Below are 54800 nucleotides of genomic sequence, written 5' to 3' on the forward strand. Positions count from 1 at the left end.
ACGCGGGATGCCGCCAAACGGTCAGGGTGCGTGATCCTCTTCAAAGGGCCGGATACCGTCATCGCGGACCCATCAGGGCGGTGCAGCATCAATGCTGCTGTCTATGAACGATCTGCGCATTGGCTGGCCACCGCCGGGTCAGGCGATGTGCTGGCCGGGTTCATCACCGGGCTGCTTGCCCGTGGGTTCGATCCGATGCATGCGGCAAAAGCAGGGGCATGGCTGCATACGGAATGCGCGCGCAGCTTTGGGCCGGGGCTGATTGCCGAAGACCTGCCCGAGGAACTGCCAAAGGTGTTCCGGACACTGGGCCTGTGATCGCTCACCTGATACATCCGGATCGCCACCCCTCGCGCGCAGCATCATAAACGACGTTGCGGACACCGCCCAACGGGTGGTTATTTTTCCTCTCGCATCCCGCCATGACCTTTGCTAGACAGCGCGCAAACACGGGTCAGGCGTTGCTTGGCCCTTTTGATAATGCGGGTGTGGCGAAATTGGTAGACGCACCAGATTTAGGTTCTGGCGCCGCAAGGCGTGGGGGTTCAAGTCCCTCCACCCGCACCAAAAATATGGAAGAGAGATAACATGCAGGTCACCGAGACCCTGAACGAAGGCCTCAAGCGGGAATACGCGATCACCGTCACGGCGGATGAACTTGACGCGAAAGTCGCGGAAAAGCTGAAAGAAGCGCAGCCGGGCGTCGAAATGAAGGGTTTCCGCAAGGGCAAAGTGCCTATGGCACTGCTGCGCAAGCAGTTTGGCCAGCGCCTGATGGGTGAATCAATGCAGGAAGCCATCGACGGCGCCCTCAGCAAGCATCTGGAAGACAGCGGCGACCGCCCTGCGGCTCAGCCTCAGATGAAGATGACCAATGAAGATTGGAAAGAAGGCGACGACGTCAACGTCGAAGTCTCTTACGAAAAACTCCCCGACATTGAAGACGTCGATTTCGCCTCCGTCTCGCTGGAGCGGATGGTCGTGAAAGCCGATGACGATTCTATCAAAGAAGCGCTGGATAACCTTGCCGAAAGCCCGCAAGCGATGACTTACGAGGCGAAAAAAGGCGCAGCCAAAGACGGCGATCAAGTCGTGCTCGACTTCGTTGGCAAGGTCGATGGCGAAGCTTTCGAAGGTGGCACCGCCGAGGATTACCCCCTTGTGCTGGGCTCTAACTCTTTCATCCCCGGCTTCGAAGATGGTCTTCTTAAGGTCAAAGCCGGTGACGAAAAAGACGTCGAAGTGACCTTCCCAGAGGATTATCAGGCCGAGAACCTGGCTGGCAAGAAAGCCGTTTTCACTTGCACTATTAAAGAAGTCAAAGCCGCCAAAGCGCCTGAGATCGACGATGAGCTGGCCAAGAAATTCGGTGCTGACGATCTGGAAGCACTGAAAACCCAGATCAAAGAGCGCCTTGAGGCGGAATACACCGGTGCGTCTCGCGCCGTAGCGAAACGCGCCCTGTTGGACGTGCTGGACAGCAAAGTGTCCTTCGATCTGCCCAAATCACTGGTCGAGGCAGAGGCGGGTCAGATCGCACATCAGCTGTGGCACGAAGAAAACCCCGATGTAGAAGGCCATGATCACCCCGAAATCACCCCAACGGATGAGCACAACAAACTGGCCGAGCGCCGGGTGAAGCTGGGCTTGCTGCTGGCCGATATCGGTCAGAAGGCTGACGTGAAAGTCACCGATCAGGAAATGACGCAGGCCGTGATGAACCAGGCCCGTCAGTACCCCGGTCAGGAACGCCAGTTCTTTGATTTCGTACAGCAAAACGCCCAGTTCCGTCAGCAACTGCAAGCGCCACTGTTCGAAGACAAGGTCGTTGACCACATCTTTGAACAGGCTGCCGTGACGGACAAAGAAGTCAGCAAAGAAGACCTGCAGACCGCTGTCGAAAAGCTCGAAGAAGAATAAAGCCTGCCATCAGGCAAGCACAAAGGGCGTCCCGCGGGGCGCCCTTTTTCGTTCCCGCTGGATAACGCCACCCGATCACAAGTTGCGGAAATAAAAATACCCACGGCCAACAGACTGTGGGTATTTCCTGTGCCGTGGCACTGTGGGGCGCCAAAGGATTTCGATCTCTACCTGAAGCACCAATTGCGGACTTTCGCCTGCGGCTCAACCGCAATTGGTGATGTGTGATGTCTCAGGTTAGAACCGAAACGCTTTAGATCACATGCCCTGTGCTGCGGCGAAGCCTGTAAAGCCGCCCATGCCCAGATCGCCCAGATCTGTCAGCGCACCTGAAGTCAGGTCAACCATATAAAGGCCAGCGCTGTCTGCGCCGTCGATCTGTAGGATCGCATACGCCATATCGATGCCTTCGGCAGGTGACACGATGTCAAAGCCACCGGCATCGGTCACGTCGACCGCTTCGCCATCGACGGTCAGCAGACCAACAGTCGCAAGTTCACCGGCGTTATTGGCCAGTGTGACTAAGGCGTTCGCATGGGCGTCCAGCGCATATTGCGCCGTGGATGCGGCCTTAGAACCAGCGATTGCATTGGTGTAGGCGTTCGCAAAGATAATCGGATCTGTCCCGGCGGAATTGTCACCGTCCACATAGAAGGCATCCGTAAAGCGGCGCACGGAATTGGCGCGCTCGTCATTGTCACCGAAACCGGCGGGGAAATAGACAAGGTTGGAACCGTCAGCACCCACGGCACGCACCGCGTCGATCTGGTTGTTGAAATCAAAAGCAACCGCGCCGTTAGCGATCACGGCATCATCCATGAATGTCGCGCCTAGATCGGTCAGCGCGCCGGACATCGGGTTGATTTCGTAAAGGGTACCATCGGCAAAGCCCAGAAGCTGACCGGTGACAGGACGATACGCGATGGCGCGCAGCGGCGTGTCCAGCGTGTATGTTTGCACGTCGCCCGGGGTGGCGATATCCGTCATAGTGACCAATGTGCTGCCATCGTCGGCCAGTGCGTAGCCCATTGTGCCAGCGTGACCCATGGAAAATGCGGGGGCTGCCAGTGTAAGTGCAGCAAGGCTCAAAGCGGCTGTGTGCTTGATGGTCATGTGTATCGTCCTTTTGGTTTGCCAAGACCTGCTCTTTGCGGGTCATCTGCTCAATCCACGGACAACAGCGGGACAAAGTTTCGCGCGGGTGATTATTTTTTTGAATTTGGGCGTGCGCGGGCCGGGGGCTGGAAACCTGCGACCGGTGAAGCCAAATCTAACCCCGCGTTCAGAGATCAACCGCACGCAGCGTTAACCCGGCCCATGCCGCGCGGAAGTCCGATGAAAGTCCGACGCATTTCCGATAGGTGATCGCCCGCGCATTTCCCTGCATGAACAGGTAAACGGGCATAATTGGGACGGTGGGCGTCGCGCGGTGGGCATCACCCACCGCGCGTTGCGTTACATGTCGATACGGAACAGGGCAAAGCCGCTGTCGGAACTGCCCGCGGGGGCGATCTTCATCCCTGCGACGCTATCTGCATAGGCCGCACCGGCGGGGCCGGTTTCGAACATCAGCGAAGTGCCGGGCATTGGCGCAAAGGACCAGTTGGCATCGGCCTTTGGATCAATCGTGCCCTGGTCCACGATATAACGTACAATCACATCACGGTTGGTGTCTGGCCCTTCAAAGATGATCGTGTCCCCGCCTGCACCGGGGAAACTGCCCCCGCCAGACGCGCGGTAGTTATTCGTGGCCACCACGAATTCCTGTGCCGGATCAATCGGTTCACCTTCGTATTCCAGATTGACGATCCGGTTGGCATCCGGGTTGATCACCGCGCCCTCCCTGTCGAATTTTGACGGCTGGGTCAGGTCGATTTGATAGGTGACACCATCCATGACGTCGAAATTATAGCTTGGAAATTCAGGGTTCAGCAGGGTCGCGTCGGTTGCCCCGGCATCCACCTGATTGAACATACCGGCAGAGCGTTCCAGCCAATCCTTGACTTGCGCGCCAGTGACTTTCACCGCGCGGACAGTGTTGGGATAAAGGTAAAGGTCAGCGACATTCTTGATCGCCACATCCCCGACAGGCACATCCGTGAAATATTCTGGCCCGCCCCGGCCACCGGCTTTGAACGGCGCTGCGGCCGATAGCAAAGGCAGATCGGCGTACTCAGTGCCTGTTAACTGTTCTTTGATATACCACATCTGCGCGTTCGATACGATCTGAACCGACGGATCATCGGCCACCAGCGCAAAATAACTATGCAGCGGGGCAGCGGTTTTGCCCACGGCAGTGCGTACATAGGTCAGCGTGTCGTCGTGGATATCCTGAATGGAATCGAGCACCGGTTGATAGTCGCCCACCAGTGCCGTGACGCTGCGGTCTTCTTCGCGTCGCGAAATAGGCCGCGCCTCGGATGTGTGGGACAGGATGCGCCAGCCATTGCCGTCGCGTTCCAGCATCAGATCGACAAGACCCATATGGCTGCCCCAGAAGCCCCCCATGACACCCGGTTTGCCGCCAATTGTGCCCGCATCCACATCAACCCCGGCCCAGTCAGCGTAGTTAGAGGATGGGAAAACCAAATGGCTGTGCCCGGTCATGATCGCGTCGATGCCTTCAATCGCGGCCAGCGGAATGGCAGCGTTTTCCATCCCGTCGGTGTGATCGGCAGCGCCAATGCCAGAGTGGGCCAAAGCAACAATGATATCAGCACCTTGCTCCTTCATCTGCGGAATATAGGCGCGGGCGGTATCGACGATATCGCGGGCCTGCACATTGCCTTCCAGATGCTTGCGGTCCCAGTTCATGATTTGCGGGGGGACGAACCCGATCAGACCGATCTTGATCGGGTAGGTGACGCCATTGCCATCGGTGATCTCGCGATCAAGGATCGCATAGGGGGCCACCAGTGTTGTGTCATCGGTTGGATTGGCAGCCATCTCTTTGACAACATTGGCAGAAACCACAGGGAAAGCCGCCCCGGCGACGGATTTCATCAAAAAGGACACACCATAGTTGAATTCATGATTGCCCAGAGTAGAGCCATCAAAACCCAGCGCATTCATCGCAGTGATGACAGGGTGCATATCGCCTTCGCTCATGCCGCGCTCGTAGGCGATATAATCGCCCATCGGGTTGCCCTGCAAAAAGTCACCATTGTCGAGCAAAAGCGAGTTCGTGGATTCCGCGCGAACACCTTCGATAATGCTGGCTGTGCGGCTTAGCCCGACAGTATCAACGGGGCGGTCAGCGTAATAATCATAAGGAAAAACATGCACATGCAGGTCAGTGGTTTCCATCAGCCGCAGATGGGCCTGATTACCCTGCGCACGGACGGAAAACGGATGCATTGCAATCAGGCTGGACGTGCCCGCGATGAAGTGACGACGGTTCATTTTAAACGACATGGTATCCCCCGAGGATCTATGAGTGTGGTGCCGTGATTAGACGCCCGGATTGTAACACAGACAAGTCTGTGCGGTGTCATCGGACCTGCGCGGCGCCAAAATATTTGCCTTATATATTGATTTGATTGAATTTTCAGCAGCCATCGGCTGGTGATGCCAATACCTTTCAGGCTGCTGGACAAACGAATAAGGCCGCCCCAAAGGGCGGCCTTATTTTGCGTGACTGCAGAAACTTAGTTTCTGTCGTCTGCCGCGTCTTCAGGTGTTTCGACACCAGCAGATTCTGCCAGATCGTCATCGTCAGATGCAGCCGAACCAATATCGTCGAACAGTTCCTGAATTTCGAATTCAGCGGCAGCTTCTTCTTCAGCGGCCAGTTCCTGGATCGACTTGCCAGAGGCTTGCAGTTCAGCCTCTTCCTGCGAACGGGCAACGTTCAGTGTGATCGTTGCGTCCACTTCAGGGTGCAGCTTGACCAAGAGATTGTGCAGGCCAAGATCCTTGATCGGGCCAGTCAGCACGACCTGTTTCTTGTCAACGGTAAAGCCGTTTTCATTCGCCGCATCAGCCGCGTCACGCGGGGTAACCGAACCGTAAAGCGCACCGGAGTCAGAAGCAGAGCGAATCACGATGAATTTCTGACCATCGAGTTTCGCAGCCAGCGATTCTGCCTCTTTTTTGGTTTCGAGGTTACGTGCTTCCATCTGCGCTTTTTCGGTTTCGAAACGGGCGAGATTGGCAGGGTTTGCGCGCAGCGCCTTGCCTTGCGGCAGCAGGAAGTTACGGGCGTAACCTTCCTTGACGTTCACGACTTCGCCCATCTGGCCCAGCTTGGCCACACGTTCGAGAAGGATGATTTCCATGGTGAATTCTCCTTACTTTACAGCGTAGGGCAGCAGGGCGAGGAACCGTGCGCGCTTGATGGCTTGTGCCAGTTTGCGCTGGTTCTTTGCACCGACAGCGGTGATGCGGGCGGGAACGATTTTGCCGCGCTCAGAGATGTAGCGTTGCAGCAGTTTCGTGTCTTTGTAGTCGATCTTGGGGGCGTTATCGCCTTCAAACGGATCGGACTTGCGACGGCGGAAAAATGGTTTGGTTGCCATGATTTATTGTCCTTCTCTGATCAACGACGTTCGCGACGTTCGCCGCGCTCTTCGCGCTTTTGCATCTGCACCGAAGGCCCGTCTTCATGTGCGTCGACCTTGATGGTCAGCACGCGCATCACGTCATCATGCAGGCGCATCAGACGTTCCATTTCCTGCACAGCAGGGGCAGGGGCATCGGTCCGCAGGTAGGCATAATGCCCTTTGCGGTTCTTGTTGATCTTGTAGGCCATGGTCTTGACGCCCCAATATTCGTGATCAACCAGCTTGCCGTCGTTATCGGCAAGCACGGATCCGAAATGTTCGATGAGGCCTTCAGCTTGCGTGTTGGACAGGTCCTGACGCGCAATCATGACATGCTCGTATAGCGGCATGTGAACTCCAGTTCGTTTATCAGCGCATTTCAAAGGGAGGGGCAGTGAACCTTCCGCACCCCACCCACGAGAGGCTGCGCAGTTACAGATCTTCACGGAAGGATGGGGCCTTATACATAGCCCACGGATTGATGCAAGCCTTGCTTTGCTGGTGTTTTTCCGCGTTCCGCAGAAGATTGACAGATTTCTTAACCCTGCCTTCACGGTGCCCCTTTATTGCCTGTTTTGACTGTAATCAAACCGCGGGGGGTGCAGCATGGAAAGGCCGCGATGACTGATTTCAACGCACCCGAAGGGAGCCTGCAAATGCATTTGGCAAAATCATCCTGTTTTACGGTGGACGATACCTATTGGGGTTACATCGTGCGGTCGGGGCGTGGTCCGGCCATTGGCATAATGCTGGCGCAGGCGGCGTCATTTTTTCTGGGTGCCTGTTTTTTGACTGCCGCGCTTGGCATTCTGATCCTGCCGATGATGGGCTTGGCAGATAACCTTGGCGCGATTGGCATCGGGGCCGCCGTCATGTTCATGACGGTCGCCGCCTATTTGTTGTGGTTCGCAAGCCGGGGTACGCAGTCGGAGGTGCATGTTGATACCAGCGTCGGCGAAATCCGCGAGATGATCTGCAACCGTACAGGCAAACCGACCCTCGTGGGCGCTTATGGTTTTGATACGGTCAGCGGCATCCATATTGAAGAGCAGGCAGAAGGACAGCAGGCGCAACTGGTCATGCAACACAGGAACGGCGCGCACCATCTGATCATCGCCGAAGGCAGCGCAGCGCAGTTGATATCCTTGCGCGACAGGCTGGGGCAGGATCTGATGATCGCACCCAAGGGGGCTGCTCGTCAGGTTGCCTAAGCTCGGCAGGTTTTCGCTTCTGCGGTGCGGCGAACAGAATCTGTTCGTATTTGCGGGATTGAGTTGTGAGGGAAAACGCTATGTTATGAAGCGTTCCTTTCACCTTCAACTGGAGTTTTCCATGAAGACCACTCTTATCGCCGCTCTTGTTGCAAGCACATTTGCTGCAACTGCATCTGCTGAAACCGAATCCTATGTTCTGGACCCAAGCCACAGCCAGATCGTTTTTACCTATAACCATTTGGGATATTCGACCGGAATGGGCATGTTCTCTGGTTTTGAGGGCGAGATTGAACTCGACCAAGAAGATCCTGCTGTATCCTCCGTCAATGTGTCTTTCCCCGTGCGCAGCATGCTGACCGGCTGGGAAGCCCGTTTTGAGCATTTCATGAGTGATGATTTCTTTGGCGCATCTGACGACGACATGGTGACCTTTGCCTCTACCGGGATCGAAGTCACCGGCGATGACACTGCATTGATCACTGGCGATTTGTCGATGAACGGTGTGACGAAATCCGTGGTACTGGATGCGAAGCTGAACCAGTTGAGCGATCACCCGATGCAAAACAAACCCTGGGCTGGTTTTGATGCGACAACCACGCTGCTGCGCTCTGATTTCGAAGTGGGTGCCTTTGCCCCATTCGTGAGCGACGAAGTTGAAGTCACGATCTCTGTTGAGGCGATGAAAGCCGAATAAGTCTTTCGGTTGAAAAACCGTTTGAAGGAAAGGGCGCGCCCATCGGAGGCGCCCTTTTTTTATTCGCCGCGCGTCGCTTGGAGGTTGACGTTAACGCTGACCCCGAAGCCAAGGTTGCTTTCGTCACCCATGCTTTGCCCGATCTGAAAATCCCGCCGGTCGAGCGAGAGTGATCCGGCCATTTCCGCGTTATTGCCATTCAGCGACAGCACAAAGGGCATGCTGACTGGCACGGTATTGCCCTTGATCGTCAGCGTGCCGTCCGCAAGGTAGCTTGTCCCGTCAGCGGTAATATTCGCTGCGAATGTGGCGGTTGGGAAGTCGGCGACATCAAAGAAATCAGCGCCCATCGCCTGATCCGTCACAGAGCCGAGCTTTAGCGATCCGATGGCGACGGTCGTTGTCACATCGCCCAGCGTGCCTGTGCCTTCGGGGTCGAAATTGATGGCCGATGTCCAGTCTTCGAACTGTCCGGTGACCGGGCTGCCCAACTGGGTGACGCTGATTTCGATGCGCCCCTCAGTCACTGTCCATTCCGACGACACGTCGGCGAGTGCAACTGTTGCGGCTGGGCCGTCGTGGTGGAACATGCCGCCCATTGCGCCGGCACCTGTGGCCAGCCCGAATACGATCAGCGCCGTCAGCGGGGCCGCCCATGATCCCTTGTGCGCGGTGACTTCGGGTAGGTGTTCAGTGGCACCGAACCACATGCGTTGCAGGGTCGAATCCTTGTCGACGATCAGATGCTTGAACGCGCCAGCAATATGCAGACCGATCGCTGCGATCATCACTTTGCTCCAGATCCAGTGTAGCGTGGCAAAGAGTTCTGACACGCTTTCGTTCTTGGGCACCAATGGCAGATCCTGCCCGAGGGGCAGCAGGATCGGTGCAAAGCCGCTTGTCGCGGCGTGGTGGATCCAGCCGGTCAGCGGCACGGCTACAAGCGAGATATAGAGCAGCCAATGCACCAGACTGGCCAGTGCGTTTTCCGCGCGGCGGTCGGGATGCAGTTCGCCCGGCTTGGTCTGGGTCAGTGCCCAGAGAATACGCGCAAGCGCCACGAGAAATACCGCAACGCCGAGTGTCTTATGCACCGAAAACAGCTGTGCCTTGAGCGCAAGCTGCGCATCCGTTTCATAGGGCAGCCGGTTTGCAATCGCGCCAAGCGGAATCAATACAAGGATAAGCAGGGCGGTCGCCCAGTGGAACAGCTTGGTCACCGCGCCATAGCGGGTGGCGGTATTTGCGAGCGACATTGTTTTCTCCGTTTTGTTTTCGGCGAAGCTATCACCGTTATAAAACAACGCATAGCGAAACGGTTAGCAGAAAAATGTGCATTGCCGCGGCTTGCTTGTGCGCGGCTGCGGGGCAGGGTAAGCCTTGACCCAACAAAAGGACGCAGAGGAGAGAGCCATGCGGGCATTCGTATTTCCCGGACAGGGCGCGCAAACCGTGGGCATGGGCAAGGATCTGGCAGCGGCCTATCCGGCGGCGCAGGCCGTCTTTGACGAGGTTGACGCCGCGCTGGAAGAAAAACTGTCCGACCTGATCTGGGCGGGCGATATTGCAGAGCTGACCCTGACCCGCAATGCACAGCCAGCACTGATGGCGACCTCACTTGCTGTCATGGCGGCGCTGAAGGCCGAAGGTGTGGATGTCACTGCGGCCTCTTACGTGGCCGGGCATTCGTTGGGTGAATATTCGGCATTGGCGGCCGCTGGCACGTTTTCCGTGACCGACGCCGCCCGTCTGCTGCGCGCACGTGGTGCGGCGATGCAGGATGCGGTGCCGGTGGGTGTTGGCGCGATGGCGGCACTGCTGGGGTTGGGCTTTGACGATGTGATCGCTGTCGCGCAAGAGGCGACGCAGCCCGGCGCGCTTTGCGAGGTGGCCAATGACAATGACCCGTCGCAGGTTGTGGTGTCTGGCCACAAAGCTGCGGTGGAGCGGGCGATTGAGATTGCCAAGGAAAAGGGCGCGAAACGGGGCATGCTGTTGCCGGTCAGTGCGCCCTTCCATTGTAGCCTGATGGCCCCGGCGGCCGAGGTGATGGCTGAAAAGCTGGATGCGGTCACGATGGCGGACCCGGTTGTCCCGCTGGTGGCGAATGTTATCGCGGAACAGGTGACGGGTGCTGGTCCGATCAAGGCGCTGCTGATTGAACAGATCACCGGCAGCGTCCGCTGGCGCGAGAGCGTGGCCTATATGGCGGGGCAGGGCGTGACCGAGATCTATGAAATCGGAGCGGGCAAGGCTTTGTCCGGGATGGTCAAACGGATTGACCGCGCGGTGACCGCTACGCCGGTGAGCACGCAGGCTGATATTGTCGCCATGGCAGCGGCATTGAACGAGAATTGATAAAGCAGGGGCTGAGAGATGTTTGATCTGACTGGAAAGAACGCGCTAATCACGGGCGCATCTGGTGGCATTGGTGGCGCGATTGCAGGCGCGTTGCATGCGGCAGGCGCCACTGTGGCCCTGTCCGGCACCCGTACAGAGCCACTGGAAGCTTTGGCGGCAGAATTGGGTGAGCGCGCCCATGTGCTGCCCTGCAATCTGAGCGATGCTGCCGCAGTCGAGGCCTTGCCCAAGCAAGCGGCAGAGGCGATGGGATCGGTTGATGTGCTGGTGAATAATGCCGGGATCACCCGCGACAATATCTTTATGCGCATGTCGGATGAAGAGTGGAGCAGTGTGCTGGAGGTCAATCTGACCTCGACCATGCGTCTGTGCAAAGGTGTGATCCGTGGCATGATGAAAGCGCGCTGGGGCCGGATCGTGAATGTCTCTTCCATCGTGGGGGCGACGGGCAATCCGGGGCAGGCCAACTATGCCGCATCAAAAGCTGGTATGGTTGGGATGTCGAAATCAATCGCCTATGAGGTCGCCAGCCGTGGTATCACGGTCAACTGTGTGGCTCCCGGTTTTGTCACGACACCCATGACTGACAAGCTGACGGACGAGCAAAAATCAGGGATACTTGCGCAAGTTCCGGCGGGACGTATGGGCGAGGCGTATGAAATTGCAGCGGCTGCGCTTTACCTTGCCAGCCCGGAAGCGGCCTATGTCACAGGCACCACTTTGCATGTGAATGGCGGCATGGCAATGTTGTGAGTGATGCGCCGCCGAGAGGCGCTGAAAGCGTTTGCCTTGAGAGCATTCTCTGTTATAGGCCACGCAGATTTGCTGATGGTTGCGGGGTTTCGCAGTTGTCAGTATTCGCCCTTCATGGGCATAAGCATGGGTGAAAGCCCTACCTAGAACGGGTGTAAGCCCACAAAGACATGAGGAAAAAACATGAGCGACGTTGCTGACCGCGTACGCAAGATCGTTGTAGAACATCTTGGTGTTGAAGAAGACAAAGTGACGGAATCGGCGTCCTTCATTGATGATCTGGGTGCCGACAGCCTTGACACAGTTGAGCTGGTCATGGCGTTCGAAGAAGAGTTTGGTATCGAAATTCCTGATGATGCTGCCGAAACGATCCAGACTTTCGGCGATGCTGTGAAGTTTATCAAAGGCGCACAGTAACGCGCGTTTTAAAGGTTTGATGACGGCGCCTTTGGGCGCCGTTTTTTATTTACGGTGTTTGGCGGCTGACAGTTCAAATTCGTTGTCTTGTACATGTAGTACAGCAAGAAATCTGATTGATTTTTTGAATTGTACGCCTGCGTAGTTGACGTTGCTCCACATAACGACACCTTGCCGCCAAGTACCCGCTATCATGATTTCAATTTCGGATTTTACTGACGGTGGTGGATCAGTGTAGTGGACAATTTTTGTACCATGCCCGCTGATATCTATAAGCTTTACAGGCGTTTCCCGGCTATTTAGCCTGGCACGTGTTTCAAAGTGGGCAGGGCGACGCTTTCTGCGTCGGCGCGTTCTTCTGGTCCAAATGGCTACAAACTTGTTGAGTTGGATCAAGGCAACAACGGTAACCGCAACGCCAAAAACGGTAATTCCGGTCACTTTGTAATCGATGCCGAACGGTTTTGTGACTTGGGTGTCTTTGAGCGCCACAGGCGATGAAGATCCAAAACGACCATCCTCATCTATGGAAGTTGCGGGAGCATAACCGTTCACGGAATTGTCGCTGATATCATCAGTGCAATGTAATGCGCGAAGATGGCTTTGGGCGCGCTGCAAATTTTCCCTTATGTCTGGGTCAAGGAAATGTTGCCTGACGCTGATCTGATCACTTTCCGATGCCTTTGGAATAAGTGTCGCTGTGTCGTTCAGAAGCTGCTGAAAGACGCGGTGCCGCTGTGGCACTTGTGTGGATTCCACAGCGCGCAGTACTTCTGTCACTGGTAAGGCGCGCAAATGAATCTGAAGGAAATACAGCTCTGACTCTGAGAGTGACGCGCGACCGCTGCGGGCGAGCTGCAGCTGAAAATTTGTGATTTGGGTGAGTCTGTCAATGATTGCGCAATTCGCAAGGGCGGGCATTGCACTGCAAAGCCACATGATTTGACAAGCAAAGAAAAGCAGGAGCGTTCGCATCATGCGCCTAGAAGTTATGTGGCGGATATTCGCGTAATTTTGTTAATCACCAGTGAAAACTAACGTGAATTCCTGAGCATTGCGCGAGGGCGCGCACTTGCTCCTTAGCGCCAGTGTGGGGTATCAGTGGCCGGAATAACGCCACAAGGTGAGGGCAGAATATGCGTCGAGTTGTAATTACAGGCCTGGGATTGGTCACGCCATTGGCGGATGGGGTGGACGAAAGCTGGTCACGCATCCTTGATGGTCAATCGGGCGCGGGCACCATCAGTGGATTTGATGCCAGCGGTCTGACCACACAATACGCCTGCGAGGTGCCGTTGGGGGACGGGTCCGATGGGACGTTCAATGCTGATAAGTATATGGATGCAAAGGACCAGCGTAAGGTCGATACCTTCATTTTGTTCGGGATGGCGGCGGCCCAGCAGGCGATCGAAGATTCGGGCTGGATGCCTGAAGACCGCGAAGATCAAGAGCGTACAGGCGTTCTGATCGGGTCGGGTATCGGTGGTCTGAATTCCATCGCAAATACTGCGATCATGATGAAGGAAAAGGGCCCGCGTCGGGTGTCCCCTTTCTTTGTACCGGGTGCGTTGATCAACCTGATTTCCGGTCAGGTGTCGATCAAATACGGGTTTCGGGGTCCGAACCATGCGGTTGTGACCGCCTGTTCGACCGGTGCCCATGCAATCGGTGATGCGTCACGCCTGATCCGTTATGGTGATGCGGATGTGATGGTCGCCGGCGGTGCAGAAGCTGCCATCTGCGAAATCGGGATCGCGGGTTTCAACGCCTGTAAGGCGCTGAGCACAAAGCATAATGATGACCCGCAGAACGCCAGCCGCCCGTGGGACCGTGACCGCGATGGGTTCGTCATGGGCGAGGGTGCGGGTATGGTCATTCTTGAAGAATATGAGCACGCCAAGGCCCGTGGTGCGAAAATCTATGCAGAGGTTCTGGGTTACGGGCTGAGCGGCGATGCACATCACATCACGGCCCCGCCACCTGATCACGAAGGTGCAGAGCGTGCGATGCGTGCGGCCTGCAAGAACGCGGGTATCACGCCGAACCAGATCGACTATGTGAATGCGCATGGCACATCGACAATGGCTGACACGATCGAACTCTCTGCGGTCGAACGGCTTGTGGGTGATCACGCCGCGAATTTGACCATGTCGTCGACGAAATCGGCGACGGGTCACCTGCTGGGGGCTGCCGGGGCGATTGAGGCGATCTTTTCTGTCTTAGCGATCCGCGATCAGGTCGCGCCGCCGACGATCAACCTTGATAACCCAGATGCCGAGACCAAGATTGATCTGTGTGCCAACGAAAAGCGCGCGTGCAAGATTGATATTGCCCTGTCCAACTCTTTCGGCTTTGGCGGGACCAATGCCAGTGTGATCTTTGGGAAGGTGAGCTGATGTGGCGCCACATCGCGTCTAATGCTCTGACGTTTCTGATTGTGGCGCTGTTTCTGCTGGTCGGCTTGGTAAGCTGGGGCAGTAGCCAATACCGCGCGGAGGGGCCGCTTGATCAGGCGATGTGCCTTCAGGTGCCATCAGGATCGACCATGCGTTCGGTGTCTAATCAGCTGTCTGACAAATCCGCGATCACCTCGCCCGTGATCTTTCGCATGGGCGCGGATTATGCGGAAAAATCGTCTCAGTTGAAGGCAGGTAGTTTTCGGGTGCCCGAAAACGCGTCGATGGAAGAGATTATCGACATTGTGACACGAGGCGGTCGCAACACCTGCGGGACGGAAGTGATCTATCGCGTGGGCGTCAATCAGACTGTGGTTGATGTGCGTGAGTTGGACCCCGTGTCCAACCGGTTTATCGAGGTCGCCAGTTTTAACCCAGCCGATGGTGCGCCGCCCGAAGAATATATTGCGGTGCGCGGATCGTCTGACACGACCTACCGTGCGACGATTGCTGAAGGTGTGACCAGTTGGCAGATCGTTGATGCGCTGGGATCGCTGGATATTCTGGACGCGGATGTGTCTGAGACACCCGCAGAGGGGACGCTGGCGCCCGATAGCTATGATGTGCGCCCGGGTGACAAAGTGTCCGCCATTGTGGCCCGGATGGAAACTGCCCAGGCCCGTATTCTGGATGAAGCATGGGCGTCACGCGTCGATGGGTTGCCGCTGGAAACACCGGAAGAGGCGCTGATTCTGGCAAGCATCATCGAGAAGGAAACAGCCGTTGCGGATGAACGCCGTCAGGTTGCCAGTGTTTTCATCAACCGGATGGAGCGCGGCATGCGACTGCAAACGGACCCGACAGTGATTTATGGTATCACACAGGGTGAAGGCGTGCTGGGCCGCGGTCTGCGCCAGAGCGAGCTGCGCGGTGCAACGCCTTGGAATACCTATGTGATTGATGGCTTGCCGCCGACCCCGATTGCCAATCCGGGCCGCGCCAGCATCGAAGCGGCGCTGAACCCGGATACGACTGACTATGTGTTTTTTGTAGCAGATGGCACAGGCGGCCATGCTTTTGCGACCAATCTGGATGATCATAATCGCAACGTGGCCCGTTGGCGCGAGATCGAAGCGCAGCAGGGGAATGACGGCTAGCACCTAGCCCGCGCTATCGTGAATATTGCCTTAATCGCCGGAGCGCTCACGCCCTTCGGCGATTTGCTTTTTGTAACTGATTAGAGTAGCTTACATCGGCTAGACAGCGGGAATTTTACCGCTGCTCGACTGTGACGGAAGTATCCTTACAGGTCGAAAACCATGATTGAAACTACTGAGCAGGGTCCGACGGATTCTGATTTTGCGGCGATGCGTATCGCCGAACTTTCACGATTGTTTGAAACGACGCGGCAGGCGCTTGAACATAAAATCCAGACCTTTGGCACGCAGGGCGGCGCGGTGTGCCCGAAAGCCATTGTTACACAATTTAACGAGCTACGGATCGCGCATCTGACGGTGCTTGCGGCCGAGGAGGCATTTCATAATGAAAATACCACAGACCAGACAATTGAATCCGCCGATCTTGACGCATTACGCGCTGAAATCGGGCGCAAATTTGATCGCATCCGCAGCGTGCTCGACCCAGAAAGCGTTTCTGGACGGGTTGAATCAGGCCCAACTGCGGGCCCTGCCTTATCTGTTTGAGTTCTGGGCCCTGCCGCATCAGTTGCCGCCTGTGGGCGATTGGCGCACATGGGTGATCATGGGCGGGCGCGGTGCGGGCAAGACCCGTGCGGGCGCTGAATGGGTGCGGGCGATGGTTGAAGGACCGACGCCCACTGCGCCGGGCCGGGCATACCGCATCGCTATTATCGCCGAGACCATTGATCAGGCGCGGGAGGTGATGGTGTTCGGGGATAGCGGTATCATGGCGGTGGCCCCGCCAGATCGCAGGCCAGAGTGGATACCCGGCCGCCGCATGTTGCGCTGGCAGAATGGTGCGGTTGCGCAGTTGTTTTCGGCTCATGAGCCCGAAAGCCTGCGTGGTCCGCAATTTGATGCGGCTTGGGCCGATGAACTGGCGAAATGGCGCAAAGCACAAGAGACATGGGATATGTTGCAGTTCGGGTTGCGCTTGGGGGCGCATCCCTGTGCGTGTGTTACCACGACCCCGCGCCGGTCGGCCCTGTTGCGCAGTTTACTGGACCGGGACACGACGGTGGTGACCCATGCGCCGACTGAGGCGAACCGGGCCAATCTGGCGGAAAGCTTTCTGGCGGAAATCGAGGCGCGTTATGCGGGTACGTCGCTGGGCCGTCAGGAGATTGATGGTGTGATGCTGGATGATGTGGACGGTGCGCTGTGGCAATTGTCGCAACTGGCGAATTGCCAAGTAGATGTGGTACCGTCGTTGACCCGCGTGGTGGTGGCCCTTGATCCGCCGGGAAGTTCACATGCCGGGTCGGATGCTTGCGGGATTGTTGTGGCAGGCGTGGTGATGGAAGGACCGGTGCAGGATTGGCGCGCCTATGTGATCGCCGATGCTTCGGTCACAGCGGCGCGGCCAACAGATTGGGCCAAGGCGGCTATCGCGGCGATGGAACAGTATGATGCGGATCGTCTGGTCGCCGAGGTCAATCAGGGTGGCGAAATGGTTGAAGCGGTGTTGCGCCAGGTCGATCCTCTTGTTGCCTACCGGTCTGTGCATGCATCCAAGGGCAAGATCGCGCGGGCGGAGCCGGTGGCGGCGCTTTATGAGCAGGGCCGCGTGTTGCATGCGCGCGGACTGGGCAGGCTCGAAGATCAGATGTGCCAGATGACAAGCCAGGGATTCGCGGGGCAGGGGTCGCCTGACCGTGTCGATGCGCTTGTCTGGGCCTTGTATGATCTGATGATCGAACCTGCTGCGAAATGGCGAAACCCCAAGATACGTGGGCTTGGCTGAACCATTCACTGCCGTTGCGTGGTCGTGCGCACGGTCGCCTTGCAGCTTTGTAACCTGTTTCGCCGAAATTGTCTTTCGTGGATCGCAGACGGTCAACCTGGACCGGCATCGAGGAGTTTTGAATGTTTGAATTTTTGAACCGTGCGACGTCGGTCACCCCTGTGGTGGAGGCCAAAGCCTCGGCCACGGGGCGGGTGATTGCGATGCAGGGGGCTGGTCGTGTGGCGTGGAGCCCGCGTGATGTTGTGTCGTTGACGCGCGCGGGCTTCACTGGCAACCCAATCGGGTTTCGTGCGGTCAAGCTGATTGCCGAGGCAGCAGCCGCTTTGCCGGTGGTTTTGCAGGATGCAGAGCGTCGCTATGAACAGCACCCGGTGCAGGCGTTACTGGCGCGTCCGAATGTAGGGCAGGGCCGTGCGGAATTGCTGGAGGCATTATTCGGGCAGATTTTGCTGACAGGTAACGCCTATGTTGAAGCTGTGTCCGACGAGGGGCTGCCTGTCGAGATGCATGTGCTGCGCTCTGACCGGATGGCGGTTGTGCCCGGTTCCGATGGCTGGCCTGCGGCCTATGAATATCAGGTGAATGGGCGCAAGCATCAGTTTGCGGTTGTCGATGGGCTGAGCCCGATTTGCCATATCAAGAGCTTTCATCCGCAGGATGATCACTATGGTTTTTCGGCGTTGCAGGCCGCGGCGAGCGCGATTGACGTGCACAACGCGGCTTCGCGCTGGTCGAAGGCGTTGCTTGATAATGCTGCGCGACCCTCTGGTGCGATTGTTTATCGCGGGGCGGATGGCCAATCTTCGTTGAGCGAAGATCAATATGACCGACTGTTGAGCGAGATGGAGACCCAGCATCAGGGTGCCCGGAATGCAGGGCGGCCCATGCTGCTGGAGGGCGGATTGGACTGGAAGCCGATGGGGTTTTCACCATCAGACATGGAGTTCCTTAAAACCAAGGAATCTGCCGCCCGCGAGATCGCCGTGGCGTTTGGTGTGCCGCCGATGCTGCTGGGTATTCCGGGCGACGCGACCTATGCGAATTATCAAGAGGCCAATCGTGCCTTTTATCGTCTGACCGTGTTGCCGCTGGCCACCCGTGTGTTGAATGCGATTGCCGATTGGCTGTCTGATTATTCGGGCGATCAGTTTCAGTTGCGCCCTGATCTTGACCAGATTCCAGCGCTATCCGCCGAGCGCGATGCGCAATGGCGCCGCGTGACTGAGGCCGGTTTTTTGACCGATGCAGAGAAACGTGCCCTGCTTGGCCTGCCTGCGTTGGAGGTTGGCGATGAATAGCAAGATTGTCGATCTGAAGGGCAACCCACGCGCGCAGTCCTCGCCGCCTGTGTCCGATTTCTGGTTTGCACAGGTGGATATGCGACTTGGTCGGATCGAGGTCATGGTGTCGCGTCTGGAAATTCAAATTTGGCTGATTGTTTGCGCTTGTGCCGGCTTATTGGTGTTCGAAATCGTCAAGGCGCTGAGTGGGAGAGTTTAATGAATCTGGAACACAAATTTTGTGCCTTGGGCACTGAAGTGACGGTCACGGATGGTACGATCATCAGTGGCTATGCATCCCTGTTCGGCAAGTCTGATCAAGGGGGCGATACGGTGCAAAAGGGTGCCTATGCGACGTCCTTGGCCAAGGGGCGGTCGATCAAGATGCTGTGGCAGCACGACCCGGCACAGCCTATCGGCGTTTGGGACGAGGTGCGTGAGGACACCCGAGGATTGTGGGTGAAAGGCCGCTTGCTGACTGATGTGGCAAAGGGACGCGAGGCGGCCTCGCTTATCGGAGCGGGGGCGATAGACGGGCTATCCATCGGTTATCGTACCGTAAAGGCCTGCAAAAATGACAAGGGTGGACGCCTCTTGTCGGAGCTGGAGCTGTGGGAGGTGTCGCTGGTGACCTTTCCCATGCTTCCTGATGCGCGTGTGGGGGCCAAGGGGGGCGACCCGGAGGCCGCCACGCTGCGTGATTTGGCGGCGGCGTTCGTGGATGCAAGCAGCCTGATGGCGCGGGACTGACCGCAGCCGATTTCCAACAAAAGGATTGATTGATGCAAAAGACCGAGACGAAGGCTCGGGCCGGGGAAGATCTGTCTCCGGCTGGGGAACTGAAGGCGGCAATCGCCGGGTTCGTGAGCGAATTCAAAGACTTTTCCAACGGCGTGAATGCCAAACTTCAAAAACAGGATGACCGGATGAATAAGCTGGATCGTAAATCAATGATGAATGCCCGCCCTGCGCTGGCAACTGCCGCAAGTGAAGAAGCGCCGCATCAGAAGGCCTTTGCCGCCTATTTGCGCTCTGGAGATGATGATGCGCTGCGTGGGTTGGAATTGGAAGGCAAAGCGCTGAACACCGCTATCGCGGCGGATGGTGGCTATCTTGTTGACCCGCAGACTGCGGCAACGATCCAAAGTACGCTGAGTTCGACCGCGTCGATCCGTGCTATCGCCAATGTTGTGAACGTGGATTCGACTTCTTACGATGTGCTGGTGGACCGTTCTGACATCGGCGCAGGTTGGGCCACAGAGGCGGGGCCCGTGACCGAAAGCGATACCCCGCAGATTGATCGAATTTCGATCCCGCTGCACGAGCTGTCGGCACTGCCGAAGGCGTCGCAGCGTTTGCTGGATGATAGCGCCTTTGATATTGAAGGCTGGCTGGCAGGGCGCATCGCGGATAAGTTCGCGCGTTCTGAGGCGAGCGCGTTTTTGAACGGCGATGGTGTGGACAAGCCGAAGGGCATGCTGACCTATCCGACCGTTGCCAATGACAGCTGGAGCTGGGGTAATATTGGTTACGTCGCCTCTGAAACCGCTGGTGGCATCACCCGTGCTGATCCGATTGTGGATCTGGTCTATTCGCTGGGCGCTGAATATCGCGCGAATGCGACATTCGTGATGAATTCCAAGACGGCGGGTCAGGTGCGAAAGTTGAAAGACGCCGATGGTCGCTTTGTCTGGGTCGATGGTCTTGCCATGGGCGAACCGGCCCGACTGATGGGGTATCGCGTGCTGATTGCCGAGGACATGCCCGATATCGCTGATGACGCGATGGCGATGGCTTTTGGCGATTTCAGCGCAGGCTACACCGTGGCCGAACGCCCTGATCTGCGCGTGCTGCGCGATCCGTTCTCTGCCAAGCCGCATGTGCTGTTCTATGCGACCAAGCGCGTTGGTGGTGCTGTGAGCGATTTCGGGGCGATCAAGCTGATGAAGTTCGCGACCAGCTGATGCTGGCGTGAAGGGGGGCTGCGTTTGGCAGCACCCTGGCCCGGGCGCGTGAGGGGCAATCCCCGCATTGTCTAGCTGCTCCCTTCCGTCCGAGCAATGCGGGGGGTGTGCATGCGCCCGGGCCATCTGCCCGAGTAGCGTATGATTTTCGGAGTAAATCCATGATGTTAGTCGAAGAGACCACCGTGCCACAATCGGCGCTTCCGGTCGCACAATTCAAAGACCACTTGCGCCTTGGTTCGGGGTTCTCGGACGATGGATTGCAGGATCCGGTTCTGGAAAGTTATTTGCGTGCGGCGATGGCCGCCATTGAAGCCCGGACAGGAAAAATTCTGATCGCGCGGGACTTTAGCTGGACGCTGACCGCATGGCGTGATGATCGCCGTCAACCGCTGCCGGTTGCCCCGGTCAGCGCCATTATTTCGGTCACACTGGTCGATTTATCCGGCGCGGAAACCGTCGCGGCTGAGGGCGGTTGGCACCTTGAGCCGGACAGTCAGAGGCCTGCCTTGACAGCCCTACATAGCCGTTTGCCTGCAATACCATCCCACGGCTCAGTCCGGATTGCCATGCTGGCGGGTTTTGGCCCGGACTGGGATGATCTGCCAGCTGATCTGGCGCAGGCGGTTATGTTGCTTGCCGCGCATTACTATGAATACCGCCATGATTTCAGTCGCGGTACGGCCCCGATGCCATTTGGCGTGTCAGCCCTGATCGAGCGCTATCGCACGGTGCGCCTGTTCATGGGAGGTCGGACATGAGCCGCCCGAACCTTAATCGTTCGCTTACATTGGAAGCCCCATTGCGGGCGGGAGACGGTGCCGGTGGCTTTGTAAGCGACTGGCAGGCGCTGGGCATTCTTTGGGCTGAAGTCAAACCCGGCAGCGGGCGCGAGACGGCGGCCTTTGCGGCGACTGTGTCGCGGGTACGATATCGTATCACGGTTCGCGCGGCACCTTACGGTGCGCCGTCGCGCCCCGTTGCAGGGCAGCGTTTTCGTGAAGGAACCCGCGTGTTTGCGATTCAGGCGGTGTCGGAGCGCGATGCCGATCCACACTATCTGGTCTGCCACGTGGAAGAGGAAATGGTATCATGAGCTACGGTATGTCCTCTGCCCTTCAGGCTGCTGTCTATCAAGCACTGATCTCTGATACGGATCTGACAGCTATCGTGGGGGCTGCAGTCTTTGATGCGCTGCCCTCTGGTACTTTGCCGCCGCTTTACGTGGTGCTGGGTGCCGAGCAGGTGCGCGATGCTTCTGACAAGTCGGGTGGCGGCGCGTTGCATGAATTCACCGTCACGATTGTTACCGAAACTGCGGGCTTTGCCACGGCGAAATCTGCTGCTGCTGCCGTGTCAGATGCGCTGGTTGATGCTTCACTGACATTGTCGCGGGGCACGCTGGTGGCGCTGACTTTTCACAAGGCCAAAGCCGCGCGTGTTGGCACCGGGGATGTCCGGCAGATCAATCTGATTTTCCGCGCCCGTCTGGCCGACGACGTTTAACCACATATTTTCAAAGGAGTAACGGCGATGGCTGTACAGAATGGCAAGGACCTTCTGGTCAAGATCGACATGACAGGTGATGGCTTGTTTGAAACGGCGGCGGGTCTGCGGGCGACGCGGATCAGTTTCAACGCGGAGACGGTTGAAGTGACCAGCCTAGAGAGTACGGGCGGTTGGCGTGAGCTGCTGGGCGGTGCCGGGGTGAAAACTGCAGCGATTTCGGGGTCTGGTGTGTTTCGTGACGCGGCCACCGATGAGCGTGCCCGCCAGATTTTCTTTGATGGAGAAACACCGAATTTTCAGGTCATCATTCCGGATTTCGGCACTGTGGAGGGACCGTTCCAGATCACATCCATCGAATATGCTGGTGCCCATGATGGTGAGGCGACCTACGAGTTATCGCTCGCCTCAGCCGGGGCATTGATATTCACGGCGCTGATCTGATGGCGAACCCGTGGGCGGGAGAGGTGGCGATCCGTGTCGATGGCGAGACCCGCACTTGCAAGTTGACCCTTGCGGCGTTGGCCGAGTTGGAGGCGACGTTGGAAGCAGGCTCAATGGTTGAACTGATCCGCAGGTTCGAGGGCGGCGCTTTCTCGAGCCGCGATGTGATCGCAGTGATTGTCGCCGGATTGCGCGGCGGTGGTTGGTCGGGTTCGTCTGCGGATTTGATCACAGCCGAAATCGCTGATGGCCCGATTGGGGCGGCGAAGGTTGCTGCAACCTTGCTCGCCCGTGCTTTTGCCACGCCGTCATGAGTGGGCTTGACTGGCCGGGGTTGATGCGTGCGGGTCTGCATGGCTTGCGCCTGACCCCGCGTGAGTTCTGGGCGCTGACCCCGGCAGAACTGCAGATCATGCTTGGGGCGCAGCAGGATGCCGCACCCATGGGGCGCACGCGGTTAAACGAACTGCTGGTAGCCTTTCCCGACACGCTGAACGAGGTGGAATGATGGATGATTTGGACAAATTGGATGCGTTGGAAAGCGATGTGTCGGCGCTGGAGCAATCCTTGGGGGATGCGTCAGCAGTGACGGCCGCATTCGACAGCCAGTTGCGGGGGATGCAGGGCACATTGACCGAAACCACGCGCGATCTGGGAAACCTCGAACGTGGCTTTTCCCGTGGTCTGCGCAAGGCGTTTGACGGGCTGGTATTGGATGGGGTGACGCTGTCCGATGCGCTGAGCGGTCTGGCGCAGTCGATGATCGACACCGCCTATTCCGCCGCCGTAAACCCGGTGATGGATCACATGGGCGGGGTTCTGTCGGACGGGCTGAACGCTGCTGTGGCCAGCATCATGCCCTTTGCTGATGGGGCTGCATTTTCGCAAGGCAAGGTGCTGCCTTTTGCAAAAGGTGGCGTTGTCAGCTCACCGACAAGCTTTCCCATGCGCGGCGGGACCGGGCTGATGGGCGAGGCGGGACCAGAGGCGATCATGCCACTTGCCCGTGGCGCGGATGGCCGCCTTGGGGTGCGCACGCAAGGCGGCGGTGCGGTCACAGTCAACATGAATATCTCAACGCCTGACGCGCAGGGGTTCCAGCGCAGTCGCGGCCAGATCGCAGCACAAATGGCCCGCGCCTTGGGTCGCGGCCAGCGTAATCGTTAAAGGGGGCCGCTATGGCATTTCACGAGATAAGATTTCCCGCATCGCTGAGTTTTGGGTCTGTGGGCGGACCGGAGCGGCGCACGGATATCGTGACACTCGCCAGTGGGTTTGAAGAGCGGAACACGCCCTGGGCCCATTCGCGCAGGCGCTATGATGCGGGGCTTGGTCTGCGGTCACTGGACGATGTTGAGACACTGATTGCGTTTTTCGAAGCACGACAGGGTCAGTTGATCGGGTTTCGCTGGAAGGATTGGAGCGATTTTAAGTCTTGCACGCCGTCTCAGGATATTTCTGACGCGGATCAACTGATCGCGCTTGGCGACAGGGTAACGGATCGTTTTCAGCTGACCAAAAGCTACCGCTCCGGTGAAACCACCTATGCCCGCCCGATCAAGAAACCTGTTGCGGGTTCTGTCAGGGTGTCGGTCGGGGGTGATCCGATGCGCGATGGAGTGGATTTCACTGTCGATGACGCTAGCGGTACGGTTCGGTTCAACCATCCGCCTGATATTGGGGCCGAGGTTCGTGCCGGTTTTGAATTTGACGTGCCGGTGCGCTTTGACACTGAGCTGATCCGAACGTCGATGTCCAGCTTTCAGGCGGGCGAGGTCCCTGATGTCCCAGTGGTGGAGGTCCGGGTATGATGCAGGATGCTTTGCTGACACATCTTTCGACAGGCGCGACACATGTTTGCCATTGCTGGTCAGTGGTGCGCCGCGATGGGCAGACGTTTGGATTTACCGATCATGATCTGCCGATCCAATTCGATGGGATTACTTTTGCCCCTGAAAGCGGGTTAAGTGCTCGGGCATTGGCGAGCACGACCGGACTTGCGGTCGACAACACCGAGGCGATGGGTGTCCTGTCTTCGGCTGCCATAACCGAGGCTGATATTGCCGCCGGGCGCTACGATGGGGCGGCTGTCACGGTTTGGCTGGTGCAGTGGGACGATCCTGTGGCACGCCGCGTCCGCTTTAGGGGGAGTATCGGAGAGATCACCCGCGCTGGCGGTGCATTTCAGGCGGAATTGCGTGGTTTGGCCGAGGCGCTGAACCAGTTGCAGGGCCGTTCTTACCTGAAGACATGCAGTGCGGTCCTGGGGGACGCGGGATGTCGCTTCAATGTCGATAACCCGGCGCATAGTATCTTGCTCGATGTCGTGCAGGTTGATCAGGCGCAGCTCTACCGTTTCACTGCGGACCTGCCTTTCAATGAAGGTTGGTTTGACAGCGGGCTGTTGCATGTCCAATCGGGTGCTGCCGAAGGTCTGTCTGCTGTGATCAAGTCAGATGTGACTTTGAGCACAACTCGCACCATCACGTTGTGGGACCCAATTCGGGCGGATGTGGTGCCCGGTGATCGTATCCGGCTTGTCGCAGGTTGTGACAAGCGCGCGGAAACATGTCGTCTGAAGTTCAATAACATGCTGAACTTTCAGGGCTTCCCGGATATTCCGGGGGAGGATTGGCTGATGCGCGCGCCGGGGGCAGACGGATGAGCGTGGCGGCTGTAAGGGTTGCGCGGGCTTGGCTGGGAACACCTTATCTGCATCAAGCCTCGGTCAAAGGTGTGGGTTGCGACTGTCTGGGGCTGCTGCGTGGGATTTGGCGCGAGTTATACCTCAGCGAGCCTGAAACGGTTCCTGCCTACACGCCGGACTGGTCAGAACCGCAGGGGGCCGAGGTGTTGTTCGCCGCTGCCTCGCGCCATTTGGTGAGCGTGACGTCGCCGTCGCTACTGGCTGGTCAGGTTCTGTTATTTCGGATGCGCAGCGGGTCTGTCGCCAAACACCTTGGCATTCTGTCGCGCGGCGCATCTGATCCGCATTTCATTCATGCCTATACGGGACACGGGGTCGTTGAGAGCCCTTTGTCGGGCCCGTGGCAACGTCGCATCGCGGCGCGTTTTAGTTTTCCACAAGGATAAATCCCCATGGCAACAATTGTTCTTTCTGCGGCAGGTGCGGCTCTCGGTGGGGCTGTGGGTGGTTCAGTCCTGGGATTGTCGATGGCGGTGATTGGTCGCGCCGCTGGTGCGGCGATCGGGCGCCACATTGATCAGCAGCTTTTTGGTGCGGGCAGTGAACCCGTTGAGTCGGGGCGGGTGGATCGGATCCGTCTGACCGCGTCCTCCGAAGGTGCCGATATCCAGCAGGTCTATGGACGGATGCGCGTCGCAGGGCAGGTGATCTGGGCATCGAGATATCATGAGAAAAGCAAGACTGAGGGGGGCGGCAAGGGGGTGCCATCCACGCCCGAGGTGACGGAATACACTTATTCGGTCAGTCTGGCGGTGGCGCTGTGCGAAGGGCCCATTAGCCGTGTCGGCCGTATCTGGGCCGATGGGGCAGAGGTCGCGCAGAGCGACCTGAACATGCGCGTTTATGCGGGTACAGCGGATCAGCTGCCCGATCCCAAGATCGCTGCTGTTATCGGGCTGGAAAATACACCTGCCTATCGTGGCACGGCCTATGTCGTATTCGAGAACTTGTCGCTGGAGCAGTTTGGCAACCGAGTGCCGCAGTTCACGTTTGAGGTGATACGCGCGGATCAGCCAGACGCCGCGGACGACCTTGCGGATATCGTGACGGGTGTCGCCTTGATCCCGGGGACGGGCGAATACGGGCTGGCAACATCGCAGGTCTATCTGTCGCCCTCCTATGGTGAGCAGGTGGCGATCAACACAAACTCGCCCCTAGGGCAAAGCGATTTTTCGGCCTCAATGGATGCGCTGCAAGGTGAGTTGCCCGCCTGTCGGTCGGCAATGATGGTCGTGTCATGGTTTGGCAGTGACCTGCGCTGCGCCGATTGCGTGATCGAGCCCAAGGTTGAACAGAAGGACACGGATGCTGAGTCAATGCCTTGGAGGGTGGCAGGGAAATCGCGGTCAAATGCAGCGCGGGTCCCCCGCAAGGATGGAAAGCCGATCTATGGCGGCACGCCGACTGATGCGTCGGTGGTCGAAGCCATCAGGGACATGAAGGCACGCGGTCTGGAGCCTGTTTTCTATCCGTTTATCCTGATGGAGCAGATGGACAATAATACGTTGCCTGATCCTTGGACCGGTCAGCCGGGGCAGCCTGCGCTTCCCTGGCGCGGGCGCATCACGACCTCGCTTGCGCCGCAGCTGCCCGGTAGCCCGGATGGCACTGTCACAGCAGAGACAGAGGTGGCAGCGTTCATGGGAACCGCAGCGGTCGGTGATTTCACGATTTCGGGAAGCAAGGTTTCCTATAATGGTCCGGACCAATGGCGCTACCGCCGTTTCATCCTGCACTATGCGCATTTATGCGCAGCGGCGGGTGGTGTGACCGCCTTTTGCATCGGGTCTGAAATGCGAGGTTTGACGCAAATTCGCGGGGCGGGGAACAGTTTTCCCGCTGTTGCGGCCCTGCGCGAATTGGCGACAGAGGTACGCAGCATTCTCGGGCCCGACTGTAAGATCAGCTATGCAGCGGATTGGTCGGAATATCACGGCTATCAGCCACCTGGCACAGCGGATAAATTCTTTCATCTCGACCCGCTATGGGCCGACCCTGATATCGATTTTATTGGTGTCGATAATTACATGCCGCTTGCTGACTGGCGTGACGACAAGGACCATGCCGACAGCGCGGCAGGATCAATCTATAACCTTGATTACCTGCGCGCCAATGTTACCGGGGGCGAAGGATACGACTGGTATTATCCGACCAGAGAGGCACGGGATGCCCAACGTCGCCATCCGATCACCGATGGCAATGGCGAGCCTTGGGTTTGGCGTTACAAGGATTTTGCGGGCTGGTGGGTCAACCAGCACCATGACCGCATTGACGGTGTAAGGCAGGCCGTGTCGACAGATTGGGTGCCGCAAAGCAAGCCGATCTGGTTCACCGAGTTTGGTTGTGCGGCCATCGACAAGGGCGCGAACCAACCGAATAAATTCTTGGACCCGAAATCGTCGGAATCGCGGTTGCCCTATTATTCAAGCGGCCTGCGTGACGACTACATGCAGATGCAATATCTGCGGGCCGTATACAGCCATTTTGCGGTCCCGGCGAATAATCCGACCTCAACGGAATATGACGGTCCGATGATTGACACGGCGCGGATGCATGTCTGGGCCTGGGATGCGCGACCTTATCCGTTTTTCCCTGCCAACCGTAGCTTATGGTCGGATGGCGGCAATTATGCACGTGGTCATTGGCTGAATGGGCGCGCCACGAACCGACCTTTGTCCAGTGTCGTTGCAGAGATTTGTGAACGCTCCGGCATCTCGCATTACGATGTCTCCGGGCTGGAGGGCGTCCTGCGCGGCTATGTCGTCGATACGGTGTCGTCAGGGCGTGCGGCGTTGCAACCACTGATGACCGCCTACGGTTTTGAGGCGATGGAGCGTGATGGGCAGCTTGTTTTCGAAACCCGCAACGGATTCGTCGATCATCTGGTGACCGTGGATATGCTCGCCCTTGATGGTGAGAACGACGAAACGCTGTCGCTGACGCGGCTGCCCGAAGCGGAAATGGCCGGGCGCGTGCAGTTCACGCATCTGAACGCCGATGGCGACTACGAAATCGTCGCGGCAGAGGCTTTGCATCCCGATGAGGTCACGCGCAATGTGACGCGAAGCGAGGCACCGCTCGCACTGACCAGAGGTGAGGGCCAGAATACAGTCACACGCTGGCTACAGGAAACGCGGATTGCCCGGGACAGTGTGAGCTTTGCGCTGCCGCCTTCGCAGTTGGATATAGGCGCAGGCGACGTTGTTGATATTGAGACACCCGGTCATGCCGGCCTCTATCGTATTGACCGTGTAGATGAATCCGGCTTGCGCTTGATCGAGGCGACGCGCGTCAATCCAGAAGTCTATCGGCCACAGCCTGCGCAGGATCAATCTGCTGATTTTAAGCCATTTGCGACGCCGGTTCCGGTGGAAATGCTGTTCATGGATCTGCCCTTGCTGACTGGCGACGAAGACCCATATGCGCCGCATGTGGCCGCATCGGCGCGCCCGTGGCCGGGCAGCGTTGCGCTTTATGGGGCGGCGCAGGATAGTGGCTATGTGCTGCAAGAGGTGCTGCGCCGCGCCGCGACGATCGGGGTGACGCAGACACCGTTGGCGCGCGGTCCGGTGGGGATCTGGGATCGCAGCAGCGGTTTGCAGGTGGAATTTGTCGACGGCGCGTTAAGCTCTGTAACCACGCAGATGCTGCTGTCCGGCAACAATGCGCTTGCGATTGGTGATGGCACCGCCGATCAGTGGGAGATCATCCAAGTCCGCGATGTAGTGCCGATCGTCGAGCGTGTCTTTTCGCTTAGCCATTTGCTGCGCGGGCAGGCAGGCAGTCGTGGATTAATGCCGGATCTATGGCCTGCCGGGTCGCGGGTCGTACTGCTTGATGGCACGCCAGAGCAGCTGACGCTGCCCACGTCTACACGCGGGCTGGAGCGTCACTTTCGCTATGGTCCGGCGAAGCGGCCCTATACCGACACCAGCTATCGGCACGCGACATTTGCATTCAAAGGCAACGGGTTGCGCCCCTATCCGGTTACACATCTGCGCAGCTCTGATGGGGCAGCGGGCTTGGATGTTTCTTGGATCAGATGCAGCCGGGTGGATGGCGATATCTGGGCTGACGGCGACGTGCCAATTGGCGAAATCAGCGAGCGCTATGTTGTGCGTGTCTTACAAGACGGCATTCTGCGGCGCGAGGATTTCGTTGCCAACCCGCAGTGGACCTATAGCGCAGCCGCACAGGAGGCAGAGGTCGGGGTGGGTCCCTTTCGGGTCGAAGTCGCACAGCTGTCAGAGCGTTACGGCGCTGGCCCCGCCGTCGCTTTGGTGCTGCAAAGCTGAGCGCTGAGTATGCGCCCGGTTCAACTGGCCGATATCGAAGCCGCATCGCGCGTCTTGTTGCTTTTACCTCAAGACGCGCGATCAGATATAATTAGAATAATCATCGCACACGCGGATATCGCGGACCACTATCGCAAGCGGATCGGCAGAGCGCACCCGAAATTCGGTAGCGGCACATTGATGTCCGCGGCAGTCGCGTTTCCCGCTGCGCCACGACCGCCCCGCTGTTACGCTGACTATCTGGCTTGCCTACAACTTGTCGTAATGCATCTTTCGGAGCCGAAGATCGATCAATTGGCGTGATTAGACCTATCAAAGCTTTGTTCTTGGCGAATGGTCCCTAAATGCACTACATAAGTAGTCTGAAGCGAAGGATCAGCGCCATGGCAAATCTCAAACCCTCCGTTGCGGAACTCGATCCGGTCTGGAACAGGATATGTGACGAAGCGGAACGCGCCATCGCGTCCGAGCCTCTCATGGGTGGGCTTATTCATGCGAGCGTGCTTCACCATCAGAGCTTTGAAGGCGCACTGGCCTATCGTATGTCGATGAAGCTAGCCTCGCCTGACATGTCAGAGCAGATCCTGCGCGAAATCGCCGATGCGGCCTATGTGGCAGAGCCTGACCTGCCCGCTGCGGCCCGCGCCGATCTGGTTGCAACCTATGATCGTGATCCGGCCTGCCACCGCTTTTTACAGCCGCTGCTGTATTTCAAAGGGTATCAGGCGATCCAGGCCTATCGGCTTGGCCATTGGCTTTGGGAACATGGGCGGTGTGATCTGGCCTATTTTATCCAGATGCGGGTCAGCGAAATCTTTGGCGTAGATATTCATCCGGCTGCGAAGATCGGCAAAGGGATCATGATTGACCATGCGCATTCTATCGTTGTTGGCGAAACAGCGGTTGTTGGCGATAATGTTTCTATGCTGCATTCAGTGACGCTGGGCGGAACAGGCAAGGAAGATGACGACCGGCACCCGAAAATTGGCAATGGCGTCCTTATCGGTGCCGGGGCCAAGGTGCTTGGCAATATCACCATCGGGCATTGCACCCGTATCGCCGCGGGGTCTGTGGTGCTGGAAGACGTACCACCGATGAAGACCGTCGCAGGCGTACCTGCACGGATTGTGGGCGAAGCAGGTTGCGCGCAGCCGTCGGTCACAATGGATCAGCTGTTCGAATAACACTACAGAGCTTTGCTGTAGCTAGGAACGCGGCCGGTAACGAATAGCGTGCCATTCGGTGTGGATACTTGCAATTTTCAAAGAATCGTAACATATAAAGTTACATGAAAAGAGACAGCCGCCTTTCCTCCGTTCTTCACGCGCTTTTGCATATGGTCGACAGCGACGGCCCGATGACATCCGAACTGCTATCGCAATGCATGTCCACCAATCCGGTCGTAGTGCGGCGCACCATGGGGCTTTTGCGCAATGCTGGCATAGTCGCATCAGAGCGCGGTCACGCGGGGGGATGGCGCATCACGGCTAATCTGGAAAAGGTCACGTTGCGCCATCTGTTCGACGCCTTGGGCGAGCCGACCGTGTTCGCAATGGGCCATAAGCTGGATGCGCCCGAATGCTTGGTGGAACAATCGGTCAACAAAGCGCTGGATAGCGCTTTCGCAGAGGCAGAGGCCATGTTGCTGGATCGTTTTGCCAACATCAACCTTGCCACCTTAGCTGCAGATTTCACCCGACGGCATGCGGCGTATCGACAACAAAAGGACTAACAAATGACCCATGACGTGATCGTCATCGGGGGCAGCTACGCCGGAATGGCCGCTGCCCTGCAGCTTTTGCGTGCCCATCGCAAAGTTATGATTATTGACAAAGGGCAGCGCCGGAATCGCTTTGCGTCACAAGCGCATGGGTTTTTAGGGTTCGGCGGCATTGCCCCTGGCGAAATTTTCACGACCGCCAAGTCTCAGCTCGAAAACTACCCGACACTTGTCTGGGAAACGGGCCTTGCGACACAGGTTGTGGGTGCTAATGATGATTTTACGGTGACACTGCAAACGGGAGAGGTCCATAAAGGCCGTCGTATCGTCTTTGCGACGGGTGTGTCGGACGCACTGCCAGCCATTGATGGTCTTGCCGAACGCTGGGGGCAGCATGTGTTCCACTGTCCTTACTGTCACGGGTATGAGCTTGGCAAAGGGGACATCGGCGTGATCGCGACTGGCCCGATGTCGATACATCAGGCAAAGCTGCTGCCGGATTGGGGGAAGGTCACGTTTTTCGTCAATGGGGCGGTTTCCATTGATAGTGACACCCGTGCGATACTCGTTAACCGAGGCGTCATCATCGAAGAAACGCCCATCGACCGTTTAGATGGGGGGGCGGATGTTGTGTTGGCGGATGGACGTGCTTTGCCCTTTGCGGGGATTTTCACCGCGTCGATCAATGCGCCGGCAACGCCCATTGCGCAAGAGATGGGATGTCGCATTGTTGAAACCGCCTTGGGCACAATGATCGAAACTGATGAGAGCAAGAAAACGAACATACCCGGTGTTTTTGCCTGCGGAGACGCAGCGCGCGTGCCGCATGCAATTTCGCTTGCAGTGGGCGACGGAGCTTGGGCGGGCGCGCAGGTCCACGCATCACTGGTCTTTGGATAACCGAAAACAGCCCGCCAATTATTGACGGGCTGTTTCAGCATTTGATTAGGCCAGCATGGTCATCGGGTTTTCTAGATTGTCCTTGATGGCTTGCAGCAGGTTGGCCCCCAATGCGCCGTCGATTACCCGGTGATCAACAGAGAGCGTCGTGGACATGACAGTCGCCACAGCCAATTCGCCATCCTCGCCGACAACCGGCTTTTTCACCCCGGCACCCACCGCCAAAATGGCCGCATGAGGTGGGTTGATGATCGCGTCGAAATTGTCGATGCCAAACATGCCCAGATTGGAAACAGCAAAGCTACCACCCTGATATTCATGCGGTGCCAGTTTGCGTTCGCGGGCGCGACGTGCAAGATCCTTCATCTCGGTCGACAAGGATGACAATGTCTTGTTGTCGGCATCTTTCAGAACCGGCGTGAACAGCCCGCCTTCAATCGCGACAGCCACGGCCACATCCGATTTTTCGAATTGCAGCACGCGATCACCGGCCCAAACGGCATTGGCCTCGGGGATCTGTTGCAGGGCAACGGCACAGGCTTTGATGATGAAGTCATTGACCGACAGCTTCACACCGCGCGCTTCCAGCTGCTTGTTAAGCTGGCTGCGGAACTTCAACAATGCATCAAGGTTGATGTCACGGCGCAGGTAGAAATGCGGCACGCTTTGCTTTGCTTCGGTCAGGCGGGCGGCAATCGTTTTGCGCATACCGTCCAGCTTGACCTCTTCAAAGGGGCGGCCTTCGTAGGTTTTCAGCACGACCTCTGTGCTCGGGCCGGTGGCAAGACCGGCAGATGCAGGTGCAGGAGCCTTGGCGGGCGTGTTAGCGGCTGGTTTCGCGCCGGGTTTGGCATTTTCGACATCGGCTTTGATGATCCGACCGCGCGGACCAGAGCCTTTGATGTTTCCCAAATCAAGCCCCTTATCTGCCGCGATACGGCGGGCAAGAGGGGAAGCAAAGATGCGTTCGCCACCTTTTGTCCCAGCAGCAGGGGCTGGTGTCGTGTCGGATTTGGTCGGTGCGGCCTCGGCACTTGGTTTGGCTGCCGCCGCATCGTTAGATTTGGCAGGTTCAGCGGCTTTTTCCGCAGGCGCCTGAATGTCATCCGCGCTTTCGCCGTCTTCCAGCAAGATGGCGATCACATCATTGACTTTCACACCTTCGGTGCCTTCGGCGATCAGGATCTTGCCCATCACGCCTTCGTCCACCGCCTCGAATTCCATTGTGGCCTTGTCGGTTTCAATCTCGGCCATGATGTCGCCGGAAGAGACGGTGTCCCCTTCCTTCACATGCCATTTGGCAAGCGTGCCTTCTTCCATTGTGGGGGACAGGGCGGGCATCAGAATTTCTGTGGGCATCGCGTTGTCTCCTTAACGGTAAGTCACTTGCTTGCAGGCCGCAACGACCTCAGCAGCGGTGACAAGGGCATGCTTTTCAAGGTTGGCGGCATAAGGCATCGGCACATCCTTACCGGTGCAATTGATCACCGGGGCGTCCAGATAATCAAAGGCCTCTTGCATGATGACAGTGCTGATATAGCCACCCACGCTGCCTTGCGGCCAGCCTTCTTCGACGGTCACACAGCGGTTTGTCTTACGCACCGAGGCAAGAATCGTTTCGGTGTCCATCGGGCGCAGTGAGCGCAGGTTGATCACCTCGGCGTTGATACCCTCTTCGGCCAGCTTTTCCGCTGCTTCAAGCGCATAGGTCATGCCAATCCCAAAGCTGACGATGGTCACATCATCACCGGCGCGTTCGATTTTGGCCTTGCCAAAGGGAATGGTGAAATCATCCATCACCGGCACGTCGAACGATTTGCCGTAAAGGATTTCATTTTCCAGGAAAATCACCGGGTTGGGATCGCGGATTGCTGTTTTCAGCAGACCTTTTGCATCAGCCGCTGAATAGGGCATCACCACTTTCAGACCGGGGATTTGCATGTACCATGCGGCATAGTCCTGGCTGTGCTGGGCACCAACGCGGGCAGCGGCACCATTCGGCCCACGAAACACCATAGGTGCGCCCATCTGACCGCCGGACATATAGAGCGTCTTGGCGGCAGAGTTGATGATCTGGTCAATTGCCTGCATGGCAAAGTTGAAGGTCATGAATTCGACAATTGGCTTCAGACCGCCAAAAGCGGCACCTGTCGCGATCCCGGCAAAGCCATGTTCGGTGATCGGCGTGTCGATCACGCGCTTGGCGCCAAATTCATCCAGCAAACCTTGCGAAATTTTGTAAGCGCCCTGATATTCGGCGACTTCTTCGCCCATCAGGAACACTTCATCGTCGCGCCGCATTTCTTCGGCCATAGCATCGCGCAAGGCTTCACGGACGGTCGTGGATTTGGTTTCGACATCCTCGGCCCAGTCAGGCGTGACATCAGCAACCGGTGCTGCAGGGGCCGCAGCGGCAGGGGCTTTCGCTGGGGCCTCTTCCGTTTCTTCTTTGGCAGGGTCTGCATCATTTGCGCTGCCGCCGTCCCCGACCTGATCGGGGACCTCTTCGCCTTCTTCCACAAGGATGGCGATCACATCATTGACCTTCACACCTTCGGTGCCTTCCGCAATCACGATCTTGCCAACGATGCCTTCGTCAACGGCCTCGAATTCCATCGTGGCCTTGTCGGTTTCAATCTCGGCCATAATATCGCCGGACGACACGGTGTCGCCTTCCTTGACCAGCCATTTGGCCAGCGTGCCTTCTTCCATCGTGGGGGACAGGGCGGGCATAAGAATTTCAGTTGCCATGGCTCAAGCCTCCTGCGGGATTTCGGTTGCGTAGATATCGGTCCAAAGCTCGTCCAGCGCGGGTTCCGGGCTTTCCTTGGAGAATTCGGCCGCTTCGTTGACGACGCCTTTGATCTCTTTGTCGATGGCTTTCAGGTCATCTTCGGAGGCATGTTTTCCAGTCAGAAGCATTTCGCGGACCTGCTCAATCGGATCGCGTTCGTCGCGCATTTTCTGCACCTCTTCGCGGGTCCGGTATTTGGCCGGGTCCGACATAGAGTGGCCGCGATAGCGGTAGGTCTTCACCTCAAGGATATAAGGTCCGTCACCCGCACGGCAGTGGGCCACGGCACGTTCGCCAGCCGCCTTGACTGCCAGCACATCCATGCCGTCCACTTCTTCGCCCGAAATACCGTAAGCTGCGCCACGCTCCCAAAGAGAGGGGGATTTGGTCGACCGCTGCACCGATGTGCCCATTGCGTATTGGTTGTTTTCAATCACAAACACCACCGGTAGCGCCCAAAGCTCTGCCATGTTGTAGGTTTCATAAACCTGACCTTGGTTGGCCGCGCCGTCACCAAAATAGGTGAAGGTCACATTGTCATTACCTTTATACTTGTCAGCAAAGGCAAGACCCGCACCCAGCGGCACCTGCGCGCCGACGATGCCGTGACCACCATAGAAATGCTTCTCTTTCGAGAACATATGCATAGAGCCGCCTTTCCCTTTGGAAAAGCCGCCTTCGCGGCCGGTCAGCTCTGCCATGATGCCCTTGGGGTCCATGCCGCAGGCCAGCATATGGCCGTGGTCACGGTAGGATGTGACGCGCTTGTCACCTTCCTTTGCGGCGGCTTCCAGCCCGACAACGACGGCTTCTTGCCCGATATAAAGGTGACAAAAACCACCGATCAGGCCCATGCCGTACAATTGGCCCGCCTTTTCTTCGAACCGCCGGATCAGCAGCATTTCACGGTAGTGACCCAGCAATTCCTCGGCTGAGACATTGGGCGTTGCGGCGGCCTTTTTGGGCGGCATATGCATTCCTCCAGCGCTTGTGTAATATAGTTTAGCGTTAAACTATCTATTACATCATGCGCGCGCAGATTGCGAGGGGCAATGTGCCCCTCTGCCACGCCCGAAGGTCATAACAGCCTTGCGCTCAGCGGATGACGATCTCATCTGCGCGGATCAGGCCCAGCACGTCGCGGGCCTGTTCATCCAGCAGATCAAGGTCAAGAAAATTGTCGGACAGGCGCGTGGTCAGGTTTTCCATCCGCGCGACCTCTTTTTCCAAAGCCTCCAGCTCGAACGCCAGCGCACGGCCCTCGGCCTGGATTTCGATGCGTTTGAATAGCCCGTAATCCCCTTGCACGGCGGCAAAGGTGAAATAGAGTCCAAGCATCAAAGTGCCCAGGAAAAAGAAAACCGTGCCTAGCGGCGGTAGGTTGCGTCGCGACATGAACGTGCCTCATCTGTCGCCTCTGACGGGCGACTGATGGATAGATTCGCACAAACGATCCGCAAAGTGAATCCCCAAATTGCCGCAGGGCGCAGGGTGTGACCTGTCAGTCCTTGCCGCGATAGATATCAATCAGCTTGTCCAGCATATCCAAAGCATCATCACGATCCCGCTGGAAAGAGTTGCGCCCAATGATCGACCCGTTCCCGCCACCGTCGCGGATCGCGCGGGCATCGTCATAAACGGCGTCTGTGCCTTTGGCCGCACCGCCTGAGAACACCATGAGCCGCCGACCATCAAAGGCGCTTTGCACACAGTGCCGCACGCGGGCGGCTTGGCTCGCGATATCAATGCCTTGCGCCTCATAGACTTTCTTCGCTTCTGGCAGGCTCAGATGATCGGTGCTCAGCTTGATCTTGATGATATGCGCCCCAAGAAGTGCTGCAATCTGGGCGGCATAGGCAGCGATGTCGATGGCCGTTTCGCCATCCTTGTTCAGTGCCTCTCCACGTGGATAAGACCAGATCACCGTGGCAACCCCTTTGGCTGCCGCTTCGCGCCGCATTTCAGCGATGTCGCCGAACATATTCAGCGCCGCGGAAGAGCCGGGATAAACAGTGAAACCGATGGCCGAACAGCCCAAACGCAGCGCGTCATCGACGGAGGCTGTGATCGCCTGCGTTTTCGGGGCGGCGTCAGGGATCAGCGAATTGGCGGAATTCACCTTCAGGATTGTCGGGATCTGCCCGGCAAATGTATCGGCCCCTGCTTCGAGCATGCCCAACGGGGCGGCGTAGGCGTTCAGCCCGGCATCAATCGCCAGCTGGTAATGATAATGCGGATCATAGGCCGCAGGGTTGGGCGCAAACGACCGTGCGGGTCCGTGTTCAAAGCCTTGATCAACGGGCAGAATAATCATCTTGCCGGTCCCGCCCAGTTTGCCGTTCATCAATATCCGGGCAAGGTTGGCTTTCACGCCGGGGGTGTCGCCTTCGTAGTTCGATAGAATTTTTTGGACGATCTTGGTGGTTTGCATGGTCTGTGGTCCCCCTGTTGCGCTTATTCTCTACGCATTTAACAGGCTGAAACCGTGGCACAATGTCGGTTGCGCTAACATTCCGGAGGATTGCGTTAAAAGTTTGGTAACCGTTACTTTGTCAGTCGAAATTTAATGCGGCCTGAAGAAACACTCGATCCTTGACGTAATCGCGCCGGGTCTTGCCGCCGCGATTTTCGTTCTAAAGCGTAACTTTCAGACGCTACCTAGCCGAGCGCCGCAACGCCCGGCAGTGTCTTACCTTCCATCCACTCAAGAAAGGCACCGCCAGCGGTGGAGGTATAGGTGAACGCATCCGCCGCACCGGCTTTGTTCAACGCAGCAACCGTATCACCACCACCGGCAACGGTGACAAGCTGGCCTGCCTTGGTTAGTTCAACCGCCTTGGCAGCGGCAGCATTGGTGGCTGCATCAAACGGGCTGATCTCGAACGCGCCAAGGGGGCCGTTCCAAATCAGCGTCTTGCAGCGCTCAAAAAGCTGCGCGATGTGGGTCACACTATCCGGTCCGGCGTCAAGGATCATCGCATCTGCCGGGCAATCTTCGGCCATCACGACGCTGCTATCAGCACCCGCCTTGAATTCCCGCGCAATCACAACATCACGGGGCAGCAGGATTTCGCAGCCTGCGGCGGCGGCTTTCTCTGCAATCTCGCGCGCGGTGGCGGTCATGTCATGTTCGCAAAGCGATTTGCCCACATCCAGCCCCTGCGCGGCAAGAAATGTATTGGCCATGCCGCCCCCGATCACCAGCGCATCGACCTTGGTCACCAGATTTGCGAGCAGATCAAGCTTGGTCGACACTTTCGCGCCGCCGACCACAGCCACCACCGGGCGTTCGGGGTTTCCAAGCGCCTTTTCCAGTGCCTCCAGCTCTTCGGCCATCAGACGGCCTGCACAAGCGGGAAGCAGCTTTGCCAGTGCCTCTGTGCTGGCATGAGCGCGGTGAGCGGCGGAAAACGCATCATTCACATAGATATCGCCAAGGGTAGCGAGACGTTTGGCGAAGGCCGGATCGTTCGATTCCTCGCCGGGATTGAAGCGCAGGTTCTCCAACAACAAAACCTCGTCGCCTTCCATATCGGCTACCGCATCGCCAAAATCGGAATTCACCCAAGTCACCGGTAGGCCCAGCACATCAGCCACGGTCGGGGCAATGATTTCCAGCGACATATCCGGGACGGTTTTACCCTTGGGGCGGCCAAAATGCGCCATCAGGATCACTTTGCCGCCCTTGGCTTGGATATCCTCAACCGTGGGTACGATTCGTTCGATCCTTGTGGTGTCGGTCACCTTGCCGTCTTCGACGGGTACGTTGATATCGACCCGGACCAGCGCCCGTTTGCCCGCAAAATCCATGTCGTCAAGTGTTTTCCAAGCCATCAGCCGATCCCCGAAGTTCCAGTTCACGGACTTGTTGCGGCAATGCGTGGCCCGCGTCAACAGGGGCGGGTTGGCAATCAGCGCCTCACGCAATATGTGATTGCCCAACGCGAGAGGTAAGGAGTACCCCCAATGGCCGATATCAAAGACCCCGAAAACACGATCATCATGACCCTGAAGGGTGGCGATGTGATCATCGAACTGCTGCCCGACGTGGCACCGCAGCACACTGCCCGGATGAAGGAACTGGCCCGCGCCGGTGCCTATGACAATGTGGCGTTTCACCGAGTTATCGACGGTTTCATGGCACAGACCGGCGATGTGGCAAATGGCAATATGGAAAACGATTTCAACATTGGCCGCGCCGGTACAGGCGGGTCCGAACTGCCTGACTTGCCTGCCGAGTTTTCGAAAGTTCCGCACGCACGCGGTTCGCTGGGCGCGGCACGGTCGCAGAATCCGAATTCTGCCAACAGCCAATTCTTTATCAACTTCAGCGATAATGATTTCCTGAATGGGCAATACACTGTTTATGGTCAGGTGACCTCTGGCATGGAACATGTGGACGCGATCACCCGGGGTGAGCCACCGATGAACCCCGACCGCATGATCAGCGTTAAGGTGGCCGCCGATGTTTAAGCTCGCCGCTGTCCTGAGCGTGCTGGCCGCGCCGGCCTTGGCCGCCGGGCTAGAGATCGACGTCACGGGTGAGGCGAACGGCACTATCGTCATCGACCTGTTCGAAGATGTCGCGCCAAACCATGTCGCACAAATTGCTGCAATCGCCGACGCAGGCGATTACAATGGGATCGTCTTTCACCGGGTGATTGACGGTTTCATGGCCCAGACAGGCGACGTGCAGAATGGCATCCTTGGTGGTGATCTGTCGCGCGCAGGCACCGGCGGATCGCAGTTCGGTGACATCCCCGCCGAATTCTCGGATCGCCCGTTCGAGCGTGGCGTTGTTGGCATGGCCCGTGGTCGCAGCCCGAATTCTGCCAATAGCCAGTTCTTTATCATGTTTGAACCGGGCTATTTCCTGAACGGGCAATATACCGTCGTTGGCGAAGTGACATCCGGCATGGATGTGGTCGACGCGATCAAGCGCGGCACCGGGCCAAATGGTGCTGTCATCGGACAGCCTGACGTGATGAACGAAGTACGCGTCACCGAATAATCAATGCGCCTATCCCCCTCACATTCCTGCGAGGGGGATAGGCCTGCCCACATATATCAGCCACTCTGCTACCAAATGCGGAGTGTCCTATGCGTCTTTTTTCTTTCGTCGCGATATTTTGTCTGGCTGCCAATATCTTGGCGGCAGGTCCTGAGTTCTGGCGCCATGAATGGCCGAACACCGATTTTTCACAGACTAACGTGGAAAGCTGGGTAGAGATCATATCTGGCGGGCCGCCCAAAGATGGTATTCCTGCGCTGGAAAACCCAGATTTTCAGCCCGTATCTGCCGAAGACCAACTCCAGCCCCGTGAACCTGTTATCACGCTTGAAATCGCGGGCGAAGTCCCGCGCGCCTATCCCATCCGCTATCTGACATGGCATGAGATCGTGAATGATGAGGTGGGCAGCATTCCGGTTGCGGTCACCTTCTGCCCTTTGTGTAATTCAGGGATCACCTTTGATCGGCGCATATCCGACAGTGTGCTGACTTTCGGCGTTTCGGGCAAACTGCGCAATTCCGATATGATCATGTTTGACCGCGAAACAGAAAGCTGGTGGCAGCAGGCGACGGGCGACGCGATTGTCGGCGCGCTGACCGGCACTGAATTGCAAAGCCTGCCAAGCTGGATGGAAAGCTGGGAGGCGTTCGCGACACGCAACCCGCAGGGGCTGGTCATGGTGCAGCCGGATTTTCGGCGGGACTACGGTGCAAACCCTTATGTGCGTTACGATAGTTCAACCCGCCCATTTCTGTATTCGGGGGAATTGCCGCCTCATAATATTCCGGCCCTGGAACGGGTCGTGCGTGTCGGGGATCGTGCATGGCCGCTGACCCGATTGGCCGCTGACGGCACGCTGACCGAGGCGGGCGTGACGCTCAGCTGGCAGGCGGGGCAAGCCTCGGCCCTTGATGACGCGCGCCTGGCATCAGGGCGCGATGTCGGCAATGTGCGGGTCAGGGATGCAGCGGGTCGCGATCTGGCGCATGATGTAATGTTCGCCTTTGCCTTTCATGCGTTCTGGCCGGATGGGGAATGGATGCTGGGCCGCTGAAACCGCAACCCGCTATCACGTGCCACAAAACGTCCGCGTAACCCGTTCATCCATAGTTGGCGCACGTGTGTATTTTTCCGTTTCTGGTGTCAGCTTATAAGGCTGGGTCACTGCGGCCAGCAGCGCGTGGAATGGTGCCATATCGCCATGCCGTCCTGCTTGAATGGCTTCTTCAATACGGTGATTGCGCGGGATGATCTGTGGGTTCGCTTGCGCCATCACGGTCTCTGCGTCGGCGCTGGCACGTGCTTGACGGCGCACCTCCCACGTATCGAATGCGCTGCGGTCGAGGAATTGATCGCGCGCCTGCAGTTGCCCTATATTGGCAAAAACATTCGTGAAATCAGCGCTGTCTTTGGCCATCAGGTCAAGTAGGTCATTGATTAACGTGACATCTTCCGCGACCGGGTTGGTAATGCCCAGCTTGGTCGCAAAAACCCGCAGCCATGCGGATTGATAGACGTCTGGAAAGCGATTCACCGCAGCGGTGAAACCTTCAATCGCTTGGTCCCGGTCATCCATCAGCGGGATGAGTGCCGTTGCAAACTGTGCCATGTTCCACGCCCCGATGCCGGGCTGATTGGAATAGGCATAACGGCCATATTGGTCGATGCTGCTGAACACAGTATCAGGGTGGAAATGGTCGATAAAGGCGCAAGGGCCGTAATCAATCGTTTCCCCCGCAATCGCAACATTATCGGTGTTCATCACCCCATGAATAAAGCCCAGCCCCATCCAGCGGGCGATCAACCGCGCGTAGCGTTCGATCACAGCGTCCAACAGGGCGGCGGGGCCGTCGGCACCGGGATAGTGTCGCGCGATGACGTGATCGGTCAGGGCTTGCAGCGCCTCAAGATCGCCGCGTGCGGCAAAGAACTGGAACGTGCCGACGCGAATATGGCTTTGGGCGACGCGGGTGATGATCGCACCTGGCAGGGGCTCTTCTCGATAGACATCTTCCCCTGTCGTCACTGCGGCCAGCGCGCGGGTTGTGGGCACGCCCATCGCATACATCGCTTCGCTCATCAGATACTCGCGCATGACTGGCCCCAGCCAGGCCCGCCCGTCACCGCGCCGTGAGAATGGCGTCGGACCCGCGCCTTTCAGCTGGATGTCACGCCGAATGCCATCGCTATCCACGACCTCGCCCAGCAGGATCGCGCGCCCGTCGCCCAGTTGCGGATTCCAATTGCCGAACTGATGGCCCGCATAGGCCTGCGCCAGCGGGTTGGCCCCGTCGGGGATGCTATTTCCCGCAAAGACAGCGGTTGCATCATCGCCCAGCGTGATCCCCAGCTTGTCCGCCAGCGGCGTGTTTACCGCGATGATCTGCGGGTCTTTCACCGGGGTCGGCAGTTGCGCGGCATGCATCTGCGCGGGCAGCCGGAAGTAGCTATTGTCGAACGGTATTTTCACAGCCGCGCCAATCGGTCAGCCAGCAAAGCATAAAAACCCGCCGCATCAATATCCTTCATGAACATCGCGTTCTTGGGCCGGTCGGTGATCCGCCACCAATCGGCGACTGTCATGCCAAGGGTTAGGTCAGAGCCGGTCTCAATCTCCACATTGATCTGGCGCCCTTGGAATAATTGCGGCGCGATCAGATAAGCAATGGTGCAAGGGTCATGCAGCGGCGCCCCTTCGGAGCCGTATTTTTCCATGTCGAACCGTTCAAAGAAATCGGTCCAAGCCGCGACGTGATCGCCAACTTTCGTTTTCATGGCGCGGAATGCGTCGATGCGCGTCTTTGTGGTCAGTGCCTTGTGGGTCACATCAAGCGGCATAACTGTTAGCGGTGCGCCTGCATCAAACACGATTTTGGCAGCCTCTGGGTCCACATAGATGTTGAATTCGGCCGTGGGGGTGATGTTGCCCACCTCAAAATAAGCGCCGCCCATCAGCACGATTTCCTGCACGCGCGAAATGATATCAGGGGCGCGTTCGAAAGCTGTGGCGATATTGGTCAGCGGCCCGATGGGGCAAAGCGTCACCGTGCCAGCGGGTTCGTTGCGGAGGGTTTCAATAATGAAATCAACGCCATGCTGTTCTTGCACCGGCATGGTCGGGTCATCCATCGGCGGGCCGTCTAACCCGGTTTTGCCATGTACGTGCTCCGCTGTGACCAGCTTGCGGTGCATCGGCTTGTCACAGCCTGCAAAGACTTTGGTTTCTGGTTTGCCAGCGAGTTCGCAAACAATACGCACGTTCTTTGCCGTGAGCTCCAGCGGAACGTTTCCCGCCACGGCTGTGATCCCCAGAAGGTCGATATCCTCAGGCGAGGCGAGGGCGAGCAGGATGGCGACAGCGTCGTCCTGTCCGGGGTCGGTGTCGATGATAATCTTGCGCGGGGCCATGGGTCTTCCTGTTCTGTTTGTTCTAACCTGTATCGCAAGGCGGGCAGGGACAAGAGGAGACCGTACAATAAGGTGTCGACGTGCAGATCGTAGCGTTTCGCAAAGATGCTGGGAGAGACTACCAAATGATAGGCTTTAGAAAGTGTAATGCACCGTACGGAGCAGGGAATGGTCGCTTTTGCGATGTTTTGTCGTCGGTAATATGGAAATCAAGATATTCGTCGATCAACTTGTTGCGATTTTGCAGACATAGGCATCATTATGCGGGCACTGTTTCGCAATTCAGCAGATATGCGCCGTTTTTACGACATATTTCAGGGGGATATGGAAAGTAAGGTGCTGATGCACCATGTGTTGTTTCGAAGGCAACGACCTTCAAATAGTCCTAGTAATGGAGAAAAAAGATGACCCATACGACAAAGCTGATGACGCCAATGGCGCTTGTTGTCGCGCTGACGGCACCGGCATTCGCACAGGATGCTGCCATCGATGTCAACGGTGATGGGATGTACAGCTTTCCCGAATTGCAAGCTGCCATGCCCGAAATGACAGAGGATGACTTTACCATATTGGATTCATCAGGGGATGGCCTGTTGGATGCCGAGGAAATCTCTGTCGGGGTCGAAAACGGTATGTTGCCAGCGTCCTGAAGAGACGAGAGCCGGGTCAGCCTCTGACCCGGCTTATCGGCGCCTCTGCGCGTCCTGTTGCGCCCACAGGATGCGCGAGGTTGCCTTACAGCGCGCCGCGCGCGAGCGCCGCAACGCCTGTGCGTGCCACTTCCTGTAGGCCTAATGGCCGCATCAGATCGGCAAAAGCGTCAATTTTTTCTGGCGTGCCCGTGATCTCAAAAACGAATGATTCCAATGTGCTATCGACCACATTGGCCCGGAATATATCGGCCAGCCTGATCGCTTCGATCCGGTGATCGCCGGTGCCGGAGACTTTGAGCAGTGCTAATTCACGTTCGACCGATGGCCCTTCTACGGTCAGGTCGTGCACGTCATGGACCGGGACGATCCGGCCCAGTTGCGCCTTGATCTGGGTGATGATTTGCGGCGTGCCAGAGGTCACGATGGTGATGCGCGACCGGTGGCCTGTGTGGTCGACTTCGGCCACGGTGAGGCTGTCGATGTTGTAGCCGCGCCCGGAAAACAGCCCGATGACGCGCGCCAGCACGCCGGGTTCATTTTCGACCAGAACCGCCAGCGTGTGCCGTTCCACAGTATCGGAATAATTGGGCCGTAGGTTGTAGGCGGAGTGGCTGGTGGAGCCTTCTTTGATCTTGAGCGGAGACATGGAAAAACCTTGTTTTGGGCGATCGGAATTCCATCGGAATTCCATCGGACTGCATCGGACGGTCAGCTAACCATTTATCATTGGGTCTGAAGTACGATCAAAAGCTGCGTTTCACCCGCAGCCAATGCGTTGCCGTTCAACAATGGGGATTTGAAAAACGGTGTTGGTGAAAGCGTATGTTCACTGCGGATTGTCCCTTCGGTCATCTGCAGAAACATGGCCGTATCATCGGGCAGCCATGCAGGGGCTGGAAAAGTGAAACCGCCGGGTTCCGGGGGCATCTGCGCGATCAGTGCGGCGCGATCCGCTGCGGCATATGTGATCAGCGCAGTCAGGGTCCAATCAGACCCGCCGGACAAAGTCACGCTTTCCCACAGGGCCGCTTCAGGCATGGGGTCAAGCGTGATGAACCGGCTCAGCATCTCAAGATCGGTTTTCGCATGGGTCATGAGTTCAGCCTTCGTTGTTGCGTTCACGTCGCGTTCGGCGAGCGAAACCAGCGCAGCCATGCCAAGAGCGCCAGCGACGATCAACGCCCATATGGTTTTCTTTCCGATCACATCAAGTTCCTGATGCGGCGATTGTTGTTGGGCGGGCGTTGCCGCCGCGTGGGGGCATCTGTCACGGTATGAGTGCCGGTTGGTGTGGGGCCGGTCCACTGCACCCGCCGGGTGAGGGTAGCCTCGTTGCGATAGCCTTGGGCAAGACCCGTCACTTCGAAGACGCCATTGGCGCTGTCGGGAATACCGGTTGCGATGTCGGCTTGGCCGGGGTTGAAGTTGTATTGATCCTCGGCGTGGATGGTGAAGGTCAGATCAAATGCCGGCTGGTCAGGTGAAACATGCGTGACGCTGACCGATCCGCTGATCCAGAAAACATGTGCGCCGATAGCTTTTTGCCAATTTTCTGTTGCGGGATAGGGGAATTCAACGCTGTTGGCCCGCACGGTGAGCGCTGTTCCGGTGAAATCAAAGCTGGTGGAACCGGGTGTTGGCAGGCCGCTGTAAAGCGCTGAGGCCGCTGATTTTGCTTCGATGATGGCATTGCGCAGCATCGTCGCCCCGGATGAATCGTTCGAGACGTAGCGTTCATAAGAAAACGTCCGCGTCGTGCCCGTACCTTCGAGAAAGTGACGGTATGCCGCCAGCGCATCGGGAATGTCATTGTGCGGCAACAGTGGGACATCCTGTGCCGCTTCTGCAGCCTCTAGCTTGCCATGCCAGTAGGTGTATGAGGCCCGATCCGCAAAGGTTGCCGCGCGCGGCGCAAATTGGTCAAGAAAGCCATTATCATGTGTAATGGCGGGGCGTGACGGAGAGCCGACGGTGTAATTGGCGAGGGGCATGTGCTTTCCTGAAATGGTGATCTCGCAAAGCCAGGATGTTTGCGAGATCAGACTATTTCTGCGTCGGTCAGATGACTAGACCAGAACTGCGCCGCCTGTCTGGATGGCGTTCGCGGTATCCGCGTCTTCGCCCAGCAGCATTTCGTTATGAGCCTTGCCAGAAGGGATCATCGGGAAGCAGTTTTCGTGCTTTTCCACCAGACAGTCGAACAGGACCGGCCCGTCATGGGTGATCATTTCCATGATCGCATCATCGAGGCTATCCGGGTCAGAACACTGGATGCCTTTGGCCCCGAATGCTTCGGCCAGTTTGACGAAATCGGGCAGCGCCTCTGACCAGCTGGAGGAGTAGCGTTCGCCGTGCAGCAGTTCCTGCCATTGCCGCACCATGCCCAGCCGTTCATTGTTCAGGATGAACTGTTTGACCGGCAGCCGGTATTGCATCGCGGTGCCCAGTTCCTGCATGTTCATCAGCCAAGACGCCTCGCCCGCGACATTGATCACCAGCGCATCGGGATGGCCCATCTGCACGCCGATTGACGAAGGAAAGCCATAACCCATTGTGCCCAGTCCGCCCGATGTCATCCAGCGGTTTGGATCCTCGAACCCCAGATATTGCGCGGCCCACATTTGGTGCTGGCCGACCTCTGTACAGATGTAGCGGTCATGCTTCTTGGTCAGGGCTTCCAGCCGTTGCAGCGCGTACTGCGGTTTGATGATGCTGCCTTCCTGCCGGAATTTCAGACAGTCGATTGCCTGCCATTCATTGATCTGGCTCCACCATTTGCTCAGCGCTTCGGTATCGGTTTTGGCACCGCGTGATTTCCAGATTTTCAGCAGGTCTTCGAGCACATGCGCCACGTCGCCCAAGATTGGCATATCCACATGGATCACCTTGTTGATCGAAGAGGCATCAATATCAATATGCGCCTTTTTCGAGCCCGGGCTGAACGCATCAATCCGTCCGGTGATCCGGTCGTCGAACCGCGCCCCGATGTTGATCAGCAGGTCGCAGTCATGCATGGCCATGTTGGCCTCGTACAGTCCGTGCATCCCCAGCATACCCAGCCAGTTATCGCCGGACGCTGGATATGCCCCCAGACCCATCAGGGTAGAGGTGATCGGGAAGTTCGTTGCACCGACCAATTCGCGCAGAAGCTGGCTGGCGGCCGTGCCAGAGTTGATCACGCCGCCGCCGGTATAGAAAACTGGCCGTTTCGCCGTTTCCATTGCCGCCGCCAGTTCGGTGATCATCGCGATGTCACCTTTGACCTGTGGGTTGTAGTGGGTTTCGACTTGCCGTGCCTCTGTGTATTGGCCATTGGCGAACTGCACGTCCTTGGGGATGTCGACCAGCACCGGACCGGGGCGGCCTGAGGTTGCCACATGGAATGCCTCGTGCAGGGTCGCTGCGAGCGCGTCGGTATCTTTGACCAGCCAGTTATGTTTAGTGCAGGGCCGGGTGATGCCGACGGTGTCGGCCTCTTGAAACGCGTCAGAGCCGATCATGAAGGTCGGCACTTGCCCGGTCAGCACGATAATCGGGATCGAATCCATCAGCGCATCGGTCAGGCCGGTCACCGCATTTGTGGCCCCCGGTCCGGATGTGACCAAAGCAACGCCGGGCTTGCCGGTTGCCCGCGCATAGCCCTCTGCCGCGTGTACTGCGCCTTGTTCGTGGCGCACCAGCACGTGCTGAATGTGGTTTTGCTGAAAGATTTCATCATAGATCGGTAGGACCGCGCCACCAGGGTATCCAAAGACGACGTCCACGCCCTGATCAATCAGAGCTTGAACCACCATTCTTGCGCCCGTCATGGCTTTTGTCATTTGTCTCGCGTCCTTCGCGTATCTGGTTACATCAGTCACAAAAAAACCCCCGAGGATGTCGGGGGCGCATGGGATCGTTATGGTCTTACCGTTACCGGCCCATGCGCGTTTTTCCTACGATTAGTACGACGTGGTTCATCGGGGTTCCTTTGCGTGCGGAGACCTTAGTGGCGTCGGGCAGGGGGGTCAACCACAAGAATGGAGAAAATGTCGTTTGCGGGCGGCTTTGGGTAACTTTCTTTCAGGGGTGGCGGATCGAGACCCACCTTACGTGGTGGCACCGCTGGTCATTGTGGCCCAGATGTAGAGTGCATAGAGCGCGAGCATTACGGTTCCGGTTCGGCGGTTCAGCGCGCTTTTCCACCATAGTATCAGTGTAAGCGCCAGTGTTGCTCCGATCAACGTTGGTGTGTCGATGATCAGGAAACGTGGGTCGACCGCGATGGGTTGCACCACGGCGGTGACCCCTAGAATGCACAGAATGTTGAAGATATTCGAGCCGATGACATTGCCGAGCGCAATGTCACGTGCGCCTCGGACTGCGGCCATCAATGTGGTTGCAAGCTCTGGCAGTGATGTGCCGACAGCGACGATGCTGAGCCCGATGATTGCTTCGGACACGCCCCATTTGCGTGCGATCATGCTGGCGCTTTCGACAAGGTAATGCGCGCCGATCAGCACCGCGCCCAGCCCCAGCGCGGTTAGCAACAGCCCTTGCCAAAGGGGGGCGGGGGTGCGCGTGCTGTCTGATGCCTCGTTGGGTTTACGCAGGCTGACTAAGAGATAGGCCGCAAGTGCCAGTAACATGATCACGCCCTTGGTCGCACCGATCATGCCGGACCAGAACAGCAGTGGCAGCGCCAAGGTGGCAAGCGTCATCCAAAGTAGATCCCCTTTGATTTGCGCAAATTGCACAGTGATCGGGGTGATCAGAGCGGCGAGCCCAAGGATCAGCAGTATGTTGGCGATGTTAGAGCCGATTACATTGCCGATTGCGATCTCGGCCCGCCCGCCAAGCGCGGCATTGAGCGAGACCATGAGTTCGGGCGCGGAGGTGCCGAAGCCGACGATCGTCAGCCCCACAACCATCGGCGTGATCCCGAACCGCAGGGCCAATGTGCTTGCCCCTTTGACCAGCCAATCGCCGCCCAGAAAGAGCGCTGCGAGTCCTGCCAGAAGAATGAGATAAGTGGTCATATGAAGCCCCCGTGCTGGAGCGATAAAGAAGCATTGCGCATGGGTTCTGCAAGATGGTGGGACCATTATATTTTCAAGGGGCTGCGGCGCGATTAACGCGGGTTTAAATTCCGATATCTATGCTGTTCCAGCGCAATGTGCAGAGGATGGCGTATGAATAGGCTCGTATCATTGATTACGCCGCGCCATTGGTTGCACTGGCCACTTGGTGTTGTGGCGTGGGGGCTTGTCGCATCCACGCTCGCGTATCTTGTGGAGTACATCTTTGACGGCAGTGTGGATGATCCGTTTATCCGTCATGTTGTGATGACATCGCTGATCGCAGCCCCGATGATTTTGGCCGCCATGATGCTGTTTCGCCATCTTGACCGGTTGCAGAACGAATTGATCCGAATTGCCGCGACAGATCCTTTGACCGGATTGCTGAACCGCAGGGCCTTTTTCGAAAAGGTTGAGACTACCGGGGAAGGTGCGCTGCTGATGCTGGATCTTGATCACTTCAAGAGCATCAATGACACCTATGGTCATGCCGTTGGCGATGAGGTGCTTTGCGAAATGGCGCGTCAGCTGTCACAGATGATCCGCCGTGGCGATATTCTTGGGCGTTTGGGCGGGGAGGAGTTTGCGGTTTATCTTAGCCCGGCCGATGTGGTGGATGCACAGAATGTGGGCACGCGGCTGGCGCAGGGGATCGCGTTTGAGAAGGAGACAGTGAATTTTGTTGTCACTGTTTCGGTTGGGGCGGTGATGCGGCAGGGCGCGACCGCGCTTGCAGAGGATCTGCGCTATGCCGATCATGCACTTTACACGGCCAAACGGGAAGGCCGTGCGCGCATGGTGTTTCATCATAAGAAAGACGCGCTGCCCACGGTGATCGCGTCCTGATCAGCGGGGCCCTTACCAGAGCTGTTCGCGTGGACGGGCGACGCCGGCTACGAAATGTCCCAACAGGCCGATATAGGCGACGCTGAGCACGCCGATCAGTGTAATCGCATAGACGCCCAGGATCTGTATCATCGGCACCTGAAAGTTCAGGTGGGGCAGGTTGGCGATCACCAGCGGCGCATACCAAGATACGAAGGAAATCATCCCCGCAGTGATGAAGAGCATCCGTTTATGCAGCGGTAGCCCGTGCAGCATGGTCTGCCCGATCTGCTGGGCAAGGAAGGGGATAACGGCCTTGTGCAGGAAGACGCCGTTGATCGACAGGATCGCGACGATGGTCATTTTGGCCCAGACCTTTTCATTGCCGAGTTTGACTGGCTCGTAGGCCCAATAGTACAGCAGAAACCCAAAACCGGTAATCCAAAGCATTTTGAGCCCGACCGCGACGAGATCTGCGAAAAAGATGAAGAGTTCGACATTCTGGCTGGTGATGTCGCGCCCAAGGAAGAAGCGCAGGATCATCATGTCGAGCAGGGTAGCTGCGCCCAACCCCATCGCCAGCCCGATGAAGTGAAAGATGCGCACGATGCCGCGGATCATTTGTTCGGGGTCACCTGAGATGGCACTCATAATTTCGGTCAGCTGCATCAGTCTGTTCCTGCAGTGCCGGTCTGCCCCCGCGAACCGGTTTGTTTTCAGTAAGATGACCCCGGATTGTTGGGATCATCTCATTCATTGCAGAAACAGTATATCACGCAACCGTGGAAAATTTTGATCGGTTGGTTCGGCGGAAACGCGCCATTTGGATGGCGCGTATTGGCCATGTTGTGCCAGCGCTGAAAATTACAGCTTGGGTCGCGGGGCTACTTTTCCGGCGCGATCTTGTCCTGAGTCTGTGTTTCGAAATCGCTGCTGTCGTGCCGCTCGTGCAGTTGGGTTTCCGGTGCGCCAGAGGTTCGGTTGACCATGCGCCCGCGCTGATATGCAGGACGGGCAAAGATTTCATCGGCCCAGCGGGTGACGTGTTTGTAGCTGGCGCCGTCGATGAACTCTCCTGCGTTGTAGGCTTCACCTTTGACGAGGTTACCGTACCAGGGTGCGGTTGCGATATCGGCGATGGAGTAGTCGTCGCCCGCCAAAAAGCGCCGGTTGGCGAGGTTGCGATCCAGCACGTCGAGCTGGCGTTTGATTTCCATCGTGAACCGATTGATTGGGTATTCGAATTTCTCGGGCGCATAGGCGTAGAAATGACCAAAGCCGCCGCCGAGATAGGGGGCAGAGCCTTGCAGCCAGAACAACCAGTTCAGCGTTTCGGTCCGGCTGCTGTGTTCGCTGGGCAGGAAGGCCCCGAATTTTTCAGCCAGATAGAGCAGGATTGCCCCGCTTTCGAAGACCCGCGTGCCGGTGGTCGTGTCCAGCAGTGCGGGGATCTTGGAGTTTGGATTGACGTCAACAAAGCCGCTGGAGAACTGGTTGCCGTCCAGGATACGGATCAGCCAGGCATCATATTCCGCGCCTGCGTGGCCTGCGGCAAGCAGCTCTTCCAGCATGACGGTCACTTTGACGCCGTTCGGCGTGCCCATTGAATAGAGCTGCAACGGGTGTTTGCCTGTCGGCAGGTCCTCGTCATGAGTGGGCCCGGCGATTGGCCGGTTGATACTGGCGAATTCACCGCCGTTTTCATTTTCCCATGTCCAGACTTTGGGTGGGGTATAGGTGTTGTCGCTTGTCATTGGATGCTCCGCCGGTAAGGGTTTGCCCAGACTTACGGCAGCCCCGGCGGCGCATCAACTGTGCTGCACTTTGTTGTGACGATATTACCCGAGGGGCCGTATAGGCGAATTTCCGCTTATTTTAGATTTTTTGGAGCATGACATAATTTTCTACTGCATAGTCAAGGCTCTAACGGAAATAATTGGAAGGTTGCGTGATGTCACATTTTTCTGGTCTGCGCCCCAGGGAATTGAAAAAGAACGAGTATCAATTCATTTTACAACGCATGGTGACGGTTTTGGCAGTGTCTGCCGCTGCTGTTGCAGGTGCTTCAACGCAGGTTGCTGCGCAATCACAGTGTACAAACTATACTGTTGTGCGCGGTGATACGCTTTTTGAAATTGCACAGACGGCTGCATTGTCTGGCGGATTTCAAGAGATTTATAACGCCAATCGGGACATTCTGCCGAGTCCGAATGTGCTTGAGGTTGGGCAGGTCCTTCGTATTCCATGTGATGACGGTAACTTGCCAGTCGCGAGCAATGCCGCGCCCGCCCGTGTTGCGACCCTGACCGCAGCTGAAGCGACACAGCGGCCTGTGCGGTTTTTGACCGGCGGAAACTACGCACCGTTCACGGATGAGAACCTGCCGGGCCAAGGCATGTTCACGCAGCTTGTGACCCGTTCGATGGAATTGGGGAATGCTGAGCAGGATTTTGAGGTCATTTTTGTAAATGATTGGGGTGCACATCTGAGCGTGCTCTTGCCATCGGGTGCTTTCGACATGGGTTTTCCTTGGTTCCTGCCAGACTGTTCGCAGGTCGGTAACCTGTCGCCATCGAACGCGATGCGTTGCACAGAGTTTGACGCATCCGAGCCGTTCTATGATGCGCTTGTTGGCTATTACACGCTGCAAGGCAGCGAATATGCGCAAGCGGATGAATATAGCGATCTGTATGGTGCCCGCCTGTGTCGGCCGGATGGTTGGTTCTCTTTCGATCTGGAGGCCGAGGGCCTGACCGACCCTAATGTGGAGCTTATTTTTGCAGCGTCTGAGGAAGCGTGCTGGGAGATGTTGACGTCAAATGCCGTCGATGTAGTGACTTATGACGCGCTACCTGCAGAAAAGGATTTTGCTGATTTGGGTCTGCAGGAGCAGGTTGTACAGCTTACGCCGCTGGCATCCAAGCAGACGCTGCATGTCTTCGTGCCGAAGTCGCATCCTAATGGCCAAGCTTACCTGCAAACGCTGAATGCCGGGTTGGAGCAGCTGCGCCTGTCAGGCGAATGGTTCAGCCTTGTGCGGAGTGGCATTCAAGCCTCTGCCGAAAACTAAACGATTGGGCCGTGCCTGTTGGCAGGTGCGGCCCGTCAGATCCCGGTGCCTTGCAGCACCCCATGTTCAAGCGCATAGCGGGTCAGGCCGGCGGTTGAGCTTATCCCTAATTTGCGTTTGATGTTCTTGCGATGGGTTTCCACGGTGCGGACAGAGATGTTCAGCGTGTTGGCCACATCCTTGTTGGACTGTCCCTGCGCCAGTTCCAGCAGGATTGTTTGTTCGCGATTGGTCAGCGTTTCCCGCCCGTCGCTGATTTTGGGTTCAAGAGAGCCTTTCGCGCCGGGGCAGAGGTACTGCGCATCGGCCATCACCGTTTCAATCGCGGTGCGGATTTCGTCGGTCGGTACGTCCTTGAGGATATACCCCCGCGCCCCGTGGCTGAGCGCGGTGGAAATATATTCCGGGCTGTCGTGCATCGACAGGATCAGGATGCGCGTTTCCGGCCGCTTTTCCAGAATCATTTCGGTTGCGTTTAATCCGGAAAGTCCGGGCATATTCAGGTCAAGAAGCACCACATCGGGTGAAAGCGCATCGACTTGGTCGACCGCGTCCTGCCCGTTGTTGAGCGTGCCCACGATCTGAATGTCAGGGTAGCTTTCCAGAATGGCTTGGATGCCTTCGACGATCATCGGGTGATCGTCAACGATGAGAACGCGGGTTGTCATGCGCTTTCTTTCCGATTTGTTTTCTGCGGGCTGAGCATGTGGCTCAGCGGGATCTGTGCTTCGATCACTGTGCCGGTCTGGTCGCCGTACCGAGCTGATAGGATACGGAGGCTGCCGTTGAGCTGTTCAATCCGTTCCTGCATGTTGCGCAGCCCGATGCCAGTGCCTTCGTGCCGGGCGGGTTGGGGCCAGACCATGCCTTTGCCATTGTCGATGATGCGCAGCATCGCGCCGTTGCGGTGCCCCTTGAGCGTCATGTTGACATGGGTTGCATCGGCGTGCCGTTCGATATTTGTCAGCGCCTCTTGTGCGATCCGATAGAGCGCGATCCGTGCTTCCCGGTCCAGCCGGTTGCGAAAGACCACGGTTTCGAACTCTGCGTCGATATCGGTGCGTTTGCTGAAGTCGTCAACCAGCGCTTGAAGTGCGGGACCAAGCCCCAGATCATCTAGCACGCCGGGTCGCAGGTCGCGGCTGATCCGCCGTACCTCTTGGCTGGCTGAATTCAATCCTTCGATCCCTTTGGCGAGTGCTGTGTCACTGGCGGCATTGCTGTCGCGCTTGCGCCGTGCCAGTTCCAGCGCATAGCGTACTCCGACAAGCATCTGGCTGATCCCGTCATGCAGTTCACGTGCGACGCGCCCGCGCTCTTCTTCTTGGGCGTCGATGATCCGCTGGGTCAGCTGCTTGAGTTTGGCATCGGCAAGACGTCTTTCGCGCAGGTTGAGCGACATGCCCGTGGTGAATACGCCCACCAGCGCGGCGATGGCGATGGCGACGATATAGTATGAGGTTCGGGTGATCCGTGCTTCGACATCGGCGCGGGATGCGGCGACGTTTTCCAGCACGTCGTCAATAAACACCCCGGTGCCGATCACCCAGCGCCAGTCCTGCAGCCCGTTGACATAGACGATCATCCGCTCGCTGGTGCCGGTAGAGGGCTTGGGCCAGTCAAAGCTGTGATAGCCCCCGCCAGAGCGCGCGATCTGGATCAGCGTGTCTGTGATTGGGGTCCCATTGGGATCGCGCAACCCTATCCAGTTCTTGCCGATCAGGGTTGTTTGCCGTGGTGCCACGAGGTTGTTGCCATCATAATCGAACACAAAGAAATACCCGTCCTGCCCATATAGCATTGCAGATAATTCGCGGGTGACTGCTAGCTTCGCCTCTGCGTCATCGGGGGCGGCCCGCCCGTAGGTGTTGACGAATGCGGTGCGTGCGATGGACAGGTAATTGCGGAGCTCTGCACGTTTGG

Annotated in this window: 60 protein-coding genes and 1 tRNA gene (2 of these 61 only partly in view); 37 read left to right on the forward strand and 24 right to left on the reverse strand. The window is 57.5% G+C overall.

Going from position 1 to position 54800, the window contains the following annotated elements:
- From ACJ5NV_RS08570 to tig, 3 genes are all read left to right on the forward strand, one after another.
- Positions 1 to 318, forward strand: partial view of an NAD(P)H-hydrate dehydratase gene (locus tag ACJ5NV_RS08570; RefSeq protein WP_411643251.1) — the final stretch only. The gene continues 1332 nt to the left of window position 1, outside the view; the window shows 318 of its 1650 coding nt (coding positions 1333-1650); its start codon lies beyond the left edge, outside the window; its stop codon occupies positions 316 to 318.
- 164 nt (positions 319 to 482) lie between these two features.
- Positions 483 to 567, forward strand: a tRNA-Leu gene (locus tag ACJ5NV_RS08575).
- A gap of 21 nt (positions 568 to 588) precedes the next feature.
- Positions 589 to 1920 carry a trigger factor gene (tig, locus tag ACJ5NV_RS08580; protein WP_411643252.1) on the forward strand — a complete coding sequence of 444 codons (1332 nt, stop codon included), beginning with the start codon at positions 589 to 591 and terminating at the stop codon, positions 1918 to 1920.
- Positions 1921 to 2178: 258 nt separating this feature from the next.
- Here tig and ACJ5NV_RS08585 read toward each other — a convergent pair whose 3' ends face one another.
- From ACJ5NV_RS08585 to rpsF, 5 genes are all read right to left on the reverse strand, one after another.
- Complete coding sequence (locus ACJ5NV_RS08585) at positions 2179 to 3033, reverse strand: DUF4394 domain-containing protein (RefSeq protein ID WP_411643253.1); 855 nt, start codon at positions 3031 to 3033, stop codon at positions 2179 to 2181.
- A gap of 342 nt (positions 3034 to 3375) precedes the next feature.
- On the reverse strand, positions 3376 to 5334 hold the full coding sequence (locus ACJ5NV_RS08590) for a bifunctional 2',3'-cyclic-nucleotide 2'-phosphodiesterase/3'-nucleotidase (RefSeq protein ID WP_411643254.1): 1959 nt from the start codon (positions 5332 to 5334) through the stop codon (positions 3376 to 3378).
- A 233-nt stretch (positions 5335 to 5567) separates the two neighbouring features.
- Positions 5568 to 6197 (reverse strand): 50S ribosomal protein L9, encoded by a 630-nt coding sequence (rplI, locus tag ACJ5NV_RS08595; protein ID WP_411643255.1) that lies wholly within the window; start codon positions 6195 to 6197, stop codon positions 5568 to 5570.
- 12 nt (positions 6198 to 6209) lie between these two features.
- Positions 6210 to 6437 carry a 30S ribosomal protein S18 gene (gene rpsR / locus ACJ5NV_RS08600; protein WP_320238886.1) on the reverse strand — a complete coding sequence of 76 codons (228 nt, stop codon included), beginning with the start codon at positions 6435 to 6437 and terminating at the stop codon, positions 6210 to 6212.
- A gap of 20 nt (positions 6438 to 6457) precedes the next feature.
- Positions 6458 to 6811 (reverse strand): 30S ribosomal protein S6, encoded by a 354-nt coding sequence (gene rpsF, locus ACJ5NV_RS08605; protein WP_411643256.1) that lies wholly within the window; start codon positions 6809 to 6811, stop codon positions 6458 to 6460.
- 270 nt (positions 6812 to 7081) lie between these two features.
- On the opposite strand from rpsF, the gene ACJ5NV_RS08610 reads away from it, so the two are divergent.
- Positions 7082 to 7672, forward strand: coding sequence for a hypothetical protein (locus tag ACJ5NV_RS08610; protein ID WP_411643257.1), 591 nt, complete (start codon positions 7082 to 7084; stop codon positions 7670 to 7672).
- A 121-nt stretch (positions 7673 to 7793) separates the two neighbouring features.
- Complete coding sequence (locus ACJ5NV_RS08615) at positions 7794 to 8369, forward strand: YceI family protein (protein ID WP_411643258.1); 576 nt, start codon at positions 7794 to 7796, stop codon at positions 8367 to 8369.
- A gap of 59 nt (positions 8370 to 8428) precedes the next feature.
- On the opposite strand, the gene ACJ5NV_RS08620 is transcribed toward ACJ5NV_RS08615, so the two are convergent.
- Positions 8429 to 9625: a cytochrome b/b6 domain-containing protein gene (locus tag ACJ5NV_RS08620; RefSeq protein WP_411643259.1), complete on the reverse strand. Its 1197-nt coding sequence runs from the start codon at positions 9623 to 9625 to the stop codon at positions 8429 to 8431.
- Positions 9626 to 9782: 157 nt separating this feature from the next.
- Between ACJ5NV_RS08620 and fabD the strand changes: the two genes are divergently transcribed.
- The 3 genes from fabD (at position 9783) to ACJ5NV_RS08635 (ending at position 11900) form a co-directional block, all read left to right on the forward strand.
- Positions 9783 to 10727 (forward strand): ACP S-malonyltransferase, encoded by a 945-nt coding sequence (gene fabD, locus ACJ5NV_RS08625; RefSeq protein ID WP_411643260.1) that lies wholly within the window; start codon positions 9783 to 9785, stop codon positions 10725 to 10727.
- An 18-nt stretch (positions 10728 to 10745) separates the two neighbouring features.
- Positions 10746 to 11483: a 3-oxoacyl-[acyl-carrier-protein] reductase gene (fabG, locus tag ACJ5NV_RS08630; RefSeq protein ID WP_411643261.1), complete on the forward strand. Its 738-nt coding sequence runs from the start codon at positions 10746 to 10748 to the stop codon at positions 11481 to 11483.
- A 183-nt stretch (positions 11484 to 11666) separates the two neighbouring features.
- Complete coding sequence (locus tag ACJ5NV_RS08635) at positions 11667 to 11900, forward strand: acyl carrier protein (RefSeq protein ID WP_411643262.1); 234 nt, start codon at positions 11667 to 11669, stop codon at positions 11898 to 11900.
- Between the two features lie 45 nt (positions 11901 to 11945).
- Here ACJ5NV_RS08635 and ACJ5NV_RS08640 read toward each other — a convergent pair whose 3' ends face one another.
- Entirely contained in the window at positions 11946 to 12878 is a 933-nt protein-coding gene (locus ACJ5NV_RS08640) for a PilZ domain-containing protein (RefSeq protein WP_411643263.1), read from the reverse strand.
- A gap of 158 nt (positions 12879 to 13036) precedes the next feature.
- On the opposite strand from ACJ5NV_RS08640, the gene fabF reads away from it, so the two are divergent.
- The 23 genes from fabF (at position 13037) to ACJ5NV_RS08750 (ending at position 32058) form a co-directional block, all read left to right on the forward strand.
- A complete protein-coding gene (gene fabF / locus ACJ5NV_RS08645; RefSeq protein ID WP_411643264.1) occupies positions 13037 to 14296 on the forward strand; it encodes a beta-ketoacyl-ACP synthase II in 1260 nt (419 codons plus the stop codon).
- On the forward strand, positions 14296 to 15453 hold the full coding sequence (gene mltG, locus ACJ5NV_RS08650) for an endolytic transglycosylase MltG (protein ID WP_411643265.1): 1158 nt from the start codon (positions 14296 to 14298) through the stop codon (positions 15451 to 15453). Before fabF ends, mltG begins: the two co-directional genes overlap by 1 nt.
- A gap of 162 nt (positions 15454 to 15615) precedes the next feature.
- The gene (locus ACJ5NV_RS08655; RefSeq protein ID WP_411643266.1) at positions 15616 to 15999 is read left to right on the forward strand and encodes a hypothetical protein; all 384 of its coding nucleotides are present in this window, start codon (positions 15616 to 15618) and stop codon (positions 15997 to 15999) included.
- Positions 15959 to 17239: a DNA-packaging protein gene (locus tag ACJ5NV_RS08660; RefSeq protein WP_411643267.1), complete on the forward strand. Its 1281-nt coding sequence runs from the start codon at positions 15959 to 15961 to the stop codon at positions 17237 to 17239. The genes ACJ5NV_RS08655 and ACJ5NV_RS08660 overlap by 41 nt, the downstream gene beginning before the upstream one ends.
- Positions 17240 to 17361: 122 nt before the next feature.
- Positions 17362 to 18540, forward strand: a complete 1179-nt coding sequence (locus ACJ5NV_RS08665; protein ID WP_411643268.1) for a phage portal protein — start codon at positions 17362 to 17364, stop codon at positions 18538 to 18540.
- On the forward strand, positions 18533 to 18742 hold the full coding sequence (locus ACJ5NV_RS08670) for a hypothetical protein (protein ID WP_411643269.1): 210 nt from the start codon (positions 18533 to 18535) through the stop codon (positions 18740 to 18742). The genes ACJ5NV_RS08665 and ACJ5NV_RS08670 overlap by 8 nt, the downstream gene beginning before the upstream one ends.
- The gene (locus tag ACJ5NV_RS08675; protein WP_411643270.1) at positions 18742 to 19272 is read left to right on the forward strand and encodes an HK97 family phage prohead protease; all 531 of its coding nucleotides are present in this window, start codon (positions 18742 to 18744) and stop codon (positions 19270 to 19272) included. Before ACJ5NV_RS08670 ends, ACJ5NV_RS08675 begins: the two co-directional genes overlap by 1 nt.
- 32 nt (positions 19273 to 19304) lie before the next feature.
- Positions 19305 to 20486 (forward strand): phage major capsid protein, encoded by a 1182-nt coding sequence (locus ACJ5NV_RS08680; RefSeq protein WP_411643271.1) that lies wholly within the window; start codon positions 19305 to 19307, stop codon positions 20484 to 20486.
- A gap of 161 nt (positions 20487 to 20647) precedes the next feature.
- Positions 20648 to 21247 carry a head-tail connector protein gene (locus ACJ5NV_RS08685; protein WP_411643272.1) on the forward strand — a complete coding sequence of 200 codons (600 nt, stop codon included), beginning with the start codon at positions 20648 to 20650 and terminating at the stop codon, positions 21245 to 21247.
- Positions 21244 to 21582: a head-tail adaptor protein gene (locus tag ACJ5NV_RS08690; protein WP_411643273.1), complete on the forward strand. Its 339-nt coding sequence runs from the start codon at positions 21244 to 21246 to the stop codon at positions 21580 to 21582. The genes ACJ5NV_RS08685 and ACJ5NV_RS08690 overlap by 4 nt, the downstream gene beginning before the upstream one ends.
- Positions 21579 to 21992 (forward strand): DUF3168 domain-containing protein, encoded by a 414-nt coding sequence (locus ACJ5NV_RS08695; RefSeq protein WP_411643274.1) that lies wholly within the window; start codon positions 21579 to 21581, stop codon positions 21990 to 21992. Before ACJ5NV_RS08690 ends, ACJ5NV_RS08695 begins: the two co-directional genes overlap by 4 nt.
- Before the next feature lie 27 nt (positions 21993 to 22019).
- On the forward strand, positions 22020 to 22436 hold the full coding sequence (locus ACJ5NV_RS08700) for a phage major tail protein, TP901-1 family (protein WP_411643275.1): 417 nt from the start codon (positions 22020 to 22022) through the stop codon (positions 22434 to 22436).
- Positions 22436 to 22750, forward strand: a complete 315-nt coding sequence (locus tag ACJ5NV_RS08705) for a gene transfer agent family protein (RefSeq protein ID WP_411643276.1) — start codon at positions 22436 to 22438, stop codon at positions 22748 to 22750. The genes ACJ5NV_RS08700 and ACJ5NV_RS08705 overlap by 1 nt, the downstream gene beginning before the upstream one ends.
- On the forward strand, positions 22747 to 22944 hold the full coding sequence (locus tag ACJ5NV_RS08710; protein ID WP_411643277.1) for a rcc01693 family protein: 198 nt from the start codon (positions 22747 to 22749) through the stop codon (positions 22942 to 22944). The genes ACJ5NV_RS08705 and ACJ5NV_RS08710 overlap by 4 nt, the downstream gene beginning before the upstream one ends.
- The gene (locus ACJ5NV_RS08715) at positions 22944 to 23603 is read left to right on the forward strand and encodes a phage tail tape measure protein (protein ID WP_411643394.1); all 660 of its coding nucleotides are present in this window, start codon (positions 22944 to 22946) and stop codon (positions 23601 to 23603) included. The genes ACJ5NV_RS08710 and ACJ5NV_RS08715 overlap by 1 nt, the downstream gene beginning before the upstream one ends.
- An 11-nt stretch (positions 23604 to 23614) precedes the next feature.
- Entirely contained in the window at positions 23615 to 24247 is a 633-nt protein-coding gene (locus ACJ5NV_RS08720; RefSeq protein WP_411643278.1) for a phage distal tail protein, Rcc01695 family, read from the forward strand.
- Entirely contained in the window at positions 24244 to 25101 is an 858-nt protein-coding gene (locus tag ACJ5NV_RS08725; protein WP_411643279.1) for a DUF2163 domain-containing protein, read from the forward strand. Before ACJ5NV_RS08720 ends, ACJ5NV_RS08725 begins: the two co-directional genes overlap by 4 nt.
- Entirely contained in the window at positions 25098 to 25529 is a 432-nt protein-coding gene (locus tag ACJ5NV_RS08730; RefSeq protein WP_411643280.1) for a C40 family peptidase, read from the forward strand. Before ACJ5NV_RS08725 ends, ACJ5NV_RS08730 begins: the two co-directional genes overlap by 4 nt.
- A gap of 6 nt (positions 25530 to 25535) precedes the next feature.
- Positions 25536 to 29438, forward strand: coding sequence for a baseplate multidomain protein megatron (locus ACJ5NV_RS08735; RefSeq protein ID WP_411643281.1), 3903 nt, complete (start codon positions 25536 to 25538; stop codon positions 29436 to 29438).
- A 9-nt stretch (positions 29439 to 29447) separates the two neighbouring features.
- Positions 29448 to 29741, forward strand: a complete 294-nt coding sequence (locus ACJ5NV_RS20440) for a DUF7742 family protein (protein WP_459167122.1) — start codon at positions 29448 to 29450, stop codon at positions 29739 to 29741.
- Positions 29742 to 29821: 80 nt separating this feature from the next.
- A complete protein-coding gene (cysE, locus tag ACJ5NV_RS08740) occupies positions 29822 to 30622 on the forward strand; it encodes a serine O-acetyltransferase (RefSeq protein ID WP_411643282.1) in 801 nt (266 codons plus the stop codon).
- A 104-nt stretch (positions 30623 to 30726) separates the two neighbouring features.
- Complete coding sequence (locus tag ACJ5NV_RS08745) at positions 30727 to 31170, forward strand: RrF2 family transcriptional regulator (protein WP_411643283.1); 444 nt, start codon at positions 30727 to 30729, stop codon at positions 31168 to 31170.
- Between the two features lie 3 nt (positions 31171 to 31173).
- Positions 31174 to 32058 (forward strand): NAD(P)/FAD-dependent oxidoreductase, encoded by an 885-nt coding sequence (locus ACJ5NV_RS08750; RefSeq protein ID WP_411643284.1) that lies wholly within the window; start codon positions 31174 to 31176, stop codon positions 32056 to 32058.
- A gap of 45 nt (positions 32059 to 32103) precedes the next feature.
- On the opposite strand, the gene ACJ5NV_RS08755 is transcribed toward ACJ5NV_RS08750, so the two are convergent.
- From ACJ5NV_RS08755 to ACJ5NV_RS08780, 6 genes are all read right to left on the reverse strand, one after another.
- Entirely contained in the window at positions 32104 to 33417 is a 1314-nt protein-coding gene (locus ACJ5NV_RS08755; RefSeq protein WP_411643285.1) for a pyruvate dehydrogenase complex dihydrolipoamide acetyltransferase, read from the reverse strand.
- A 12-nt stretch (positions 33418 to 33429) separates the two neighbouring features.
- Entirely contained in the window at positions 33430 to 34809 is a 1380-nt protein-coding gene (locus ACJ5NV_RS08760) for a pyruvate dehydrogenase complex E1 component subunit beta (protein ID WP_411643286.1), read from the reverse strand.
- Between the two features lie 3 nt (positions 34810 to 34812).
- The gene (gene pdhA / locus ACJ5NV_RS08765) at positions 34813 to 35823 is read right to left on the reverse strand and encodes a pyruvate dehydrogenase (acetyl-transferring) E1 component subunit alpha (protein WP_411643287.1); all 1011 of its coding nucleotides are present in this window, start codon (positions 35821 to 35823) and stop codon (positions 34813 to 34815) included.
- 124 nt (positions 35824 to 35947) lie between these two features.
- The gene (locus ACJ5NV_RS08770) at positions 35948 to 36247 is read right to left on the reverse strand and encodes an FtsB family cell division protein (RefSeq protein ID WP_411643288.1); all 300 of its coding nucleotides are present in this window, start codon (positions 36245 to 36247) and stop codon (positions 35948 to 35950) included.
- 106 nt (positions 36248 to 36353) lie between these two features.
- A complete protein-coding gene (locus ACJ5NV_RS08775; protein WP_411643289.1) occupies positions 36354 to 37283 on the reverse strand; it encodes a class I fructose-bisphosphate aldolase in 930 nt (309 codons plus the stop codon).
- Positions 37284 to 37510: 227 nt separating this feature from the next.
- On the reverse strand, positions 37511 to 38686 hold the full coding sequence (locus ACJ5NV_RS08780; protein ID WP_411643290.1) for a phosphoglycerate kinase: 1176 nt from the start codon (positions 38684 to 38686) through the stop codon (positions 37511 to 37513).
- A 132-nt stretch (positions 38687 to 38818) separates the two neighbouring features.
- On the opposite strand from ACJ5NV_RS08780, the gene ACJ5NV_RS08785 reads away from it, so the two are divergent.
- The 3 genes from ACJ5NV_RS08785 (at position 38819) to ACJ5NV_RS08795 (ending at position 40918) form a co-directional block, all read left to right on the forward strand.
- Complete coding sequence (locus ACJ5NV_RS08785) at positions 38819 to 39325, forward strand: peptidylprolyl isomerase (protein ID WP_411643291.1); 507 nt, start codon at positions 38819 to 38821, stop codon at positions 39323 to 39325.
- Positions 39318 to 39863, forward strand: coding sequence for a peptidylprolyl isomerase (locus tag ACJ5NV_RS08790; RefSeq protein WP_411643292.1), 546 nt, complete (start codon positions 39318 to 39320; stop codon positions 39861 to 39863). Before ACJ5NV_RS08785 ends, ACJ5NV_RS08790 begins: the two co-directional genes overlap by 8 nt.
- Before the next feature lie 89 nt (positions 39864 to 39952).
- A complete protein-coding gene (locus tag ACJ5NV_RS08795) occupies positions 39953 to 40918 on the forward strand; it encodes a DUF3179 domain-containing protein (protein WP_411643293.1) in 966 nt (321 codons plus the stop codon).
- 15 nt (positions 40919 to 40933) lie between these two features.
- Here ACJ5NV_RS08795 and ACJ5NV_RS08800 read toward each other — a convergent pair whose 3' ends face one another.
- Together ACJ5NV_RS08800 and ACJ5NV_RS08805 are read right to left on the reverse strand one after the other, a co-directional pair.
- Positions 40934 to 42334 carry a protein adenylyltransferase SelO gene (locus ACJ5NV_RS08800; protein ID WP_411643294.1) on the reverse strand — a complete coding sequence of 467 codons (1401 nt, stop codon included), beginning with the start codon at positions 42332 to 42334 and terminating at the stop codon, positions 40934 to 40936.
- Complete coding sequence (locus ACJ5NV_RS08805) at positions 42331 to 43272, reverse strand: nucleoside hydrolase (RefSeq protein ID WP_411643295.1); 942 nt, start codon at positions 43270 to 43272, stop codon at positions 42331 to 42333. The genes ACJ5NV_RS08800 and ACJ5NV_RS08805 overlap by 4 nt, the downstream gene beginning before the upstream one ends.
- A gap of 404 nt (positions 43273 to 43676) precedes the next feature.
- On the opposite strand from ACJ5NV_RS08805, the gene ACJ5NV_RS08810 reads away from it, so the two are divergent.
- Positions 43677 to 43922 (forward strand): EF-hand domain-containing protein, encoded by a 246-nt coding sequence (locus ACJ5NV_RS08810; protein ID WP_411643296.1) that lies wholly within the window; start codon positions 43677 to 43679, stop codon positions 43920 to 43922.
- 85 nt (positions 43923 to 44007) lie between these two features.
- Here the strand turns inward: ACJ5NV_RS08810 and ilvN are convergent, their stop codons facing one another.
- The 5 genes from ilvN to ACJ5NV_RS08835 form a co-directional block, all read right to left on the reverse strand.
- Complete coding sequence (ilvN, locus tag ACJ5NV_RS08815; RefSeq protein ID WP_411643297.1) at positions 44008 to 44571, reverse strand: acetolactate synthase small subunit; 564 nt, start codon at positions 44569 to 44571, stop codon at positions 44008 to 44010.
- Between the two features lie 77 nt (positions 44572 to 44648).
- Complete coding sequence (locus ACJ5NV_RS08820) at positions 44649 to 45131, reverse strand: hypothetical protein (protein WP_411643298.1); 483 nt, start codon at positions 45129 to 45131, stop codon at positions 44649 to 44651.
- A complete protein-coding gene (locus ACJ5NV_RS08825; RefSeq protein ID WP_411643299.1) occupies positions 45128 to 45916 on the reverse strand; it encodes a hypothetical protein in 789 nt (262 codons plus the stop codon). The genes ACJ5NV_RS08820 and ACJ5NV_RS08825 overlap by 4 nt, the downstream gene beginning before the upstream one ends.
- A 75-nt stretch (positions 45917 to 45991) precedes the next feature.
- On the reverse strand, positions 45992 to 47746 hold the full coding sequence (locus ACJ5NV_RS08830) for an acetolactate synthase 3 large subunit (protein ID WP_411643300.1): 1755 nt from the start codon (positions 47744 to 47746) through the stop codon (positions 45992 to 45994).
- Positions 47747 to 48013: 267 nt separating this feature from the next.
- Positions 48014 to 48943 (reverse strand): calcium/sodium antiporter, encoded by a 930-nt coding sequence (locus ACJ5NV_RS08835; RefSeq protein WP_411643301.1) that lies wholly within the window; start codon positions 48941 to 48943, stop codon positions 48014 to 48016.
- Between the two features lie 153 nt (positions 48944 to 49096).
- Here ACJ5NV_RS08835 and ACJ5NV_RS08840 point away from each other — a divergent pair, with 153 nt between their 5' ends.
- Positions 49097 to 49828 (forward strand): GGDEF domain-containing protein, encoded by a 732-nt coding sequence (locus ACJ5NV_RS08840; RefSeq protein ID WP_411643302.1) that lies wholly within the window; start codon positions 49097 to 49099, stop codon positions 49826 to 49828.
- A gap of 12 nt (positions 49829 to 49840) precedes the next feature.
- Here ACJ5NV_RS08840 and ACJ5NV_RS08845 read toward each other — a convergent pair whose 3' ends face one another.
- Together ACJ5NV_RS08845 and yghU are read right to left on the reverse strand one after the other, a co-directional pair.
- Complete coding sequence (locus ACJ5NV_RS08845; RefSeq protein WP_411643303.1) at positions 49841 to 50476, reverse strand: hypothetical protein; 636 nt, start codon at positions 50474 to 50476, stop codon at positions 49841 to 49843.
- Positions 50477 to 50691: 215 nt separating this feature from the next.
- The gene (gene yghU, locus ACJ5NV_RS08850; protein ID WP_411643304.1) at positions 50692 to 51561 is read right to left on the reverse strand and encodes a glutathione-dependent disulfide-bond oxidoreductase; all 870 of its coding nucleotides are present in this window, start codon (positions 51559 to 51561) and stop codon (positions 50692 to 50694) included.
- 197 nt (positions 51562 to 51758) lie between these two features.
- Here yghU and ACJ5NV_RS08855 point away from each other — a divergent pair, with 197 nt between their 5' ends.
- On the forward strand, positions 51759 to 52877 hold the full coding sequence (locus ACJ5NV_RS08855; protein ID WP_411643305.1) for a LysM peptidoglycan-binding domain-containing protein: 1119 nt from the start codon (positions 51759 to 51761) through the stop codon (positions 52875 to 52877).
- Positions 52878 to 52912: 35 nt separating this feature from the next.
- Here the strand turns inward: ACJ5NV_RS08855 and ACJ5NV_RS08860 are convergent, their stop codons facing one another.
- Both ACJ5NV_RS08860 and ACJ5NV_RS08865 read right to left on the reverse strand, forming a co-directional pair.
- On the reverse strand, positions 52913 to 53545 hold the full coding sequence (locus ACJ5NV_RS08860) for a response regulator transcription factor (protein WP_411643306.1): 633 nt from the start codon (positions 53543 to 53545) through the stop codon (positions 52913 to 52915).
- Positions 53542 to 54800 carry the 3' portion of a cache domain-containing protein gene (locus ACJ5NV_RS08865; protein ID WP_411643307.1) on the reverse strand. The gene runs 181 nt beyond the window's last position, so 1259 of the gene's 1440 nt are visible here — the last part of the coding sequence; its start codon lies off the right edge, out of view; its stop codon occupies positions 53542 to 53544. Before ACJ5NV_RS08865 ends, ACJ5NV_RS08860 begins: the two co-directional genes overlap by 4 nt.

It is taken from the genome of Loktanella agnita, assembly GCF_046640325.1.
In the GTDB taxonomy this organism is placed as follows: domain Bacteria; phylum Pseudomonadota; class Alphaproteobacteria; order Rhodobacterales; family Rhodobacteraceae; genus Yoonia; species Yoonia agnita.

Bases quoted from the DNA above. Each gene is read 5' to 3' on its own strand.
- tig (WP_411643252.1), top strand. From the start codon at position 589: ATGCAGGTCACCGAGACCCTGAACGAAGGCCTCAAGCGGGAATACGCG.
- ACJ5NV_RS08585 (WP_411643253.1), bottom strand. From the start codon at position 3,033: ATGACCATCAAGCACACAGCCGCTTTGAGCCTTGCTGCACTTACACTG.
- ACJ5NV_RS08590 (WP_411643254.1), bottom strand. From the start codon at position 5,334: ATGTCGTTTAAAATGAACCGTCGTCACTTCATCGCGGGCACGTCCAGC.
- rplI (WP_411643255.1), bottom strand. From the start codon at position 6,197: ATGGAAATCATCCTTCTCGAACGTGTGGCCAAGCTGGGCCAGATGGGC.
- rpsR (WP_320238886.1), bottom strand. From the start codon at position 6,437: ATGGCAACCAAACCATTTTTCCGCCGTCGCAAGTCCGATCCGTTTGAA.
- rpsF (WP_411643256.1), bottom strand. From the start codon at position 6,811: ATGCCGCTATACGAGCATGTCATGATTGCGCGTCAGGACCTGTCCAAC.
- ACJ5NV_RS08610 (WP_411643257.1), top strand. From the start codon at position 7,082: ATGACTGATTTCAACGCACCCGAAGGGAGCCTGCAAATGCATTTGGCA.
- ACJ5NV_RS08615 (WP_411643258.1), top strand. From the start codon at position 7,794: ATGAAGACCACTCTTATCGCCGCTCTTGTTGCAAGCACATTTGCTGCA.
- ACJ5NV_RS08620 (WP_411643259.1), bottom strand. From the start codon at position 9,625: ATGTCGCTCGCAAATACCGCCACCCGCTATGGCGCGGTGACCAAGCTG.
- fabD (WP_411643260.1), top strand. From the start codon at position 9,783: ATGCGGGCATTCGTATTTCCCGGACAGGGCGCGCAAACCGTGGGCATG.
- fabG (WP_411643261.1), top strand. From the start codon at position 10,746: ATGTTTGATCTGACTGGAAAGAACGCGCTAATCACGGGCGCATCTGGT.
- ACJ5NV_RS08635 (WP_411643262.1), top strand. From the start codon at position 11,667: ATGAGCGACGTTGCTGACCGCGTACGCAAGATCGTTGTAGAACATCTT.
- ACJ5NV_RS08640 (WP_411643263.1), bottom strand. From the start codon at position 12,878: ATGATGCGAACGCTCCTGCTTTTCTTTGCTTGTCAAATCATGTGGCTT.
- fabF (WP_411643264.1), top strand. From the start codon at position 13,037: ATGCGTCGAGTTGTAATTACAGGCCTGGGATTGGTCACGCCATTGGCG.
- mltG (WP_411643265.1), top strand. From the start codon at position 14,296: ATGTGGCGCCACATCGCGTCTAATGCTCTGACGTTTCTGATTGTGGCG.
- ACJ5NV_RS08655 (WP_411643266.1), top strand. From the start codon at position 15,616: ATGATTGAAACTACTGAGCAGGGTCCGACGGATTCTGATTTTGCGGCG.
- ACJ5NV_RS08665 (WP_411643268.1), top strand. From the start codon at position 17,362: ATGTTTGAATTTTTGAACCGTGCGACGTCGGTCACCCCTGTGGTGGAG.
- ACJ5NV_RS08670 (WP_411643269.1), top strand. From the start codon at position 18,533: ATGAATAGCAAGATTGTCGATCTGAAGGGCAACCCACGCGCGCAGTCC.
- ACJ5NV_RS08675 (WP_411643270.1), top strand. From the start codon at position 18,742: ATGAATCTGGAACACAAATTTTGTGCCTTGGGCACTGAAGTGACGGTC.
- ACJ5NV_RS08680 (WP_411643271.1), top strand. From the start codon at position 19,305: ATGCAAAAGACCGAGACGAAGGCTCGGGCCGGGGAAGATCTGTCTCCG.
- ACJ5NV_RS08685 (WP_411643272.1), top strand. From the start codon at position 20,648: ATGATGTTAGTCGAAGAGACCACCGTGCCACAATCGGCGCTTCCGGTC.
- ACJ5NV_RS08690 (WP_411643273.1), top strand. From the start codon at position 21,244: ATGAGCCGCCCGAACCTTAATCGTTCGCTTACATTGGAAGCCCCATTG.
- ACJ5NV_RS08695 (WP_411643274.1), top strand. From the start codon at position 21,579: ATGAGCTACGGTATGTCCTCTGCCCTTCAGGCTGCTGTCTATCAAGCA.
- ACJ5NV_RS08700 (WP_411643275.1), top strand. From the start codon at position 22,020: ATGGCTGTACAGAATGGCAAGGACCTTCTGGTCAAGATCGACATGACA.
- ACJ5NV_RS08705 (WP_411643276.1), top strand. From the start codon at position 22,436: ATGGCGAACCCGTGGGCGGGAGAGGTGGCGATCCGTGTCGATGGCGAG.
- ACJ5NV_RS08710 (WP_411643277.1), top strand. From the start codon at position 22,747: ATGAGTGGGCTTGACTGGCCGGGGTTGATGCGTGCGGGTCTGCATGGC.
- ACJ5NV_RS08715 (WP_411643394.1), top strand. From the start codon at position 22,944: ATGGATGATTTGGACAAATTGGATGCGTTGGAAAGCGATGTGTCGGCG.
- ACJ5NV_RS08720 (WP_411643278.1), top strand. From the start codon at position 23,615: ATGGCATTTCACGAGATAAGATTTCCCGCATCGCTGAGTTTTGGGTCT.
- ACJ5NV_RS08725 (WP_411643279.1), top strand. From the start codon at position 24,244: ATGATGCAGGATGCTTTGCTGACACATCTTTCGACAGGCGCGACACAT.
- ACJ5NV_RS08730 (WP_411643280.1), top strand. From the start codon at position 25,098: ATGAGCGTGGCGGCTGTAAGGGTTGCGCGGGCTTGGCTGGGAACACCT.
- ACJ5NV_RS08735 (WP_411643281.1), top strand. From the start codon at position 25,536: ATGGCAACAATTGTTCTTTCTGCGGCAGGTGCGGCTCTCGGTGGGGCT.
- ACJ5NV_RS20440 (WP_459167122.1), top strand. From the start codon at position 29,448: ATGCGCCCGGTTCAACTGGCCGATATCGAAGCCGCATCGCGCGTCTTG.
- cysE (WP_411643282.1), top strand. From the start codon at position 29,822: ATGGCAAATCTCAAACCCTCCGTTGCGGAACTCGATCCGGTCTGGAAC.
- ACJ5NV_RS08745 (WP_411643283.1), top strand. From the start codon at position 30,727: ATGAAAAGAGACAGCCGCCTTTCCTCCGTTCTTCACGCGCTTTTGCAT.
- ACJ5NV_RS08750 (WP_411643284.1), top strand. From the start codon at position 31,174: ATGACCCATGACGTGATCGTCATCGGGGGCAGCTACGCCGGAATGGCC.
- ACJ5NV_RS08755 (WP_411643285.1), bottom strand. From the start codon at position 33,417: ATGCCCACAGAAATTCTGATGCCCGCCCTGTCCCCCACAATGGAAGAA.
- ACJ5NV_RS08760 (WP_411643286.1), bottom strand. From the start codon at position 34,809: ATGGCAACTGAAATTCTTATGCCCGCCCTGTCCCCCACGATGGAAGAA.
- pdhA (WP_411643287.1), bottom strand. From the start codon at position 35,823: ATGCCGCCCAAAAAGGCCGCCGCAACGCCCAATGTCTCAGCCGAGGAA.
- ACJ5NV_RS08770 (WP_411643288.1), bottom strand. From the start codon at position 36,247: ATGTCGCGACGCAACCTACCGCCGCTAGGCACGGTTTTCTTTTTCCTG.
- ACJ5NV_RS08775 (WP_411643289.1), bottom strand. From the start codon at position 37,283: ATGCAAACCACCAAGATCGTCCAAAAAATTCTATCGAACTACGAAGGC.
- ACJ5NV_RS08780 (WP_411643290.1), bottom strand. From the start codon at position 38,686: ATGGCTTGGAAAACACTTGACGACATGGATTTTGCGGGCAAACGGGCG.
- ACJ5NV_RS08785 (WP_411643291.1), top strand. From the start codon at position 38,819: ATGGCCGATATCAAAGACCCCGAAAACACGATCATCATGACCCTGAAG.
- ACJ5NV_RS08790 (WP_411643292.1), top strand. From the start codon at position 39,318: ATGTTTAAGCTCGCCGCTGTCCTGAGCGTGCTGGCCGCGCCGGCCTTG.
- ACJ5NV_RS08795 (WP_411643293.1), top strand. From the start codon at position 39,953: ATGCGTCTTTTTTCTTTCGTCGCGATATTTTGTCTGGCTGCCAATATC.
- ACJ5NV_RS08805 (WP_411643295.1), bottom strand. From the start codon at position 43,272: ATGGCCCCGCGCAAGATTATCATCGACACCGACCCCGGACAGGACGAC.
- ACJ5NV_RS08810 (WP_411643296.1), top strand. From the start codon at position 43,677: ATGACCCATACGACAAAGCTGATGACGCCAATGGCGCTTGTTGTCGCG.
- ilvN (WP_411643297.1), bottom strand. From the start codon at position 44,571: ATGTCTCCGCTCAAGATCAAAGAAGGCTCCACCAGCCACTCCGCCTAC.
- ACJ5NV_RS08825 (WP_411643299.1), bottom strand. From the start codon at position 45,916: ATGCCCCTCGCCAATTACACCGTCGGCTCTCCGTCACGCCCCGCCATT.
- ACJ5NV_RS08830 (WP_411643300.1), bottom strand. From the start codon at position 47,746: ATGACAAAAGCCATGACGGGCGCAAGAATGGTGGTTCAAGCTCTGATT.
- ACJ5NV_RS08835 (WP_411643301.1), bottom strand. From the start codon at position 48,943: ATGACCACTTATCTCATTCTTCTGGCAGGACTCGCAGCGCTCTTTCTG.
- ACJ5NV_RS08840 (WP_411643302.1), top strand. From the start codon at position 49,097: ATGAATAGGCTCGTATCATTGATTACGCCGCGCCATTGGTTGCACTGG.
- ACJ5NV_RS08845 (WP_411643303.1), bottom strand. From the start codon at position 50,476: ATGCAGCTGACCGAAATTATGAGTGCCATCTCAGGTGACCCCGAACAA.
- yghU (WP_411643304.1), bottom strand. From the start codon at position 51,561: ATGACAAGCGACAACACCTATACCCCACCCAAAGTCTGGACATGGGAA.
- ACJ5NV_RS08855 (WP_411643305.1), top strand. From the start codon at position 51,759: ATGTCACATTTTTCTGGTCTGCGCCCCAGGGAATTGAAAAAGAACGAG.
- ACJ5NV_RS08860 (WP_411643306.1), bottom strand. From the start codon at position 53,545: ATGACAACCCGCGTTCTCATCGTTGACGATCACCCGATGATCGTCGAA.